The organism is Citrobacter sp. CtB7.12 (genome assembly GCF_001297795.1).
Taxonomy (GTDB): domain Bacteria; phylum Pseudomonadota; class Gammaproteobacteria; order Enterobacterales; family Enterobacteriaceae; genus Citrobacter_A; species Citrobacter_A amalonaticus.
Map to the genome: position 1 here is coordinate 402,980 of NZ_LIFT01000003.1, position 55,276 is coordinate 458,255.

Consider the following 55,276-nt stretch of genomic DNA (forward strand, 5'->3'; position numbering starts at 1 on the left):
AGCCTGTCGTTTTCAGTCTGGAATCCCAGCAGGTCAAAATCGCATAACTGCTCAAGCAACTCTTCCGATGACGGCAACGCGTTAAAGATTTCCGGCGTTGGGAAAGGAATGTGTAAGAAGAAACCAATACGATTATTCACGCCACGTTTACGCAGTTCGCTGGCGAACGGCAAAAGGTGATAATCATGAATCCAGAGGATGTCATCTTTTTTCAGTAACGGCAGCAGCTTATCTGCCAGCAGCGCGTTCACCCGCAGATAGCCTTCCCAGGCGGTGCGCTGAAAATTCACCAGATCTAAACGGTAGTGAAAGGCGGGCCACAACACGGCATTAGAGAACTGGTTGTAATACTCCTCGTGGTCTTTTTCGCTCAGGTTAAACGACGCCCAGGTGATATTGCCCCGGGTGACCTTTTTTAATGGCTGATCCTCGTTACCCAGCTCGCCACTCCAACCGAACCACAGTCCCCCCGCCGCTTTCAGCGCGCCCAGCACACCAACGGCCAGGCCGCCTGCACTGGTTTTGTTATCGGGGGGCGCAATTCGATTAGATACTACGACTAAACGACTCATGGCCATCTCTCCTGTCATTCATGGTTGTTTCTTGTTGTGCAGTGTAAACAGACTCCAGCCAGCGCCAGACGTCTGGCACCCCGGCTAATCGCCATTGCGCCTGCGTCTCCCCCTCTCCCACCTTCACTGAAATACCACCCGCCTCGTTCACCACGCGAAACCCGGTCTCATCGGTCAGATCGTCACCCAGAAAAACAGGGACCCGCCCGGCAAACGGCGCTTCACGCATAAACGCGGCTATCGCTTCACCTTTATTGGTGCCTTTCGGCTTAATTTCGACAACGCACTTCCCTTGCTGGAGCGCAAGCTGCGGCCAGGTTTGCGTAATACGCAGTGCCAGCGCCTGCAGCGCAGCTTCATGTTCTGGCGCCTGTCGATAGTGCAGCGCAAACGCCATCCCTTTGGTTTCCATCTCCGTCCCCGGCAGTTTCGCCAGCGCCGTATGTAACTGCACGCTAATATCGCGTTCTATTGCCGAAGGGAGATGCACAATATGCATTTTCCCATTGATGTCACGGCGTTCAGCCCCATGCACCCCTGCCAGCGGAAAGCGCCAGGGGTGAGCCAACGCGTCAAGTTCAACCATTGAGCGCCCTGAAATCAATGCCAAAGCCCCTGCGTTGCGTTCTGCAAGGTGGTGGAGCATCTGAAGGATCGTGGGAGGAATCACCACCTGGTCTGGATGCGGCTTTAACTCCGCAAGGGTTCCATCGAGATCAAAAAAATAAGCATAGTGCACGGACTGTTCAGGGGTTACGGTTAACGGTTCTGCCACCCGGTACTCCTCCTTATTGTTATATCTGAGCCGCGCGAATCGCGCCTCATAAGCAACCGTAAGTATAGACAGTGTGACGATGCTCGCCATTTGCAAAGACAATTGCCAGCCGGGTGTAGCGGCTGGCAAAGGAGAGGAACTAGACTAAAAAGTTAGACTTTTTTATCAGACCGTACGCTTGGCTTTTTGTTTGTAACGGTCGAAGATCACTGCTGCCAGCAGGATCAAGCCGCGTACGACGTACTGGGCGAAGGGCGAAATGTTCAGCAGGTTCATCGCATTCTCCACGGTCCCCAGGATCAGGACACCCGCCACCACATATGAGATTTTTCCGATGCCGCCCTTCAGGGAAACGCCGCCTAACACGCAGGCGGAGATGACGATCAGTTCATAGCCAATGGAGGTCATCGGCTGTCCACTTGTCATACGCGAGGCGAGGATAATCCCGGCCGCCGCAGAGACCAGACCGGAGAGCACGAAAATAATGATTTTGGTACGCACCACCGGCACCCCGGCCAGACGCGCCGCCTCTTCGTTGCCCCCAATCGCTAGCGTGTTGCGCCCGAAAGTGGTTTTGTTCAACAACAAGCCAAAGATAATCAGGCAGCCTACCGTGAGCCAGATCGGCGCCGGTAAGCCGAACCAGTTGGCGTAGCCGAGGGTAAAGAAGCGCTCGTCTTCAATCCCCACCGCTTTACCGTCGGAAATGATGTATGCCAGACCACGGACGATTTGCATCGTTGCCAGCGTGGTGATCAGCGCGTTGATCTTGAGTTGTGCAATCACGAAGCCGTTAACCAGCCCGCACAGCACCCCCAGCAACAGACCCGCCCCCACGCCAATCCACAGGCTTTCGGTCATGTTGATGACCACCGCCGTGGTCACCCCGGCACAGGCAATCACCGACGCCACGGACAGGTCAAAATCTCCTGATGCCAGGCAGAACAACATGCCGCAGGCCACCATGCCCGACATGGAGATCGCCAGCCCCAGCCCTTTCATGTTGATGAATGTTGCGAAGTTCGGCACAAAAATAGCGCAGGCGAGGAACAGGACGGCGAAGACCACCAGCATGCCATACTGGTCCCAGATACGTCCCAGGCTAAAGGGTGATGGCGACTTTGGTGCGCCCGATCCGGAAGTTGTTACGGAAGACATCATTCTCTCCTTTCTCAGGCGACAGCCTGGCTAACTTTAGGCATCGCAAGGCTTAGCGCCTGGCGCTCATCCGCCTGTTCGTGAAGTAATTCCCCGGCGATCTCTCCTTCCCGCATCACCACAATGCGGTCAGCCACGCCGAGGACTTCCGGCAGGTCACTGGAGGCGAACAGCACGGCAACGCCGCGTGCGGCCAGGGCATAAATAACGTTATAAATTTCGTGCTTCGCGCCAACATCAATGCCGCGTGTCGGTTCGTCGAGCAAAATCACTTTCATCTCTTCCGATAGCCAGCGACCGAGAATCGCCTTTTGCTGGTTACCACCGGAGAGATTCATAATTAACTGTTCGGCACTGGGGGTTTTGATATTCAGCGAGCGAATGTGTTGGTCAGCATTGGTTTCTTCCCATCCGTTGTTGATCACACATCCCCCCAGCACATGCTTACGCCGGGCGCTGATGTTGATGTTGTCACGTACCGAATGCACCGGGATGATCCCCTCCGCTTTCCGGTCTTCCGGGCACAGCATCATGCCTGCCGCGATAGCATTCGCCGGCTTGCGGATATCAATCGGTTTTTCGTCGATGTACACCTGCCCTTCGCTGATACGGGTGCCGCCAAATAAGCCTTTCATTAACTCACTGCGGCCCGCGCCTACCAGCCCAAACAGCCCAACGATTTCGCCGCTGCGTACCGTAAGGCTGATGGGTGTGCGTACGCCCTGCGCTTTTACGGCATGCAAGCGCAGGCGTTCTGCGCCATAGGGACGTGGCTGCCAGCCGTAAATATCGCCCAGATCGCGCCCAACCATCGCCTGCACCAGCGCATCGTGGTTGACCTGCTGCATGTCGGTAAAGGTTTTCACGTAACGGCCATCTTTAAACACGGTAATCGCATCACTGAGCGCGAAAATCTCTTCCATGCGGTGCGAAACATACAGAATGACGCGCCCTTCTTTACGCAGTTCGCGTATCACCCGGAACAGGTTTTCGATCTCCCTTGCAGAGAGCGAACTTGTCGGTTCATCGAAGGCAATAATCTTGGCGTTGCGCGCCAGTGCTTTGGCAATTTCCACCATCTGCCACTGGCCGATGGAGAGATATTTCAGAGGGGTCGCAGGATCGATATCCATCCCCAGATGTTTAAGTTGTAAACCCGCTTCATAATTAAGCAGAGTGCGGTTCACAATGCCGCCTTTGTGTGGCAGTTGCCCGAGATAGATATTCTCGGCAACGGTCATCTCCGGCACGAGATGTAATTCCTGGTAAATAATGGCAACGCCGGCATTCAGCGCGGCGGTGGTATCCGCGAAGCGCATTTCCTGCTCGCGAATCGCCAAAGAGCCCGTGGTTGGCGCATAGTTACCGCTGAGAATTTTTAAAAGCGTTGATTTCCCGGCGCCATTTTCACCCATCAGCGCATGCACCTGACCGGCGTAACAGTCAAAACTGATATCCGTAAGCGCTTTAACGCCGGGGAAGGTTTTACCAATGCCGCGAAATGAGAGATACGGGGTAGACTGTTGCATAACGTCTCCGTGAGTCAGTATCGTTCTAACCGGTTGCCGGATGGCGACATGAGCGATGCCATCCGGCTTTTCACTTGCTGTCGTCTTACTTACCGCCTAACCCTTTTTTCGCCAGCTCTTCTTTGAAGTTGTCACGGGTGATCAGCACCACGTCAGTCACTTCGGTGAATGCCGGTGGTTCTGCGCCTTTAGTCACCCAGTTGTAGAGCATTTCGCTGGATTTATAACCGTGAACGTCCGGGCTTGGCAGCAGTGAGCCGTAGAAGCCGGTCGCCTGCCCTTTCGACAGTTCGCTCACTGCGTCAACGCCATTAATACCAATGCCGATCACGTCCGCCGCCTTAAAGCCCTGGCCTTCAGTGGCGCGCACGCCGCCGAGTACCGTGTTATCGTTCATGCCGACAATCAACCAGTGTTTAACTTCAGGGTGCTGAACCAGCATGGAGTTGGCAGCATCAAATGCGCCGGGGATATCGTTAGATTTGGTAGGAACCTGGTAGATCTGTTTTTCCGGGAAACCGGCGGCTTTCAGCGCTTCCATCGAACCGCCGGTACGACGACGTGCGGTATCCAGTTCGTTGGCCGTAATCGCCATAACCGCGGTGTCTTTGACGTCCCAACCCCGTTTCTGCATCTCTTTATACAGTTCCTGCCCCTGACGCTCGCCGATTTTGGTTGCCGCCATCATCACCAACGGGACGGTATCCATCGGTTTGCCTTTGGCATTGACGAACTGATCGTCCACGGCGATCACTTTCATGTCGTAGCCGCGCGCCTTCGCGACAATGGCGGAACCCAGTTTTGGATCCGGGGTACAAATAACAAACCCCTTCGCCCCGCTCGCCGCCAGGCTGTCAATCGCATTCAGCGTCTTCTCGCCGTCCGGCACCGCAATTTTAATCACTTCAAAGCCCAAATCTTTCCCGGCTTTATCGGCAAATTTCCACTCCGTCTGGAACCAGGGTTCTTCCGGTTGTTTCACCAGAAAACCCAGTTTCATCGATTCTGCCATAGCGGATTGTGACATAACGGCAGCCAGACCGATGGCTGCCAGCGCTTTAGTGAATTTGTGCATGGTTAACTCCAGCTTTAGCGTCATTTTATGTAGGGTAATATTCAACGACTTTATGTAATTCAGACGAAAAACAAGGCATTATCAAAAGAACTCAAGATAAGTGCCAGTGCTGGAATAGTTGTAGCGGGAAATTGATTCTCCATAGGAGAGCGGCATCACACCGCAGAATTACAGTAATTGCGTACATAAATTCAGCGGAAAATGACATAAGAAATGGGGTAATTGTCAGACAAATAAAAAGTGACGTAGCACATTAATCCATAAGGTCAGCTCACAAATCCTTGTACCCGAATCCCCCTGTATTCGGGTACGAACGAATTACCACGGATAATAGATATGTTCAGCATGTTCACGAACGGGTTGTTCATTGCCTAACAAACGGGCTGACAGCGTCAGGGCAAAATCAAAAATATGGCCTAACCCTTTACCACTCAGGAGATGCCCATCCTCCACAACCGGCGCATCAACATAAACGCCATCAGTCACCGTTTTATAGAGATCGCCTGAGCAGACATAACGACGCCCCTTCAGTAAGCCGTTGCCGCCTAATACACGAGCGGCCGCTGAACAAATGGGACAAATTAATTTTCCGGCGGCATCATGGCGCGAGACAAACTCAATAACCTGTGGATTCGCCGCCAGGTTTACGCTCCCTTGTGGGCCGCCCGGCAGCACCACCGCGTCATACAGGCGCTCCTGCTGCCCCGCCAGCGTGTAATCGGTGACCATTGGGACATTGTGGTAGCTCACGACGGCGCGAGATTCCGCGCAGGCCAGGGTATCGACGTCAATATTCAGACGACGCAAGATATCAATAGTAACGATCGCTTCCGCTTCCTCGAACCCCGATGCCAGCAAGACGGCCACTCTTTTCATTCACCTTTCCTCATTTATTACAGGCTGATAACACCGAAAATGACGAATTAATCATTCGGTTATAATTGAACAAGATGTCGCTGCCCTGATTTTTAGTAAGAGACAAACTGGCATTATTTCTGCCAGAACGGTTTCACAGGATTATTATCGCGGCAGGGACGGTAAAGATTATCAATATTCTGATATTACCACGCTAAACTATCCACTTTTGTGACTTAAAACATCATTTCAAAATCATAAAACCATTCAAGCTTCAACAAAATCAATCAGATATATAATTTCACATTATGTTTACCAAATACGGGGTGATGTATTAACTTCAGTAATGTGTAAAAAATCATAAACAATGCCACTTAAGGATTTTCTTATTCCATTGATGCAGGTATGCTTATTTTCGATTCGCGATGGAATTGACTCTTCGATCACATAATGGACTGGCAGAATGGACGTATTCTGCTAACAGTAAGTTGTGCAGATTAGCGCTGCACATCCCTTCTATCAGGAAATAAGGATATTGATATGGCTGCAGTTGGAATGGTAAACAAACTCAATAATCAAATGAATCTTGAGTTTTATGCTTCCAATCTCTACCTCCATCTGAGTGAGTGGTGTTCTGAACACCGTCTGATGGGTACTGCGACTTTCTTACGTACTCAAGCCCAGAGTAATGTCACCCAAATGATGCGCGTCTTTAACTTCATGAAAAATGCCGGGGCGAATCCGGTCGTTAAGGCCATTGATGTACCAGGCGAAGACTTACATTCGCTGGAAGAACTGTTTCAGAAAACAATGGAAGATTATGAGCAGCGCGCCAGCACGCTTTCGCAGCTCACCAACGAAGCGGAAGCCCTGAACGATGCGCCTACCCTGAATTTTCTCCACGCTCTGGAAAAAGAACAGCAGCAAGATGGGCTGTTGTTACAAACGATTCTTGAGGAAGTGCGTAGCGCCAAACGCGCGGGACTGTGCCCGGAGCAGACCGATCAGCACGTGCTCAACGTCGTCAATTATCAACAGCATTAATTGACCACGCTATTGGCCTGCATTTCACTCCCCGGCAGGCCAATTCGCAAAGCCTTTTCAGCCTGATGCCTCCACTTTGGGAGGCATTGCAAAAAGTATTTCTATAATATAAAACAACGGCTTATTTTAGTGCGCTTCGCCCTGCGGCGTGAATTTCAGTTCAATCAGTGCGATCGCTTTCTGGATAGCGCGCCGCGTGACGGGATCGGCAGCTGCGGGATGCGTTGAAAAATCAATGTTTTTCAGCTGGCTGGTCATTTTTTCGCGAACTTCAACGGGAGCAATCACGTCGAGAACATCGAGAATTTGTTTGATGACGAGCTGGCAGGCGACAACGTCAGAGACCAGTTCCTGATCGGCATTCAGCGGTTGGGACATAGCAGGCGTTCCTGTTAGTGATGAAAGACCGTCATAGTACCGATTCAGAGGCCGAAACGATAGCCACACCTGACGCCGCGGACGACGGGTATAAAAAAACCTGCCGAAGCAGGTTTTTTATCAGCGGAACATATCGCCCGGCGGTACGTCTTTAAACGTTTTGCAATAATTTTCAAACATGCTTTTCAGGATTTTGCGCAGTTTCATGCCATGACTCCAACTATTTTGTTATGCAGGTGTTATCGTCTATGCGCATATAGTATGACCGTCATCACAAAAATCAACTACTTCGTGATTTTAATCACGTTTTATACTTAACATATTCTTTGCATTTGCGACTCTTTCACCGATAAATCAATTACCTACAGCAATATCAGTTCTGGTGAATTTTTATCGTTTTTTTTGAATGGCAAGTGCACGATGCAAGAAGCTCGAACCACAGAAAGCAAACGAAGAATCTCTTCTGCCACCCAGATCACCTTCAGCACGCCTGTCTGGCTTATTTTGCTGGTGCTGTACCTCGGGATTCAGTTTAGCGGCATCAGCTTTCGTCTGGTTTTTGTGGTCATCGCGCTTATCTGCCTGACTGGCATGGTGGAGACGTTACGACTGGTGAAAGAGGCGGGCAGCGCGGTGTCTGCCAGGAAGTAAAGTGGAAAGCCGGATGCGCATTACGCCCTCCGGCTTGTCAGCAAAAATTAGCCGAGGATTTCGCGAACGAACGCTTCAATCTCTTTGCTCTGGCCATTTTCAAAGAAGCATTGCTGGAAACGCTGCCCAGAAACTGCCGTCTTCACCAGTTCCGGATCGATTGCACGCAGCGTATCAAGATAGTTGTCTTTAACGACCGCCGCTTTGACCTGGTTAAGGATCCCGGCGTTACGCACCTGCGGTTCTTTACGCTCTGGCGGGTAACCTTCGCCATTGCGCCCCGTAAAGGCTTTCTCGAAGATAAAGCGCACGTTCAGTTCCGCTCCCCAGCCAAACCCTTTCGCAAACGGCAGAGACAGCGCATTACCGTTGTTAATCTGCGCGAACAGGAAGGCATCCGCCGGATCAATGCAGTAGCCACACACCACGCCCGGATGAATATTCAGTGACATCAACGCGCCCTGGCCTGTACCACAGCCGGTCACCACAAAATCAACCGCTTTTGAATTCAGCAGAATGCTCGCCATGATGCCAAGGTGGATATAGGTCAGGTGGTGGTCATTCTCGTCGCTCATCCCGACGTTGAATACCGGAAAACCCTTTTCATCCGCCACCGCTTTGAGCTCGCGGTGAATGATGGCGTTTTTACCCGCCTGGCTGTTTTCCATCATCAGTGCAATTTTCATTCTGTCTTCTCCTGAATGCGATGCGGGAAGTCCCGCCTTGAGTCATCACGATACCGCACAGTACTACTTAGCAAACATAATTTCAAATTTTATGAAAGATGGTTTTAAAAATGAGTGGTAGCTTCACATTTTCTTCAGGTGACCGCAAAATGACCGTCGTCGTGTGAATTAGTCGTTGCTGATCTATAAGTTATTCAGGCCATTGAAACGCTGATGTGTGAATTAGGATAGCGTATCACCGAACATTCAGAGCGATACCATGAAGACTCTTTTTATTGCCCTCTCACTGATACTCCTGACGGGATGCGCGATCAACAGACAGGCACAGGTGAGTGATGCCAGCGCGACAACCGGCGTTGTGCGATTGAGTTACGATCAGGCGATGCTGCAAAACGCCTATACCGACGACTATATCGCCCAGGGCACCGCCACACGCGCGTGTCAGCAACTAGGCTATGCCAGCGCCCAGCCATTCGGTCAACCCGTCAGCACCTGCAGTGTTTATGCTGGCTCCCTGTGTATGAACACGAAAATTACACTCTCCTGGCAATGTCAGGGCATCGCCATTTCGCAAGCAGCACCTCATTATTATTAATTTACGGGCCAGTATTAACTGGCCTGATTTATCCCGCGCTAATTATTTTATAGCGCAAATGCGTTTTATTCCCATTCGTATTTTTAATAATTAAATTTATTATTTTACCTTTTGCAAATATTTAAATAACAAATTATAGTGACGCCACATCAACATATTTATGAATTTTGTGGAGCGAAGTCATGCTGAAAACAGAAATGATCGACAAACTGAATGAGCAAATGAACCTGGAATTATATTCCTCCCTGCTCTATCAGCAGATGAGCGCCTGGTGTAGCTACCACAGCTTTGAAGGTGCCGCCGCGTTCCTGCGTCGCCACGCGCAGGAAGAGATGACGCACATGCAGCGTCTGTTTGACTATCTGACCGATACCGGCAGCCTGCCGCGCATTAATACCGTCTCATCGCCTTTTGCTGAATATGCATCGCTGGATGAGTTATTCCGTGTGACTTACGAACACGAACAGTTGATCACCCAGAAAATTAACGAACTGGCGCATGCCGCAATGACTAGTCAGGATTATCCGACCTTTAATTTCCTGCAATGGTATGTTGCCGAACAGCATGAAGAAGAGAAATTGTTTAAATCGGTGATTGATAAATTAACGCTGGCAGGAAAAAGCGGCGAAGGTTTGTATTTTATCGATAAAGAGCTGTCGACGCTCGATACCGCAAATTAATCATAAAACGGTGAGGAAATTCCTCACCGTTTTCTTAATGACGGCATATCTTGCTTTCGTGCGTAGAGAAACCGTCATCCTGAGCGATAAATTTCCCTTTCGCCGCCAGAAACGCCACCAGTTCTCCCGCCGTCATGCCCGACGCTGAGCAAGTATGAAAACGCGCCGCTTCGCCAAACCGCGCCTTAATCGCAGCTTCGAGGCTAGCCGTAGAATAGTTCTCGCCTGACTCAATCATCATATTCAACACTTCGTGACCGTGAACAGAATCCATCATTCCTCCTCAATAAAGTGCGTAGCCTACGGCGAAACGGCATCCTCTGCTTTGCGCCAACGCAGGTTGCGCTCATTTAGGGTGTAAATATTATTATACAGTCGATGTAACGGTCATTTGACGAAAATAGCGTTTTGCCTTACCCTGCGCCGCAGATCTAACCGTTGTTTTTCTCTGGGACAGTGTAAAGCGTGAAGAATAGAACTCTGGGAAGTGTTTTCATCGTGGCAGGCACTACGATTGGCGCAGGGATGCTGGCGATGCCTTTGGCGGCCGCCGGGGTCGGTTTTGGCGTCACTTTAGCGTTATTGATTGGGTTGTGGGCATTGATGTGCTACACCGCGCTGTTGCTGCTTGAAGTATATCAGTACGTCCCGGCTGACACCGGTTTAGGGACGCTGGCTAAGCGCTATCTGGGACGCTATGGTCAGTGGATAACCGGCTTCAGTATGATGTTCCTGATGTATGCGCTGACCGCTGCCTATATCAGCGGCGCGGGTGAGTTACTCGCCTCCAGTATCAGCGACTGGACCGGAAGCGAAATGTCCCCCACCGCTGGCGTCTTACTGTTCACCTTTGTTGCCGGTGGCGTCGTCTGCGTGGGCACCTCGCTGGTCGATTTGTTTAACCGCTTTCTCTTTAGCGCCAAGATTATTTTCCTGGTCGTGATGCTGGTGCTGCTGATGCCGCACATTCATAAAGTCAATCTTCTGACCCTGCCGCTTGAGCAGGGGCTGGCGCTTTCGGCTATCCCGGTCATTTTCACCTCTTTCGGCTTTCACGGCAGCGTCCCCAGCATCGTGAGTTACATGGAAGGCAACATCCGCAAACTGCGGTGGGTATTTATTATCGGCAGCGCGATTCCGTTAGTGGCCTATATTTTCTGGCAACTGGCGACGCTCGGTAGCATCAACTCCACAACGTTTATGGGACTGCTGGCAAATCATGCCGGGTTGAATGGTTTGTTGCAGGCGTTACGGGAGGTCGTTGCCTCGCCGCACGTTGAGCTGGCGGTGCACCTTTTTGCTGACTTAGCGCTGGCAACCTCTTTCCTCGGCGTCGCACTGGGGCTGTTCGATTATCTGGCTGATCTGTTTCAGCGCCGCAATACAGCCGCTGGCCGGTTGCAAACGGGTGCAATCACCTTTCTGCCACCGCTGGCTTTCGCCCTCTTCTATCCACGTGGTTTTGTGATGGCGCTGGGCTACGCCGGCGTCGCGCTGGCAGTGCTGGCGCTGATCATCCCTTCACTGCTGGCATGGCAGAGTCGTAAACAGAATCCGCAGGCGGGCTATCGCGTACTGGGCGGACGCCCCGCGCTGGCACTGGTGTTTACCTGTGGCATTGTGGTGATCGGCGTACAATTTCTGATTGCCGCCGGACTGCTGCCCGAAGTGGGATAAAGAAAAGGGGCGTCAGCCCCTTTTCTTTTCAGTGCAGACAGCACTGCTTGTATTTTTTACCGCTTCCACACGGGCATGGATCGTTGCGGCCGACTTTCACTTCCGCTTTCACTGGCACCTGCACTGGCGTTTCCTGCGGGTGCGCCATCCAGTATGCATGGAGATCCAACGCTGCCAGGCGGATCGCCTCAACGCTTTCTTCAAACGCTTCCGGGGTGAGTTTCTCAACCACCTCGAAATTCTCTTCTGTACCGTGCAACGCAATGGCGTCAAGAGCGGGTTTCAGTGTATCCGGTAGCGCGGACCAGTCGGAAAGCGCAACGCCGCGCATGTAGCCGAAGCACCACTCTTCCACGATGGTAATCTCACGCCCTTCAATTTCGCGCAAACCAAACAGCGGTTCAAACTGTTCCGGGAAATCATTCAACCGGTCAGCGGTGTCCGCCATATGCTGGAAAGCGAGATTCATAAAACGCGTCATCTCTTTTTCAGAGGACCAGCGCGGCACATATTGCGCCCCACCCCATACGGCAACCAGCCACTGCTCTGGCTCAATTTCACGTGGTGAACTGAGTACAGCCGTCAGCAGTCCATCCAGTTCTGCCACGTCAAGAATGGCATGTTCGGTGTTGTACTTGGTCAGCACATCATCCAGCCACTCCAGTTCACTTTCGTTCAACGGTCCCGTTTTCATCATACTTGTCCTCGGTAAACACTCTCGCCAGCGGCTATCTTACATGGCGAACGAGGAAACGGATACTGATTGCCGCGTGGGACACCTCACATGGGCATCCATTCTCCTCATCATTTCTTTCTGCAAAACAGATACGGCACATTGGCGTTTGAAAAGACATACGCAGATTGATACTCATCCACGGTCAGGGTCAATTCACCACCTTTCTTCAAAAAGAATGGAGATAATATCTTTTCGAGTTTTTCATCCGTCACGGTATCGGAAAAGGTTTTGACAATGCGTACTGTATGTAAAATCCGCGTTCTGAACTGCTGGGTATAGTTAAAATAGACCAGCCGATTGACATTAATCTTTGTCTCGCCATCCACTTTACCCGTAATGACGGCCAGCCCTTCTCGCTTGTGCATCTGATAGGAAACCGCGCCAACGAAACGGGCATCACCAACATTCCAGTCAGCATCACCAATACAATCCAGGTATGACGGTTTGAATAGCAGATATAACAGGTAAACACCGGAAATCACCGATGTGCTGAACAACCAAATCAGGAGTAATACAACCGTATTTTTACTCATTGGTGTAAATTCCAGAAAAAATGAGATGAACAAAATGCCTCAGTGTCAGATCGAACATCTTTGTTGCACACAAAAGCCACAGCACGTCCGGTTTTGGCGTAGTCAGAGAGAAAGATATAATTGTTGTCATGGCAAAAGTTCGGATATTTTTTTATCAGCGCAGCGTAATTATCAGTGACCGACTGCGTCACTTCATAATAGACATGGCAGCGATTATCATTTTTCTTATCCATGTGCAGGGCCACAAAATTCTGAAATGGCATTTTCAATCGATTCTGATACATAAACATGCAGTTTATTATCGTCACAATAAAGAAAAAGGATATTCCAATGCGTAGCCCGCGGGATTTGTTCGGTAGAATGCTTGCGGTGCATTCTTTTTCACTGGTTAGCGTTTTGATTGATGAATTTTCTGAAATAGCAAGATTCTGAAGAGGAAACGGTTCAATCACAATATCTGATGATAATGTTAGTCCTTGACGGGAAATAGTTTTTACCATATGTCTTGGTAATCCTATCTCTTCCAGTGTCTTACGTAATGTTAAAATAGTCTGATAAAACGTATTGGGCAGGGTCACAACATCACGCGCTTTCCAGCCTTCGTTTACTAGTTCTTTTTGCGCGATGACCCTACCCTGATTCAAAATAAGATAAAGGAAACATGCCGTGGCGGGTTGCTGTAAATAAACAACCTCTCCAGTTGATTGATTTTTCAGGCTTCTGGTCTGCGGATTGAACTCTACTGTTCCATTTATTAAGTACAATATCATCGCCATGTCCTTTGGATAATTCCCGTTATCCCCCTAAAATGGTTCTTCATCACCATGTCGTCCCCTGGACATGTTGCCCAATGGAATAATCGATAATTCTTAAAGCCTATGGCAAAAATGTGATACTGCGTTCACAGGAATATTTGGCTCTGAAGACGCACCAGTTGCGCATAACCTGAAGAAACAATGCAATATTCTTCATATTCATTTTCCGCAACGCTCTTAACTGACTATTGCTGATAGCTCCCTCGCTGAGCAGCATGTTTCGTGCAATGGCGCGCTTTCCGAGTCCCGCCAGATAATATTCAATGATTATCCGTTCCCTGTTCGACAATGATCGGGTATGCAGAGGGATCCGCTTATTCTGCTTCAGCTGATCCAGTACATAAAAGTACTCCGTTAAAGGCGCATTTCGGGTCAATGAATAGCATCGTAGTTGTGTAAAATGCGTTAACGTATCCATTGTATCCGCACGCAGACATTCAATACTGTTTGTAATATAAACAGTACCACCTCCTGGATCAAAAACAACAATCTCAGGTGATTTATCAAGACCAGTAAAGAACAGTATTTGCTGCAGACCAGCAATAAAGTACTGATCATGTGAAAATATATGCATTATTCGTTAACTCCACTTGTAACAGCGATATTTCCAGGATTTGAAATTGCATGCTAAATTCATCTATTACAACATTATATTTTTACCGTTTCCACAGAGTCGATTCCTTTCGCCTGGCGATACATTCCTGAAAATTAATTGAAAAATTCAAACAAAACCACAATAAAGACAACTACCGTCTTTATGATATTGATTATTGCTGTAAATATCTTAAACTGTCATTTTAAATAGCCTTAAACGACCTTAAATGAAACATATCTTTCATCTCAAGTAAAAATCAGGCTTGTAACCGAATGATTTATAAGAAGATACAACAAAGATATCAAGCCATCAGTGCACAATAAAATCATATTAAAGGAATATTGATGAATGATGCAGTCCTGAGATCACCCGTCTCATGCAATGACGCCGGGATAAGCAGCCTGAGTTTCTCACTGACCATAAGAAGTTTAAATACGTTACTCATTCTTTACACCGAATGTTACTTACTAAAAATAATGTTATTTTCTTACCTGGATCGAGAAGCCTCCCCTCTGGAGAAACGCATTAACCACGTCGGAGTATTTATAAAAAATGATAAAAAAATCTTTAAGGACATTTGACCTTTTTTATTTCTCATCTTTGAAAGATCCCTTTATCATGAGAATGTCTGAGGCTAGTATGGTGACAGAAACGACCCCATGTAAAACCAAAGGATAATGACTTACATTATGACGACGATTACAAGGCATGAAATAAATGAAGACTGGGCGCTTGCCGGAATGGTTGAGGCTGGCGGTTTTATCTTTGTGAGTTACTGTGTTGGTAATATCGGACAACCCATTGAGGCACAAATCAATGGCGCGTTTGATAATCTGAGTGAAAGGCTAAGCACTATCGGCCTGACGCTGCAGTCAGTCGTGAAAATTGATGCGCTGTTCCGCGACGTGTGGGATATTCCGGTGATGGAGAACGTCATGAAGCAGCGCTTTGATGGCCAATTTCCGGCCAGAAAATCCATTCAGACTGAATTTGCTCATCGCGGAGGCACATCAGGAATGTTGTTTCAACTTGACGCCATTGCTTGCCGATAATATCCCATCCTATTACAGAGCGTTCTTGCGGCGTAATGAATAAACTCACCGCAAGAGCAATTCTCAGGAATAACCTTCCCACAGACATAGTATGCCATAGACCTGACTCGCGCTACCCACGCTGGGTTAACAATAAATTCACCGCCAGACTCACAAAACCACATGAAAACAGGATCCGTAGTCCCGACAAAATCATCGGGTGGTTTAATACCTTCGTGCGCATAAAGGATGAAAAAACACCATACAACATGAACACGAGCAGCGTCATTAACATGAAGATCAGACTCAGTATTAACATATCGGTTGCCGGTGCGGTTGATGTGGTTTGAATGAATTGAGGAAGGAAGGCCAAAAAGAACAGTGACAACTTGGGATTTAACAGATTGATAAATATCGCGTGCAGGATCACTTTTACCCTTGACTGAGAAATGTCGCAATCATCCGGTTGTAATGTTGATTTCTCTTTTATGATATTCCACGCCATATATAACAGCCACACGACCCCGGCATATTTGATGACGGTAAACGCCATTTCACTGGAGTAGAAAATGGCGGCTAATCCCGTGATGGCGGCCAACATATGCGGAACAATCCCCAATGTACATCCCACGGCAGCCAGCAAACTCATCGCTGTCCCCCGCGACAGCCCCATCGCGATGGTGTAGATAGCACCGGTTCCCGGCGAAATAATCACAATCAAAGAGGTTAATAAGAATTCGATACTGATTAGCATGGCGTTATCTCTGGTAAACACAAAACAGGAGAGTCAGTGTTTATCAGGATACCCCTGCAGATCTTGTAGAAAATTGCAGATGGTTAATCCACCATCGCGGAACGATATTGCCCCGGCGTGATGCCTGTCTGTTTCTGAAATGCATGAGTCAGATGGCTTTGATCGGAAAAACCAGCCATTAATGCAACATCAACCGTTCTCTTGCCCTGTGCCAAGAGTTTTTTTGCCAGCCGAACTCTGGACTGTAAAAGATAAGCATGCGGCGTCATCCCCACCTCCCTGGAAAAACGGCGAATGAGCTGGAATCGGGAGATGTCACACAGACTGGCTAATCCTGTCAATGTCATGTTCTCCTCCGGGGCATCATCAATGAACTCTTTTACCCGTCGTACTGTCGGAGAAGGCAGAATACGCGGTGCGGCAGAAAGGGTGTGGTGCCGTCCAGCCTGCATAAGGCAACGCATGATCATCTCTTCAATCGCCATAGCATCAGGATCATCGGTAGCCAGCTGATGAAGAAACTGCCTAATCATCAGACCAAGAGTAGGATCGTTAGCCACAGGCTTCAGGGTTAAATCACCTGTGGGTATGTCGGTATTCCATTCTTTTATAAAGACGTCAGGATTGATGTACAACATGTGCCAGCCCCGCGGACCCGTAGCGGGGATCCCGTCGTGAATTTCGCCGGGATTGACCATGATGATATCCCCTGTTACCGCATTTACATTGCCGATATTACTCCAAGAGCGATGGCTTCCCTGGATGAAAACCCCAATGCCGAATTGATCATGAGAGTGACGAGGGAACGCGCGCGCTGAATATAACGACAGTATTTCAACATCAGGTATCACACGACGGTACTGCTTCACCTGATGAACGTCTTTTTTCATGGTCGTTTTCTCATGGTCATGGAGGGAGATAAACATCGATTCTCTCAAGATACCCTCTGAAACGAAGACAGACGACCCATCTTTTGTAATTAGCTGGAACAGACTCGACTCAGGCCCGAATAAAAAAGGAGCAGGTTTACCCTGCCCCTCACCCTTCTCATGGAATATCCAGTCCCATGCTTACCAGTTGTATTTCACACCCACCATGCCCTGGGCATTGCTGTAGTGGTCACTCCCCATTTGCCCGGAGATATTTCCCCAGACCGTCAAGCGAGAGGAGAGTTGTCCTTCCACACCAATTTTCAGTTCTGCCAAATCTTTCACTCCCTGGACGTCATTTGGCATCTCACCCATAGTGACTCGCGGGCTGTGTGAGTTGTGGATCCAGTTCGCTTCAACAAATGGCTGGATGCCTGCCATCTTGTCCTCTTCGACGGTGGGTTTACGATTGAAATATGCTCTGACGCCCAGACTGGTCATCAGATTACCAGTGCTATCCGCCTTCACCGGCGTGCCATTACGTTCCCGATGATCGTCCGCCTGCACATCCATCCAGACGATCTGAGCTTTGGGCTGGATCCAGTAGGTCAATTGCTGACTTTCTGCAACCTTCAGGCTGTAACCCGCCTCAACCGCAGCCGTGATGCCTTTGGATTTATACGTTTCACTTGCCTGATACTGACCATTGACGGTGTTATCAAACCAGTTATAGAGCATCCAGGTGTCCACATAGCTTCCGGATTGATCAGGTTCGTTGGCATACCAGGTACCATACAGACCCACACTGTAACCGTCGACCGAACCACGGGAATGATGGTTATTTAACGCTGATGTGGTGCGGCTACGGCTGTTGGCATAACCCGCCATTAGCCCAAGATGCCAGCGGTCCAGACCATCTGAACTCCACTGCGCCAGATCGCCGCCAAGTTGCAGCACATAACTATTGCTCTGGGTTTTTAACTGTTCGCTATCGTCGTTAAAGCGCGTATGACTTCCCACGTTGCGTATCCACATGCTGGTAGTTTTACTCTCACCAGTTAGCGCATCGGTATACTGCGTTTCGCCAAGACGATCGTGAAGCCGCGAAATGAACAGGGTATTGGCAGCCAGGCTATTAGCCAGATAACTGCCAAATTCCGGGCGAACCTGTGAAGGACCACCAGGGTGAACCGGTGCCTGCGGGATTTCTGGCGAAGCTGGCACGCCCGGGTCAACGGGGTCACTCAGCCCCCCAGTGCTGCTTAAATACCAGTTGCTGCCGCGCCGGATCACATTGTAATCATACGCACCGGCAACAATGCGACTCTCTTTCTCGAAAGTCCCACTGGAGTTTCCTGCAACATTGACAATTTCAATCCCTTCGACCGTCTGCGCGCCCATGCCACCAATATTATTGATTGCCACCAACGTGTGGCCGGAGGTATTTCCCTCTACGATGAGTTTGTCCGTTGCGGAGTTATCCCCTCCGAGTACCGTGTTCATCATCAGGGTGCCACCGCCGGTATAATCGCCTTCCACAGTCAAAGACTTAAACGCGCCAGTATTGCCCGGCGCCAGCATATTCACTCGCCCGCCCGACAGCGACAGGTTAGTGACATGCGAATTGCCAGTCATGTTCCATACCGCGCCGTTAGTGATATTCATGTCTACGACACCCTGGCTGGTCGACGTTGTTGTTGCGGTATAACTGGCCGCGGTTAACCAGGAGTTGGCATTATTGAGGGTCATATTCAGCGTACCGCCGTTTGTCGCCCCAATATCGCCGTCAATCTGAACGGTTCCGGTTTCTGATGTGTTCACATCAATCAGGCTTCCATCGCCTGATGAGAACAGCGACCAGGTTATCGCAGGATTATCATTGATAAATAACCCTTTCTGAATGTCCGCTTTGCCTCCGGCAAGAACTTCAATCCCGGAAATATACTCCGCCTGAGAACCTGAAGTGGAAACCGTCAGGTCATCCTGAAATTCAGCATAAGTCGTTTCTTCGGGACTGCCATAAAGATAGACACCCTGAGTTGTATCCACGCCGTTTAATACGGAAATAGACGTTCTCCCTTTGAAGAGGGCCTGACTTTCCCACAGGTAGAGTCCCGTGTTGTAATATCCCCCGTTGCTCTGGAGTTTGAAATCCGCATTGGCGATTAATGATGAGGTATCCATCAGCGCGACGCCTCTAAGCCAGTGCCCATCTAACCATCCAAGATATTCGTGTTCATATTCACCACGCGTACCGAGTGGCGTCAGGTTTTCACCAATCAGGGTCGTGTCGCTGTTAAAGACAAAATCTGTCGAGTTAGCAGAAAGAATGTCCCCCCCAACATTGTCACCAAAAAGATTGTCTATATCTCCATGGACAATGGCTTCAATGAGCGTAGTGCCGGTGAAGGTGAAACGCGAGCGGGTGAGGTAATCGCTACTCACTCTGGATAAAATACCCTGGCTGCTTTTCAGATGGATGAAATTTGCTTCCAGATTCACGCTGTTGACGACATTATTGGCCATCGGGTAATTAGCCGATCCTGCATCTCTCCCGGCCATGATTGCAGATTCATTTGTATCAATCAGAATGTTATCCGCCCTGACGTTCACTGAACTGCCCCCGGCTATTAATATCCCGATGCGTCTGTCAATCGAGTAACTCCCCGGATCGCCATCAACATTGATGTAAAACAGCCCTCCGTCAAAATTCAACTCTCCCCCATAAAGACCAATACCATGGCGGTGCGTAGAAACCTCATCGGCCAGAGGCACGAGCACAGAGAGATTGATTTTATTTTCACCATCGCTCTCAAAATTTAGTACCCCTCCAGGCCCGGCAAAGAGTCCATAGATATCGGAATAGCTGTCTTTAACAACATTGCTGACAACAACATTGCCTCCGGTAAAGGTCATCGTTCCGCTAAGTGTTCCTCTTTTCCAGGCATAAACCGCAGAACTGTTATCAACGGGATTATTATTAAACCCTATAATGCTCAATGTCTTGCCCTGAGCAATGTCAATATTCATCCTGCCATTAGTCGTATTGAGTATTGAACGCTGGTAATAAAACATTCCGGTATATCCGCTGGCATCCAGCAACACATCACCCGCCGTTACGGTATGATCACCCGAAGCAATCTGGTTTATGCCGGTGGTGTAATTCCGGCTGACTAATTCTTCCGTGTAGACAGGAAAAGCAACTATAACGGTACAACCTGAAGCTGCTAATAATATCTTTTTCAATATCCCTTGAATCATTTGTCTGTCCTCCTGATAAGTATTTTCATTGCCAGTGTCGCTGCGATAACGTTTTTCCCCAGAAAGAAAATTTCCCGGCTAATGATTTTAAATAAAACAATAACACTATCTCCTCACTACGATATATTTCATCAATACCAGGTTCTTAATAACAGCGTATAACCTTGCTAATTAAGATAATTAGCATCCAATTCCCATTATTCCGATTTATTAAAAACCAATACTCCTGATAAGAATTCTCTTTGTTTTTAAAAGAAATATTACTTTTCAGGCGTCATATAAAAGCCGGTAGAATATAAAATTAGATGCACAGAAAACCACCAAAACTGTACGTTTCAGAATAATGGCCTTCATGTTAAATGATAAAATACTCTCGTAACATCAGATGATTTCATCTACTGAAAGATGAAGAATAGAAATCACCCGTATTAAATATAGCCAGAAAAATGCCAAATGTATAGAGCTATTTATTTGTGAAAATATCATTCTATTTTTATCATTGACTTGTTAAATAGGGACTGGATTATTCCTGGTTTTTTACAGACCCAATATATCTCTGTTGCGTATTATATTGACGCGCTTTTTTTGACGCCCTATTTACAATGTTTCAGGTGGCTAAGAATGAATAAAGGATGCGATTCGGCGTATTGCGCGACTGGCCTCCGGTATCTTGCCAGCGGATGACTGGAAGACGTGCCACATACCTTTCCACACTTCAATTTGAACGTTAACACCCGCCTCTGTCGCCTGTTTCGCAAGGCGGATCGCGTCATCGAGAAGTAATTCATCGCTTCCTGTCTGTACCAGGAGAGGGGGAAGTCCGGTCAGATCGCCAAAAAGAGGAGAAACCAGCGGATTTGAGGTTTCGGCATCAGAACAATAGTATGCGACGGTTTGCCGCAAATCCTCAATAACGATCAGCGGGTCCTTATCTGCACAGGAAGAGATGCTGTCGCCCGATAAGGTGTAATCAAGCATCGGAGATAATAAGAAACCGGAATGCGGCAACGGAAAATTTTCACTTTTGAGTAGCAGGAGCAGAGATAAAACCAGCCCTCCACCGCTTGAGTCACCGCCAAGAATGATCTCATCAGGCCGATACCCCTGCGCTAATAGCCACTGCCACGCATATTTGGCACCCATCAAACCGGCGGGAAAGGGATTTTCAGGAGCTAATGAATAGTTGAGCGTGAGGGCATTCACGTTTGCATAATGGACAATATGTCCAACCAGTTTCCGGTGTGTGATGCTTGATCCCTGACTGTTACCTCCGCCATGAAGGTACAGAATAACTTTCCGCTTTTCGGCCTGCGAATGTCGCACCCACTCCGCTGAAATACCCTCTTCATCAATTTCTTCTGTGCTGACATTTTCGGGTAACGGAACATTCTTTGCCCCTTCTTCCCATACTCTTCTTTGCTCATGAAGAGGCGTGTTAAGCACGAAATCTACATTGCTTGCGTAATTCCTGAAAAGTGCGTCTCTTTTGCGCTTAGCTTCAATGCTTAACATGATGTCGCCTCACTGCGAATCGCCAGACTGGAGATCAGTATACAGAAAACGCGTTCGGTTTCAGCACAATACACCATAAACTCTCGTCCATGAAATGACGCCCACAGACGGTTACCAGACAATCTGGAGGCAAATTTCAGACACAAAAAAACCACCCGTAGGTGGTTTCACGACACTGCTTATTGCTTTGATTATTCTGCTTTTCCCATGGTACCCGGAGCGGGACTTGAACCCGCACAGCGCGAACGCCGAGGGATTTTAAATCCCTTGTGTCTACCGATTCCACCATCCGGGCTCGGGAAGAAAGTGGAGGCGCGTTCCGGAGTCGAACCGGACTAGACGGATTTGCAATCCGCTACATAACCGCTTTGCTAACGCGCCTTAAATCTTTGTCTTGCGACTGACACCCGCAACTGCCGATGTCTTAATCTGGAGCGGGAAACGAGACTCGAACTCGCGACCCCGACCTTGGCAAGGTCGTGCTCTACCAACTGAGCTATTCCCGCATCATCAAGTAAATCGTTAATCACTTGATTTTACTATCGTCTGGCAATCTGCGCTGCCGTTCGATGCGTTGCATTCTACTTACCTGACGCAATGAGTCAACGATATTTTTCGCCACTTACGCTCGTTTGCTGAAATTTACGGCGAAACGATCACTGATCAAGCAAATCCCCACGCGCGGCGTTCAAATACTGGAACATTGACCACAGCGTCAGGACCGCAGCGACGAAGAACAGTGCAATCCCCGCGTACTCCACCCAGATATTCGGACGCCACAGCAGCCAGGCCAGCGCTGCCATTTGCGAGGTGGTTTTGACTTTGCCGATCCAGGAGACCGCCACGCTGCTGCGCTTACCCAGTTCCGCCATCCATTCACGCAGCGCGGAAATGATGATTTCACGTGCAATCATCGTGGCCGCGGGCAGCGTCACCCACCAACTGTGATAGTGCTCGGTCACCAGTACCATCGCAATTGCCACCAGCACTTTATCCGCAACCGGGTCGAGAAACGCACCAAAACGCGTACTCTGGTTCCAGCGACGCGCCAGAAAACCGTCAAACCAGTCGGTCACCGCAGCGATACAGAAGATCAGCGCAGCAACGAACGGCGCCCAGGTGAATGGCAGATAAAACACCACGACAAAGAATGGGATAAGTATGACGCGAAACAGCGTAAGCAACGTTGGAATATTAAATTGCATAGTGACGGGTAACTATCTGTTGTCAGAGAATTTACCCCTATGTTGCTACAGCGGACTCAATGTTTCAACGACCAGAAGATCTTTTCTGCCAGTCCTTGCGAAATACCCGGCACTTTTGCAATTTCTTCAACGCTGGCGTTACGTAATCCTTGCAAACCACCCATATATTTCAACAACATTTGGCGACGCTTCGGTCCAACGCCTTCGATGGTCTCCAGCGTACTGGTGTTTTTCACTTTCGCCCGTTTTTTACGGTGGCCGCCAATGGCATGATCGTGGGACTCATCGCGGATATGCTGAATCACATGCAATGCCGGCGAATCCGGTGGCAAGCTAAATCCCTCACCTTCCGGTTCAAAGAACAGCGTTTCCAGACCGGCTTTACGGTCAGCGCCTTTTGCAACACCTAACAGCAGAGGGTGGTTTTTATCCCAGGGGACATCCAGCTCGGCGAAAACGGCCTTCGCCTGCCCCAGTTGCCCTTTTCCGCCGTCGATCAGGATCACATCCGGAATCTTACTTTCTTCGATGGCTTTACCATAACGGCGACGCAGTACCTGATTCATTGCCGCATAGTCATCGCCCGGCGTGATACCGGTGATATTGTAGCGACGGTATTCCGCACGCAGCGGCCCGTTCGCATCAAAGACCACGCACGATGCCACCGTCTGTTCGCCCATCGTGTGGCTGATGTCAAAACATTCCATCCGTTTTACAGCTGGCAGCTTCAGCACGGTTGCCAGCGCCGTCAACCGTTGGGTAATGGTCGACTGCTGAGAGAGTTTCGTGGTCAGCGCCGTGGCGGCATTGGTCCGCGCCAGTTTCAAATAACGTGCGCGATCGCCGCGGGGTTTGGTCTGCACATTAATACGACGCCCTGCCAGTTCAGAAAGCGAATCGGCCAGCAGCGTTTTGTCGTGCAGATTGAAATCCAGCAGGATCTCGCCAGGCAACGTGCGCATCTGGCTGCCCTGGAGATAGAATTGCCCGACGAAGGTTTCTACCACTTCGCCCAGTTCAGTCCCTCCCGGCACTTTCGGGAAATAACTGCGGCTGCCCAGCACTTTCCCCTGGCGGATAAAGAGCACATGGACACAGGCCATCCCGGCATCAAACGCAACGCCGATCACGTCCAGATCGTCTCCCGCGTTGGAAACGAACTGTTTCTCCGTCACCCGGCGCACGGCCTGGATCTGATCGCGTATACGCGCAGCCTCTTCGAACGCCAGATTTTGACTGGCTTTCTCCATCCGCGCGATCAGTTGAGTTAAGACCTGGTCATCTTTACCGGATAAAAACAACCGAACATAGTCAACCTGCTGCGCATACTCTTCTTCACTCACCAGGCCTTCGACGCAGGGCCCCAGGCAACGGCCGATCTGGTATTGCAGACAAGGGCGCGAGCGATTGCGATAAACGCTGTTTTCACACTGACGGATCGGGAAAATTTTCTGTAACAGCGCCAGCGTTTCACGGACGGCATAGCCGTTGGGAAACGGGCCAAAGTATTCGCCTCGGGTATGTTTCGCGCCACGGTGCATAGCCAGCCGGGGATGCGTATCCGCGCTGAGAAAAATAAAGGGATAGGATTTGTCATCACGTAACAGCACGTTGTAACGCGGCTGATACAGCTTGATATAGTTGTGCTCGAGCAGCAACGCTTCCGTTTCGGTGTGCGTCACCGTCACATCGATTTGCTGAATGAGCGCAACCAGCGCTTCGGTCTTACGCGAAGCCAGGTTGCTGCGGAAATAGCTGGAAAGCCGTTTTTTCAGGTCTTTCGCTTTACCCACATAGATAACCGTACCACCGGCATCATACATACGATAAACGCCGGGTTGACTGGTTACGGTTTTTAGGAACGCTTTCGCGTCAAACTGATCGCTCACTGGCTTGTTAACGTCTCCGCATTACACAGGCCATGGCGAATTGCCAGGTGAGTCAGCTCTACATCACCATGAATGTTTAGTTTACTGAACATACGATAGCGATAGCTGTTCACCGTTTTAGGGCTGAGATTCAACTGCTCGGAAATCTCATTCACCTTCTGACCTTTAGTGATCATCAGCATAATCTGCAATTCGCGCTCAGACAAACTGGCAAACGGGGTTTCCGTTTTTTCGGGTTCAATCTGGCTTAATGCCATTTGCTGGGCGATGTCAGAAGCAATGTAGCGCTGCCCGGAATAAACCGAGCGGATGGCACTTACCACTTCCTGAGGCGCAGCGCCCTTACTCAGGTAACCTGCGGCTCCGGCCTGCATCACTTTTGCCGGCAACGGGTTTTCCGTGTGAACGGTCAACATAATCACTTTAATATCGGCAGTTGAACGCGCAATTTTGCGCGTGGCTTCAAGGCCACCAATACCGGGCATGTTCATGTCCATCAACACGACGTCGACGGTGTTGGCGCGACACCATTTAACGGCATCCTCACCGCAACCTGCTTCACCGACAACTTTTATACCCTTTATATCTTCAAGAATGCGTCGTATCCCTGCGCGCACCAGTTCGTGGTCATCAACAAGAAGAACGTTGATCAAAGGAATATCTCCAGAATAGGGATAACGCTACTGATAGTGGATCGCCACTATATTAGCGGGTTTTATCTCAACTTTAAAACGTAAAAAACGTCCGGTAACCGATTTTGCTCTCGTTTTCGGAAATTAGTCTGTACGCTTTGTGGAAACTTAGGCTAAGAACAGCCAGTTACACGCACTATTTTCGGGAACGAGGTTTCACAATAGTGACAAAAACTCGCTTTCTCTCGCCTAAATGCTAAATAGACAGGTAAGTTTGTAACAATAATTAACGAGTAAAATACTCGGAATAAACAATAAATGAGGAAAATATAGACTTCTTATGTTGTTGTTTAATTTAACTCCGCTGGTGTGATTTCCGATCGAAAAACAACCACTGCTATTTTTCCCTCAGCTTATGGTATACTCCGCGGCCTTAACATTTATCATCGCAAATTTTTACTGAAACATTACGAGGAAAATAAATGAGTACGCCTGATTTTTCCACTGCCGAGAATAATCAAGAACTGGCTAATGAAGTCACCTGCCTGAAGGCGCTGTTAACGCTGATGCTGCAAGCCATGGGCCAGGCGGATGCGGGCCGCGTGATTCTTAAAATGGAAAAACAGATCGCGCTGGTCGAAGACGACGCGCAGGCTGCAGTATTTTCCAGCACTGTTAAGCAAATTAAACAAGCTTACCGTCAGTAAAGAAAAACCGGCTGAGAGCAGTGCTTTCAGCCGGTTTATCGTCTGCCACGCAGAACGTTTATTGTTTCAGATAAGCCCGGTCGCCGCGGCATAGCACGCAATCTGCGTCTTATTCGGCGCGTTAAACTTCTTCTGCATATTCTTCTGGTGAAAGTTAACGGTATTTTCTGATATCGACAGAATCATCGCAATTTCAGCTGAAGTCTTCCCTTCCGCCGTCCATTTCAGAATCTCTTTTTCTCGTTTGCTAAAGCGCATTTCCGGCGCCATCACCATCTCATCTTCGAGTCGGGAAAGTGCCGTTAAGCTTTCGCGCACCAGCAACTGCAGTTTCAATTCGACTTCATCGCCCGCAAACGGCGTATTACGCAGGCTTGACCGTGAGACCGAGAGAAAGCCTAATGCGCGATTTGGCAGCATGAGACATTGCGTGACGCCTTTGCGTAATCCGTGTGAACGGGCAGCATCCCACATTGTCTGCGCGTCACTGAATAATGCGTCATTCCAGGGCAGATGTCCCTGAATGAAGTTTTCCGGCTTCAGCACAGGATCAATCGCGAAATAGTTTTCCGCCTGATATTGCGAAACCCACGCATCGGGATAAGTGGTATGAAGGGAAATTTTAGGACGCGTGAACGGAACCGGATGCCTGACACACAGCGCGTAATAATCAAATTCCAGCAATAGTGTCTGCTGCTGTAATTCGCTGTAGACGTCTTCTGCGCAAGTCATTTCGTGAAAGCGTAACAGCATCGTCCGTCGCCAGGTAAAGAAATCTAAATCCTGCATACTTAGTATTCGCACCCTTGAGAGTGATAATCATTTTAAATGTGAGAAATAACCTATCACATAAACATACGGTAGATGTATAAAATATCGGTCAGGGAGCAGATTACTTGAGCGTTGTTTCAGTTCGCGTATTTTGTCCAGGGAAATACGTTCATCATCATGCGTCTGGTATTACTATTTATGCATCTCCACTCGGCCGAAATGGGATAATCCCGGACGAGTGGAGAAAACCAATCATTGCAGCAGAAACTTCTCAAGAAACTGACGGGTTCTCGGTTGCTGTGGATTGGCAAATAGCGCTTTGGCTGGCCCCTGTTCCACAATGCGCCCCTGATCCATAAATATCGCCCGGTCCGCAACATCGCGGGCAAAGCTCATTTCATGGGTCACAATCACCATGGTGCGTTTTTCCTGCGCCAGTTGACGGATAGTGCTCAACACCTCGCCCACCAGCTCAGGATCGAGCGCAGACGTCGGTTCATCAAACAGAATCACTTCCGGGCGCATGGCCAGCGCACGGGCAATCGCCACTCGCTGCTGCTGCCCGCCGGATAAGCGCCGCGGGTAGCTGGTCTCTTTCCCGGCCAACCCCACTTTCGCCAGCAGTTCCCGCGCCCGCGCCATCGCCTCTTCTTTGCCCTCGCCTTTCACGATAACCGGACCTTCAATGATATTCTCCAGTACCGTGCGATGGGGAAAGAGATTGAAGCTCTGGAACACGAAGCCCACATGCTGGCGCAACTGGCGAATCAGCGTTCGTTGCTGACCGAGCGATCGCGCCGTATCAATGGTGATATCACCCACGGTGATCGTACCCGCTTCCGGTTGTTCCAGCAGGTTAATACTGCGCAGAAGCGTCGTTTTTCCCGACCCGCTGGGACCGATGATCGCGACCACCTCTCCCGCCTGCACTTGCAGATCGATGCCGTGCAGCACCGTCTGCCCATGAAATTTCTTGACCAGGTTTTTTACGTCGATCGCACTCATTTTGGCTCTCTCTCCTGGCGGTTCAGTTGATTTTCAAAGTAGTTCTGCAATGAAGACAGCACGGTTGCCATGATCCAATAGATCAGCGATGCCGCCAGATACATGGTGAATACCTCCAGCGTGCGCGAGGTGATCAGTTGCGCCTGACGGAACAATTCTGGCACCTGGATGGTGGCCGCCAACGACGTGTCTTTCACCAGACTGATAAAACTGTTGCTCAGCGGCGGCAGCGCTACCCTGGCAGCCTGCGGTAAAATGGCGCGACGCATGGTCTGCCACGGCGTCATCCCGATACTGGCAGCCGCTTCCCACTGTCCTTTGTCAATCGATGAAATCGCCGCGCGCAGCGTTTCCGCGGCATAGGCCGCCGTATTGAGCGACAGGCCAATCATTGCGGACGGCACCGGATCCAGCTCAATACCAAACTGCGGCAGACCGTAGTAGATCATAAACAGTTGTGCGATAAGCGGCGTACCGCGAAAAATAGAGATATAGAAACGCGCCAGCCAGCGCAGTGGCAGCAGCGGCGACAGGCGCATCAGCGCGAGGATAAATCCCAGCAGCAGGCCGAAGAACATCCCGCCAATACTGAGTTGCAGCGTAAACACCGCCCCTTTGAGCAGATACGGCAGGGAATCAATAACCAGTTGGATACTTTCTTGCATGAGCTTATCCGAAATTACACGTGTGGATGGTAGGCAAACAGCGCAGGCGCCCCACCAGTATGGATAAAGAGAATCGGGCCTTCGTCTTTAAAGCGTTTCTGGCTGATTCCGTCAATCAGTCCGGCCATCGCTTTTCCGGTATAGACGGGGTCGAGAAGGATCCCTTCCAGACGCGCCAACAACTTCACGGCTTCCATCCCCTCTTCATTTGGCGTGCCATAGCCTGGGGCATAGTAGTCATCCCACAACAAAATCTCCGCCGCCGCTGTCAGTTCCAGTTCTCTGGCAACAGCCTGTTGCAGCGCCACCACTTTCGGTTTTTGATCGGCTACGCTGCGTGAAACGGTTACGCCAATCAGATCCACATCCGGCATCAGTTGTTCCAGCCCAACCGCCAGCCCGGCGTGCGTTCCTGCACTGCCAGATGCTACCACCACCGAAGAGAGCTGCACCGCGCCTTCACACTGCTGAGCGATTTCCAGCGCGCTTTCAACATAGCCTAATGCCCCCAACGCGTTTGAACCACCGACCGGTATAATGTAGGGACGAAAGCCCTGCGCTTCGATTCGGGTGGCCAGTTCTTGCAATTGGGCATCCGGTGCATGTAGCGCATCGCACATCTCAACCTGTACGTTGAACAGATCCAGCAGCAGTCGGTTGCCATTGGTGAGATAGTTTTCCGCCGTGGTGCCAATGGGGTTTTCCAGCAGCGCCACGCAGTGCAGTCCCAGCTTCGCGGCGACCGCCGCCGTCTGACGCACGTGGTTAGACTGAATCGCGCCTGCCGTGATCAGCGTATCAGCGCCTTCACGCAGCGCATCTGCGGCCAGGAACTCAAGCTTGCGCAGCTTATTTCCGCCCATCGCCATCGGTGTGACGTCATCGCGTTTGATGAAGATATCCCGTCCCAGGTAGTCAGAAAAGCGCGGCAGGTATTCCAGCGGCGTCGGCGCACCGATAAATTCCAGGCGCGGAAAGCGTGTCAGGTTGTGCAGTGGCATAAAGCCTCCGATTATTCGTTGTTGTGATGTTCTTTTTATTATGCACGTTCAAACGCATGAAATAAAAAAGGCGCTGATTAAAGCGCCTTTTTTTTCATATCGTTCGGACTATTTGGTGATATCCGCGCCAAACCACTTCTCAGAAAGCGCCTTCAGCGAGCCGTCTTTCTGCATTTCAGCAATCGCTGCGTCCACCGCCTTCAGCAGATCTTCATTGCCTTTACGCAGCGCAACGCCTGACTCCTGACGGGAGAAGGCTTCACCGGTGACCGCAAGCGTATCTTTGGTCTTTTTAACCAGATCCAACGCCGCCAGACGATCCACCAAAATGGCGTCGATACGGCCTACGCGCAGATCCTGATATTTCGTCGGGTCATCATCATAAGTCCGGATATCAACGCCCTGGACGTTCTGACGTAACCACTCTTCATAGTTAGTACCCAGACCCACGCCCACTTTCTTATCTTTCAGATCGGCTGCAGTTTTAATCGCGCCTTCATTGCCTTTTTTCACCAGCGCCTGGATACCGGAGACGGTATAAGGGGTAGAGAAATCATATTTCTTCTTCCGCTCGTCGGAGATGGTGACCTGATTGATCACCACATCGATGCGTTTAGAATCCAGAGAGGCCAGCATCCCGTCCCATTTGGTCGGTTTCAGCGTGGCTTTCACGCCCAGATGCTTCGCGAGCGCTTCGGCAAATTCCACTTCAAAGCCGGTCAATTTACCGTCATCGCCCTGGAAACTGAACGGCGGATAGGTGCCTTCCAGCCCCACCAGCAGCGTGCCGCGATCTTTAACCTTCTTCAACAGACCTTCATCTGCAAACGTTTTTGCGCTCATTCCCGCGACAAGCGCCACAGCCATCACGCCCATCAGCGCCTGGCGCCCCAGAAGTGCTAATTTCATATTTACCCCGAATGTTGTTATGAATGCCCGTAGTGTAGAGCGTTTATGGGTAACGACATAAATCACTCTGCTACATCTTATTCATTTTTAATATATATCAGAAGTCATCCGGAGGGAGGAATTCTGTTGCTGCTCGGGGCGAGCATGCGCTTTATATTGTGCGTACTTACGCAGCGCGATGCGATAGTTGTTGGTGCTGGTCTCCGGCAGCCACGGCGCCAGGTTTTCATCAAGGTAACCGTCCTGGAGCAGATCGTGAGAAATTTTCTGCTCGCTGAGATGATTACCGAGACGGCGCAGACGGACAACATACTCGCGTACGGTCCCGTGGCTCATTTCGGTCTGTTCAAACAGGAATTGTTTAAAACCAATGATGTCGAAGAAATCGCTCTGCGTCTTGCAGTGCAGATCGCCGCAGAAACGGCATAGCGCCACCCACTCTTTCTGCTCCTGCTGCCAGGCGGCTTCATCCATGAGTGTATCGAGGCGGGAAATGGCGATTTTATTGACGATCTGCCCTTTGCGCACCAGCGTGATGCGATCCAGTAACTTGTGGCAATGGGCGCAATGCGTCTGGCTGTGTTTAAAGTCTTTGAGGTAGCGGCTTAGAGGCCGTCTTTTTGATTGCTGCACCGTCATGAGAACTCCTGGTAGTCAATACGTTGTGCGGCATTTTTCAGCGCCGACAACGTCGTTCGCTATAACTTACCCAGCTTCGTGCGTAACCGTTTTATGGCCTGACTGTGCAACTGGCTGACCCGTGACTCTCCGACTTCCAGAACCGCGCCAATCTCTTTGAGATTGAGTTCTTCCTGGTAATAGAGCGTGAGCACCAGTTGTTCGCGTTCCGGAAGGGCTTCAATGGCATCCATCACGCGCTGGCGCAAATTGCTCTCAAGGAGCTGTTGTAACGGGTTTTCCTGCTGATGTTCTTCTGTCACCAGCTCGATACTATCGCCATGCTCTTCCCGCCACTCGTCATAGGAGAAGAGTTGGCTGTTGTTGGTATCAAGCAACATCTGACGATATTCTTCTACAGGAATCGCCAGCCGCTCCGCCACCTCAGTTTCCGTCGCGTTGCGCCCTAATTCCTGTTCCAGTTGCCCCATCGCCTGTGCCACTTCGCGGGCATTGCGCCGAACGCTACGCGGCACCCAGTCGCGGCTGCGTAGTTCATCCAGCATCGCCCCACGAATACGCTGCACTGCGTAAGTGGTAAATGCCGTTCCTTGCAGAGCGTCATATCGGTCAACTGCATTCAATAACCCGATACCGCCCGCCTGTAGCAGATCGTCCAGTTCTACGCTCGCGGGCAAACGCACCTGCAGGCGCAACGCTTCGTGACGCACCAGCGGTACATAACGCTGCCACAGCGAGTGTTTATCCATTACACCTTCAGCGGTATACAGTGAATTCACGATAAACAGCCCTGCGTTAAATGAGTTATCGGCATGATTATCCGTTTCTGCAGGGGTTTTAATCGGGTGAATAGTGGGTGAAATGAGGGGTTATTTAGGGGTTACCGGTAAAGCCAGAACGAAAAAACCCCGCCGGAGCGGGGTTTGCGCAAGAAGCGTAAATTAACGCAGCAGAGACAGAACGTTCTGAGTCGTCTGGTTAGCCTGTGCCAGTACAGAAGTACCTGCTTGTTGCAGGATCTGCGCACGAGACATGTTAGACACTTCAGTCGCGTAGTCAGCGTCTTCGATACGGCTACGAGCAGAAGACAGGTTGTTAACGGTGTTGCCCAGGTTGGTGATAGCAGAATCGAAACGGTTCTGTACCGCACCCAGGGAGCTACGCAGTTTGTCAACTTTAGCCAGCGCAGCATCCAGTTTTTCAAGTGGATTGTTGGTACTAATGGATTTCAGGTCGCTGGCAGTCAGTTCTTTCGTTTTATCAACAGTTGCCGTCGGCGCGTTACTACCCAGAGCACCCAGCGTTACACCGTAGGTTTTTTCGCCATCACGAACAATCGCTCTCGCGCTACCATCTGAACCTAAAGCGAACTCAACAGCCTTACCATCTGCATCTTTGATGACAGAAGTATTGCCAGTCGCTGTATCAACGTTTACAGCCAGGTATTTGCCGTCAGCAGTTTTTGCTGCATAAGTATTCGCAACTGCGTTGCCATCTTTGTCAAGAACCTGACGAACATCAAGGTTTTTGCCGTCAGAGTAAACAGACATCGGAGAATCGTTGAATGCCAGGGCTTTACCTGCTTTGTTGTTAGACACATCCACAGCTACGGCATTACCGGAAGCTTCTTCTGCAAAAGCAGTAACGCGACCACCAAACTTAGCCAACTGAACATCAGCAGCTTGAGTACTGCCAGCACCATCGCTAACCTGTGTCTGAACTTTCTTATAGCCCGTGCCATCCTGTTGGAGCAGAGTATAGGAAGCAGTCGCAGCATCGCCGGCCTGAGCGACAAAGTGCGTCTGGCCATCCACCTCAATTTTGTATACTTTAGCAGCAGCACCCAAAGCATCGGTAGTATCACCGGTATCAACAGCTGAGGCACCAAAATAGGCCGTGATAGCACCGTTGGTACCATCGCGGAAGTCAGCACCAAACGCGGCACCTGCAGCCCCGTTAACTGCGCCGGTATCAGCAACAACGTTGGTCAATGCCGGTGCTGCTTGACTTTTCAGGCTCACAGAAGCAGAGGTCGGAACTTTACCCGGCGCCACGCTGAAGCTATCCAGACCTAAGGTTTTCGCATCGATTTTATCCAGCGCGATTTCGATGGTTTCGCCATCGTTCGCACCCACCTGGATTTTCATGGTCTGGTCAGAAGCCAGCACTTTCACGCCGTTAAACTGAGTCTGACCAGAAACGCGGTCAATTTCGTTCAGACGCTGGGTGATTTCGTCCTGGATGGAGTTCAGGTCAGAATCAGAGTTAGTGCCGTTAGTTGCCTGTACAGACAATTCACGGATACGCTGCAGGTTGTTGTTGATTTCAGACAGTGCGCCTTCCGTCGTCTGAGCAACAGAGATACCGTCGTTGGCGTTACGAGAAGCCTGAGTCAGGCCTTTAATGTTTGACGTAAAGCGGTTAGCAATCGCCTGGCCCGCAGCATCGTCTTTCGCGCTGTTGATACGCAGACCGGAAGACAGGCGCTCAATCGCAGAGCTCAGGGAAGACTGAGATTTGTTCAGGTTGTTTTGGGTCAACAGCGACAGGCTGTTTGTATTAATGACTTGTGCCATGATCTTTTCCTTATCAATTACAACTTGATGTTATTGGGCTGTTGCCCACGGTTTCTCACCGTAACCCTTGTATCGGCACCTGAATTTCGAACTTTAGAGAATTTTTAGTTTCCCCCCATTTTTTCTTAGCCTTTGAATAACCCGTCTTCTTGCACACTATTCCGGCCATTATTTCTCCAAATTTATTATTAAACTTTGCCGCCAGATTGCCGATAAGGTGGCTAACCACTGTTTGCAATTAAAAGGGATTACGCATGGCTTCTTTTACTTCATTAGGCGTGGGTTCAAACCTGCCGCTGGATACGTTACTGACGAACCTGACCACGGCTGAGAAGGGACGCCTGAAACCTATCACCCAGCAGCAGAGCAGTTTTACAGCAAGACTGACGGCGTTTGGAACGTTAAAAAGCTCACTGGAAAAATTCCAGACCGCCAACACGGCACTCAATGATGCGACTCTTTTTAAAAGCACCACGGCGGTAAGCAACTCAACGGATCTCACGGTGAGCACAACAGCAGGAGCGGCTGCCGGGATCTACAAAATTAACGTGACCCAATTAGCCCAGGCCCAATCTATTCGTACCACCTCTACGGTAACGGACAGTAAAGCGGCGCAAGGTAACGACAATGCCCAGCGGACGCTGATTATTAAGCAGGACGGCAAAGAGAAACCATTAGAAATAAAACTGACCAAAGATCAAACTTCGCTGGAAGGAATGCGTGATGCGATTAACAATGCCAACGGTGGGGTGACGGCCAGCATTGTTAAGGTTAAAGATAACGATTACCAACTGGTTCTGACCTCCTCTAACACGGGACTGGCCAATCAGATGAGTGTTTCCGTCTCAGGCGATGAGAAACTCAATCAATTTATCAGCTTCAACAATCCCAACAGCCCGAATAGTAATGTTGAACAAATTGTTGAAGCGAAAGACGCGGAGCTTACCGTTAACGGGATCAATATTGTTCGTAGCAGCAATACTGTAACGGATGCGCCACAGGGCCTGACACTGAACCTGACGAAGGAAGTCAAAGATGTCACCGTTACCGTGTCGAACAGTAATGATAAATCCACCACCGCGATCAAAGCCTGGGTGGATGCGTATAACTCTTTAGTTGATACCATTGGCTCCTTGACGAAATACACGTCGGTTGATGCAGGCGCAGAAGAGCAGGACGCCAGCAACGGCGCACTCCTCGGTGACAGCACCGTTCGCACCATCCAGACCGGTATCCGTGGTCAATTCTCCTCCAGCGCCAATGACGGGAAATTCCAAACGTTATCGCAAATGGGCATTACCCAGGATGGCACCACCGGTAAGCTGAAAATTGATGATGAAAAACTGAAAAAAGCGCTAACCGATAATAGCGTGGATGTTCAACAGCTGTTAGTCGGTGATGGCAAAGAGACCGGAATTACGACCAAAGTGGCTTCGCTGGTGAAAGGTTACCTGGCCGATGATGGCATCATCGACAGCGCCCAGGACAGCATCAATGCCACGCTGAAAAAACTGACTAAACAGTATCTTTCCGTCAGTGCCAGTATCGACGATACCATTGCGCGGTATAAGGCTCAATTTACGCAACTGGATACGATGATGAGCAAGTTGAATAACACCAGTAGCTACCTGAACCAGCAATTTACTGCGATGACCAGTTCCTGATAACCAGAGGTAAACATGTATACCGCGAGCGGTACCAAAGCTTATGCGCAAATCAGCGTGGAAAGCGGCGTGATGAGTGCGAGTCCGCACCAGTTGATCGAAATGTTGTTTGATGGCGCAAACAGCGCCCTGGTGCGCGCTCGCCTGTTTTTAGAGCAAGGTGATATTACCGCCAAAGGGGAAGCGCTGAGTAAGGCTATCAATATCATTGATAATGGTCTGAAAGCGGGACTGGATCAGGAGAATGGCGGCGAACTCGCCGACCATCTCTCTTCGCTGTATGACTATATGATCCGTCGTTTATTACTTGCTAATTTACGCAATGACAGTCAAGCCATTGAAGAAGTGGAAGGGTTACTCGGCAACATTGCGGAAGCCTGGAAACAGATCTCACCGAAAGCATCTTCCCAGGAGTCTCGTTAATGACCTCAGCCGTGGAGTTTATCAACCGTTGGCAGCGCATTGCGCTGCTCAGTCAGTCGCTGCTCGAACTTGCGCAGCGGGGTGAATGGGACCTTTTACTGGAACAGGAAGTCACCTATCTGCAAAGTATTGAAGCGGTCGTTGAAACGCAAACTCCACCGGGCATGACACGCAGCATTCAGGATATCGTGGCCAGTTATATCAAACAGACGCTGGATAACGAAGAATGCCTGAAAGGTTTACTGCGCCAACGGCTCGATGAGCTTAGTGGTCTGATAGGCCAGTCAACGCGTCAGCAGTCGCTCAACAATGCTTATGGTCGACTTTCTGGCATGCTGCTGGTACCCGACGCTCCCCCTGCTCCACAATAATTCCCGCTACGTTAGCAAAAATCTTCCATACTCCAGAGGTCGTCTACAAGACTTCTGGAGCTCGGAAGATGAAAAACCCCACGTTACTGCAGTTCTTCCACTGGTATTACCCTGAAGGTGGCAAACTCTGGCAAGAGGTGACAGAGCGCGCAGACAGCCTCAATGATATCGGTATCAACATGGTCTGGTTACCGCCCGCCTATAAAGGCGCGTCAGGCGGCTATTCCGTCGGCTATGACTCTTACGATCTGTTTGATCTCGGCGAGTTTGACCAAAAAGGTTCCCTTGCCACCAAATATGGTGATAAGGCGCAGCTTCTTACGGCTATCGACGCGCTGAAGAAAAACGACATCGCGGTGCTACTCGACGTGGTGGTGAATCACAAAATGGGTGCAGACGAGAAAGAACCCCTGCGCGTACAGCGGGTCAACGAAGACGATCGCACGCAAATTTCCGATGAGATCATCGAATGCGAAGCCTGGACGCGTTACACCTTTCCGGCGCGAGGCGGTCAGTACTCGCAGTTCATCTGGGACTTCAAATGTTTCAGCGGCATCGACCACATCGAAAACCCTGACGAAGATGGCATTTTTAAAATCGTCAACGACTATACCGGCGAGGGCTGGAACGAGCAGGTCGATGATGAAATGGGCAATTTCGATTACCTGATGGGTGAAAATATCGATTTTCGTAATCACGCCGTCACTGAGGAGATTAAATACTGGGCGCGCTGGGTGATGGAACAAACGCAGTGTGACGGCTTTCGCCTCGATGCGGTCAAGCACATTCCGGCCTGGTTCTATAAAGAGTGGATCGAGCATGTTCAGGAGGTCGCGCCGAAGCCGCTGTTTATCGTCGCCGAATACTGGTCGCACGAAGTGGACAAGCTGCAAGCCTATATCGACCAGGTGGAAGGCAAAACGATGCTGTTTGACGCCCCGCTACAGCTCAATTTTCATGAAGCGTCGCGTCAGGGACGTGATTACGACATGAGCCAGATCTTCAGCGGCACGCTGGTAGAAGCCGATCCGTTTCACGCCGTGACGCTGGTCGCCAACCATGACACCCAGCCGTTGCAAGCGCTGGAAGCCCCCGTTGAAGCATGGTTCAAACCGCTGGCCTACGCGCTCATCCTGCTGCGGGAAAATGGCGTACCGTCGATTTTCTATCCCGATCTCTATGGCGCGCACTATGAAGATACCGGAGGCGACGGAGAAACCTATACCATCGACATGCCGATCATTGAACAACTCGACTTACTCATTCTTGCCCGCCAGCGTTTCGCCCACGGCATTCAGACGCTTTGGTTTGATCACCCCAACTGCATTGCTTTCAGCCGTAGCGGAACGGACGACGATCCCGGATGCGTGGTGGTGTTATCCAATGGCGACGACGGTGAAAAAACGCTTACGCTGGGTGAAAACTACGGCAATAAAACCTGGCGCGACTATCTGGGAAACCGCGAGGAGATCGTCATCACTGACGAAAATGGCGAAGCCACGTTTTACTGCAATGGCGGCAGCGTCAGCGTATGGGTCATTGAAGAGGTGATCTGATGAAGCGCCCCGACAGGGAAAACTGTCGGGGACAATTGTTTACGGTAATGGCGTTGGCAGCGGGGATTTCTCCAGCGCGGCGGCACACTCCACCGTTGGACGGTCCACGCGTTGCAGGGTCATCCCATCATATTCCAGGGTGTTCCCTTCCCGCTCGATCTCATAAAGTTCACGTTTGACCGTCACGTTGGTTAAGTCACCGGACAACATCGTTAGCTTACCCGGCAGCGCAATAACCCTCTGCCACTGGCGACAATCGAGCGTATCGCCCTCTTTGGTCACCACCAGACTGGCAATAGCTTCCGGGCTCACCAGTTTGCGCTGCGGCCCGTTAGTCTGCCAGTACCCTTCCAGCCCGGCGGGCGCAGGCGTTTTGACCACATCATTGTAGTTTTCCACCTCGGCGCATCCCGCTAACATCAGTAACGCCCCAACGATTGCACATTTTTTCATCATTCATCCTGCATGCGAAGAAAAGAGGATTGTGGCATTAAAGGCCTGCGGTCGCCAGCCTTTCGCGGTGCCAGCAGAACTTTGATCCATTTGGGATTACCGCTTAATAGTACCAGGCAAAATTGCCGCCGTGGTGTACTATCCGCTTTCTTGTTTCACACCTTCTGAGTTCAGAGGCAAAACACATGTCATGGCAACAATTCAAACAAGCCTGGTTAGTTAAATTCTGGGCGCCCATCCCTGCGGTCATCGCAGCGGGTATTCTCTCTACGTATTATTTTGGCATCACTGGCACCTTCTGGGCCGTCACGGGTGAATTTACCCGCTGGGGCGGACAAATCCTGCAACTGTTTGGCGTCCATGCGGAAGAATGGGGCTACTACAAGCTGATCCACCTGGAAGGCACCCCGCTCACTCGCATCGACGGGATGATGATCCTCGGTATGTTCGGCGGTTGCTTCGCGGCAGCGTTGTGGGCCAACAACGTCAAACTACGCATGCCGCGCAGTCGCATCCGCATCATGCAGGCAGTGCTGGGCGGGATCATCGCCGGGTTCGGCGCGCGTATGGCGATGGGCTGCAACCTGGCGGCATTCTTTACCGGTATTCCTCAATTCTCTCTGCACGCCTGGTTCTTTGCCCTGGCAACCGCCATCGGTTCCTGGTTTGGCGCACGTTTTACCCTGCTGCCAATATTCCGCATTCCGGTCAACATGCAGAAAGTCTCCGCTGCGTCGCCGTTGACGCAGAAACCGGATCAGGCGCGCCGTCGTTTCCGCCTCGGCATGCTGGTGTTTATCGGCATGATTGGCTGGGCGCTGCTGACCGCCATGAACCAGCCGAAGCTGGGTCTGGCGATGCTGTTCGGCGTGGGTTTTGGTCTGCTGATCGAGCGCGCGCAAATCTGCTTCACCTCCGCCTTCCGCGATCTGTGGATCACCGGACGCACCCATATGGCAAAGGCGATCATCTTCGGGATGGGCGTCAGCGCAATCGGTATTTTCAGCTACGTACAACTGGGCGTGGAAGCCAAAATCATGTGGGCGGGCCCGAATGCAGTAATCGGCGGGCTGTTGTTTGGTTTTGGTATCGTGCTGGCAGGCGGGTGTGAAACCGGCTGGATGTACCGCGCGGTGGAAGGCCAGGTACACTACTGGTGGGTGGGTCTCGGTAACGTCATCGGCTCAACGATTCTGGCCTACTACTGGGATGACTTCGCCCCTGCGCTGGCCACCAACTGGGATAAAATTAACCTGCTCAACACCTTCGGTCCGCTCGGCGGCCTGCTGGTGACCTATCTGCTGCTGTTTGCCGCCCTGATGTTAATCATCGGCTGGGAAAAACATTTCTTCCGTCGTGCCGGGCTGACCCCTGCTAAGGAATCCGCATGAAAAACATTGTTCCTGATTATCGCCTTGATATGGTCGGCGAGCCCTGCCCTTACCCTGCCGTCGCGACGCTGGAAGCGATGCCGCAGTTGAAGAAAGGGGAAATTCTGGAAGTGGTCAGCGACTGTCCGCAGTCCATCAATAACATTCCGCTGGATGCGCGCAACCATGGCTACACCGTGCTCGATATTCAGCAAGATGGGCCGACAATTCGTTATTTGATTCAGAAGTAACTGATTGCCGGAAGGCAACGGCCCCTTATCCGGTCTACAGGGAATCACAGGCCGGATAAGCGCCAGCGCCATCCGGCACTCAAACCTAAACCTGCATGGACATCACTTCCTGATAGGCCGACACCAGTTTGTTGCGCACCTGAATTCCCATCTGCATGGAAACTGAGGCTTTTTGCATATCGGTCATCACATCGTTGAGCGCAATCCCCGGCTCACCCAGCGTGAATTTTTCCGCCTGTACGCGGGCAGCAGTTTGCGTATCGCTGATGCGGTCCAGCGCCGCGTGCAATTGACCGGCAAAACTCACGGTCGGTTGCGGCAGTGTCTCCTGCGCCCTGGCGCTCATCGCCGTCGCCTGGAGCTGGCTGATAACCCCTTCAATCCCCTGAATCGCTGACATGATAATCCTCTGGATGGTTTTCTACGCAGCAGAGATTACCAGTTTGTCAATAAGATAAAGGCGCTAAATAACGATAAAAAACCCCGGTTTTTGCCGCATAGAAAAAAACGAAACCGCAAATAATGAGACCGTCAATTTTTCGATTTTGCTGACCCGGGAGTGAGTCTTGTTCCACTTTGCAAATAAAGCCGTCCACGAGCAGTCACGAGGTGCGAGATGAACGCGACTGCATCGGCTGCAACCCAATCTAAACCTCTCGAGTGGCTTAATCGCCTGCGTGCGAATCCCAAAATTCCTCTGATTGTGGCAGGCTCTGCGGCCGTCGCCATTATTGTGGCGATGGTGTTGTGGGCTAAAGCGCCTGATTATCGTACGTTATTCAGCAATTTATCCGATCAGGATGGCGGCGCGATCGTCACCCAGTTGACCCAGATGAACATCCCGTACCGCTTCTCGGAAGGCAGTGGCGCGATTGAAGTTCCCGCCGACAAAGTCCATGAACTGCGCCTGCGTCTTGCCCAACAAGGACTGCCGAAAGGGGGGGCGGTGGGCTTTGAGCTGTTGGATCAGGAAAAGTTCGGCATCAGCCAGTTTAGCGAGCAGGTTAACTACCAGCGTGCGCTGGAAGGCGAACTGGCACGCACCATCGAAACCCTTGGCCCGGTTAAGCGCGCCCGCGTACATCTGGCAATGCCCAAGCCGTCTCTGTTCGTGCGTGAACAGAAATCCCCTTCAGCCTCGGTGACCGTCAATCTGGAACCGGGGCGTGCGCTGGATGAAGGTCAAATCACTGCGGTCGTCCATCTGGTTTCCAGCGCGGTAGCCGGTCTGCCGCCGGGCAATGTAACGCTGGTCGATCAGGCTGGTCATCTGCTCACGCAGTCAAATACCAGCAGTCGCGATCTGAACGACGCACAGCTGAAATACGCCAGCGACGTGGAAGGCCGTGTCCAGCGTCGTATCGAATCGATCCTGTCACCGATTGTCGGTAACGGGAATGTCCACGCGCAGGTCACCGCGCAGCTGGATTTCGCCAATAAAGAGCAGACAGAAGAACAGTATCGGCCAAACGGCGATGCCTCTCAGGCCGTGCTGCGTTCGCGTCAACTGAATGAAAGCGAGCAAATTGGCTCCGGTCTGCCCGGTGGCGTACCGGGTGCGCTGTCCAACCAGCCTGCCCCAGCCAATACGGCGCCGATCACCACGCCGCCAGCGAATCAGCAAAATGCGCAGAATGCACAAAATGGACAGAACGCGCAGCAGCAGACGGCCACCAGCGCCAGTGCTGGTCCACGTAATACCCAACGCAACGAAACCAGCAACTATGAAGTTGACCGCACCATTCGCCACACAAAAATGAACGTCGGCGATATACAGCGACTCTCCGTCGCCGTGGTCGTGAACTACAAAACGTTGCCGGATGGCAAACCGCTGCCGCTCACTGCCGATCAAATGAAGCAGATTGAAGATTTGACCCGTGAAGCAATGGGCTTCTCGGACAAGCGCGGCGATACCCTGAACGTGGTCAACTCACCGTTCAGCGCTACCGATGACAACGCTGGCGAACTGCCGTTCTGGAAACAGCCGTTGTTTATCGAACAGTTGATCTCGGCCGGACGTTGGTTGCTGGTGCTGTTGGTGGCATGGATCCTGTGGCGCAAAGCGATTCGTCCGCAGTTGACCCGTCGCGCTGAAGAGGCGAAAGCCGCGCAGGAACGCGAGCAACTCCGTCAGGAGACCGAAGAAGCCGTTGAGGTTCGCCTCAGTAAAGATGAGCAGACTCAGCAGCGTCGGGCTAATCAGCGCCTGGGCGCCGAAGTGATGAGCCAGCGCATTCGCGAAATGTCAGATAACGATCCGCGCGTCGTGGCGCTGGTCATTCGCCAGTGGATGAATAACGATCATGAGTAATGCTCTTTCCGGTACCGATAAAAGCGTCATCCTGTTGATGACCATTGGCGAAGATCGCGCGGCGGAAGTGTTCAAACACCTCTCCCAGCGCGAAGTGCAGACCCTGAGCGCCGCCATGGCGAACGTCCGCCAGATCTCCAACAAACAGCTGACCGACGTGCTGGCGGAGTTTGAGCAGGAAGCCGAGCAGTTCGCCGCCCTGAACATCAATGCCAACGAATATCTGCGTTCGGTACTGGTGAAGGCGCTGGGCGAAGAGCGAGCCTCCAGCCTGCTGGAAGATATTCTTGAAACCCGTGATACCGCCAGCGGCATTGAAACGCTCAACTTTATGGAGCCGCAAAGCGCCGCCGACCTTATCCGCGACGAACACCCGCAGATTATCGCCACCATCCTCGTGCACCTCAAACGCGGTCAGGCGGCGGATATCCTGGCGCTGTTCGACGAACGTCTGCGTCACGATGTCATGCTGCGTATCGCCACCTTCGGCGGCGTACAGCCTGCCGCACTGGCGGAACTGACCGAAGTGCTCAACGGCCTGCTCGACGGTCAGAACCTCAAGCGCAGCAAAATGGGCGGCGTGAGAACGGCGGCAGAAATTATCAACCTGATGAAAACGCAGCAAGAAGAAGCGGTTATTACCGCTGTGCGCGAATTCGACGGCGAGCTGGCACAAAAAATTATCGACGAGATGTTCCTGTTCGAAAACCTGGTCGATGTGGACGACCGCAGCATCCAGCGTTTGCTGCAGGAAGTGGATTCCGAGTCGCTGCTGATCGCCCTGAAAGGCGCGGAACAGCCGCTGCGCGAGAAGTTCCTGCGCAATATGTCGCAACGTGCGGCAGATATCCTGCGCGACGACCTCGCCAACCGTGGCCCGGTGCGTTTGTCGCAAGTGGAAAACGAGCAGAAGGCCATTCTGTTGATTGTGCGTCGTCTGGCCGAGACCGGCGAGATGATGATTGGCAGCGGCGAGGATACTTATGTCTAACGAGCTGCCGTGGAAAATCTGGACCCCGGACGATCTCGCGCCGCCGCTGGCTGAATTTGTGCCCATGGAGCACGACGATGACCCCGTGTCTGAAGAGGACGAACCCGAGATCAGTGCGGAACAACAGCTTGAGCAACAGTTAGCCCAGCTGAAAATTCAGGCCCACGAGCAAGGTTACAACGCGGGACTGGCGGAAGGACGGAAGTCCGGTCATGAACAAGGCTATCAGGAAGGGTTGGCACAAGGGCTTGAACAGGGCCAGGTGCAGGCACGCACCCAGCAGGCGCCGCTTCATGCACGGATGCAACAACTGGTCAGCGAATTCCAGCACACGCTGGACGCGCTGGACAGCGTAATCGCTTCGCGTCTGATGCAGATGGCGCTGGAAGCCGCGCGTCAGGTCATTGGTCAGACGCCCGCGGTGGATAATTCCGCCTTAATCAAGCAGATCCAACAGCTCTTACAACAGGAGCCCCTGTTCAGCGGCAAACCGCAGCTGCGCGTCCATCCGGATGATTTACAGCGCGTTGAAGAGATGCTCGGTGCCACCCTCAGCCTGCACGGCTGGCGTTTGCGTGGCGATCCGACCCTGCACCATGGCGGCTGCAAAGTTTCTGCGGATGAAGGCGATCTCGACGCCAGCGTGGCGACCCGCTGGCAAGAACTGTGTCGTCTGGCCGCGCCGGGAGTGATCTGATGACCTCACGCCTGACTCGCTGGTTGACGACGCTGGATAATTTCGAAGCCAAAATGGCGCAGCTTCCGGCCGTTCGTCGTTACGGACGACTGACCCGCGCCACCGGCCTGGTTCTGGAGGCCACCGGGTTGCAGTTGCCGCTTGGCGCGACCTGCGTGATTGAACGCCAGGACGGAACGGAAACCCGCGAAGTGGAAAGTGAAGTGGTGGGCTTTAACGGTCAGCGCCTGTTTCTGATGCCGCTCGAAGAGGTCGAAGGCATTCTGCCCGGCGCGCGTGTCTACGCCAAAAACATCGCCGGTGAAGGGTTGCAAAGCGGTAAACAGTTGCCGCTGGGTCCGGCGCTGTTAGGTCGCGTGCTCGACGGCAGCGGCAAACCGCTTGACGGCCTTCCCTCCCCCGACACCACGGAAACCGGAGCGCTGATTACCCAGCCGTTTAACCCGTTGCAGCGTACGCCGATTGAGCATGTGCTGGATACCGGCGTTCGCCCGATCAACGCCCTGTTAACCGTCGGTCGCGGCCAGCGTATGGGGCTGTTCGCCGGTTCCGGCGTCGGGAAAAGCGTGCTGCTTGGCATGATGGCGCGCTATACCCGCGCCGACGTCATCGTCGTTGGACTGATTGGCGAACGTGGCCGCGAAGTGAAGGATTTCATCGAAAACATTCTCGGTGCCGACGGACGCGCGCGTTCGGTCGTGATCGCCGCACCGGCGGACGTGTCGCCCTTACTGCGCATGCAGGGTGCCGCTTATGCCACCCGTATCGCCGAAGATTTCCGCGATCGCGGTCAGCACGTGCTGCTGATCATGGATTCCCTGACCCGTTATGCCATGGCCCAGCGTGAAATCGCGCTGGCGATCGGTGAACCACCGGCCACCAAAGGCTATCCGCCGTCGGTCTTCGCCAAACTTCCGGCGCTGGTTGAACGCGCAGGTAACGGGATCCACGGCGGCGGTTCCATCACCGCCTTTTATACGGTACTGACCGAAGGCGACGATCAGCAGGACCCGATTGCCGACTCGGCGCGAGCCATCCTTGATGGTCACATTGTGCTGTCGCGACGTCTGGCGGAGGCCGGACACTACCCCGCTATCGACATTGAAGCGTCGATCAGCCGTGCGATGACGGCGCTGATAACGGAACAACACTACGCCAAAGTACGTCACTTCAAGCAGTTGCTGTCGAGCTTCCAGCGCAACCGCGATCTCGTCAGCGTCGGCGCCTATGCCAAAGGCAGCGATCCGATGCTCGATAAAGCCATCGCGCTGTGGCCACAACTGGAGGCGTTTTTGCAGCAAGGTATTTTCGAACGCGCTGACTGGGAGGATTCTCTGTCGGCGCTCGATCTGATTTTCCCGACGGTGTGATGAAGCAAGAGGGTAATGGTCATGGCTGAACATGGTGCACTGGCAACACTCAAAGATCTCGCCGAAAAAGAGGTGGATGACGCGGCGCTGCTGTTAGGTGAAATGCGCCGCGGTTTTCAGCAGGCGGAAGAACAGCTCACGATGCTGCTTGACTACCAGAATGAATATCGCAGCAACCTCAACAACGATATGAGTCAGGGGATTGCCAGTAATCGCTGGATTAACTATCAGCAATTTATTCAGACCCTGGAAAAAGCGGTGGAACAACACCGCCAGCAGTTAACGCAGTGGACGCAAAAAGTAGATATGGCGCTGAACAGCTGGCGTGAAAAAAAACAACGGCTTCAGGCCTGGCAAACCTTACAAGACAGACAGAACGCGGCGGCCTTACTGGCTGAAAACCGCCTGGATCAGAAAAAAATGGATGAATTTGCGCAGCGTGCAGCAATGAGGAAACCAGAATGATCACTTTACCCCAACGGGTCACCACGGACACTGACCTTATTACCGGCTTGTCGTCCGGTAAGGCGACGGATTCCGCCCAGGATTTTCTGACCCTGCTGGCAGGCGCATTAGGCGCAGGCGACGCACAGAGTAAAGACGCGCCGCTGACGTTAGCCGATATACAGGCCGCCAGCGGCAAACTGCAAAAAGGCCTGCTGGCACAGGACGGTGACGCTTCGCAGACCGTGAAACTGGCCGACCTGTTAGCGGCCAAAGAAGGACAGTCTGAAGAGTTGCAAAAAGGACTGAGCGATGCGCAGGCCCTGCTGTCCGCCCTGACGCCCACACAAAAGAGCAGTGCGCTCGCGGCCCTGCGCCAGTCCGCGCAGAAAGATGAAGGTGCCACGGCTCTCAGCGATGACGATCTCGCCAACCTCAGCGCCCTTTTCGCCATGCTGCCGGGTCAACCGGGAATGACGACACCGCCGGTAACTACCGGTGAAAAAGGGCGTGTGCTGAGCACCACGTTGAGCACCGATCCCCGTTCGCTCGCGCAGGCCGCGACCAGTCCGTTGACCCATGACGATGCGAAAAAAAGCAAAACGGACAATGCCACGCCGGTGATCGCTGCGGAAAGCGCTAAAGGTCAGCCGGTCACTACGCCTGTGGTGGCTGCCGCTGCCGCTAACGCGGAGATCGACAGTACGCCTTCACCCGTGACGCCAGGCATCGCGATGACCGCAACCCCGCATTCCGCCTCACAGCCGCTGCCCACCAGCGCCGCACCGGTTCTGAGCGCACCGTTGGGTAGCCATGAGTGGCAGCAATCCCTGAGTCAACACATCACGCTGTTTACCCGTCAGGGTCAGCAGAGCGCGGAACTGCGTCTGCATCCGGAAGATCTGGGTCAGGTACAAATCTCGCTTAAGCTTGATGATAACCAGGCACAATTGCAGATGGTCTCAGCCCATAGTCACGTTCGCGCGGCGCTGGAAGCCGCCCTGCCGACGCTGCGCACGCAACTGGCGGAAAGTGGCATTCAACTGGGACAAAGCAGCATTAGCAGCGAGAGTTTCGCCGACCAGCAGCACGCCTCATCCCAACAGCAGCAGACGGCTCGCACGCAGGGACAGGATCGGCTCATGGTTGATGACGAGAGCGAGCTGGCGGTTCCCGCTTCGCTCCAGTCCGCCGCACGCGGTAATGGCGCCGTCGATATCTTCGCCTAACGCCAGAGGTAGCATGATTATCCGCGTCTTTTCCACGCTTTGCCGTGGTCAGGACACGGGATAATCAGCCGATAAGCTGTACCGAAACAGGAAGCCCGTATCAGATGACTGATTCCGCGATTAGCAAAAAGAGCAAACGCTCAATTTGGATCCCGCTGCTGGTAATCATTACCCTTGCCGCCTGCGCCATCGCAGGCTATAGCTACTGGCGTATGCAGCAGCATCCCACTCCGGCGGCCAATGAGCCACCGCCGCCGCCTGCGCCGGTGTTCTTCGCCCTGGATACGTTTACCGTCAATCTGGGCGATGCGGATCGCGTTCTGTATATCGGCGTGACGCTGCGTCTGAAGGATGAAGCCACGCGCACGCGCCTGAACGAATATTTGCCAGAAGTCCGTAGCCGTCTGCTGTTGCTGTTCTCTCGTCAGGACGCCAACGCACTGTCTACCGAAGAAGGTAAGCAAAAATTGATCGCGGCGATTAAAGAGACGCTTTCCCCTCCGCTCGTTGCCGGACAACCCAAACAGGACGTCACCGACGTGCTGTATACAGCTTTCATTCTGCGGTAAAGACATGGGCGACAGTATTCTTTCTCAGGCTGAAATCGATGCGCTGTTGAATGGCGACAGCGACACGAAAGACGAGCCGACTCCGGGTATCGCGGGCGAAAGCGAAATTCGCCCGTACGATCCCAATACCCAGCGTCGCGTAGTGCGCGAGCGTCTGCAGGCGCTGGAGATCATCAACGAACGTTTTGCCCGTCAGTTCCGGATGGGGTTGTTTAACCTGTTGCGTCGTAGTCCGGATATCACCGTCGGCGCGATCCGCATTCAGCCGTATCACGAGTTTGCTCGTAACCTGCCGGTACCGACCAACCTGAACCTGATCCACCTGAAGCCGCTGCGCGGTACGGGTCTGGTAGTGTTCTCGCCGAGCCTGGTGTTTATCGCCGTCGACAACCTGTTTGGCGGTGATGGCCGCTTCCCGACGAAAGTGGAAGGCCGCGAGTTTACCCACACCGAACAGCGCGTCATCAACCGCATGCTGAAACTGGCGCTGGAAGGTTATAGCGACGCCTGGAAGGCGATCAATCCGCTGGAAGTGGAATACGTGCGTTCTGAAATGCAGGTGAAGTTTACCAACATCACCACGTCACCGAACGATATCGTGGTCAATACCCCTTTCCATGTCGAGATTGGCAACCTGACCGGTGAGTTCAACATCTGTTTGCCGTTCAGCATGATTGAACCGCTGCGCGAACTGCTGGTGAACCCGCCGCTGGAAAACTCCCGCAATGAAGATCAGAACTGGCGCGACAATCTGGTGCGTCAGGTTCAACACTCCGAGCTGGAGCTGGTGGCGAACTTTGCCGATATTCCGCTGCGCCTTTCTCAGATATTAAAACTGCAACCCGGCGATGTGCTGCCAATAGAAAAACCAGACCGCATTATTGCTCATGTGGACGGTGTACCTGTACTGACCAGCCAATACGGCACGGTTAACGGCCAGTATGCGTTACGCGTGGAACATTTGATTAACCCGATTTTGAATTCGCTGAATGAGGAACAGCCCAAATGAGTGACATGAATAATCCGTCTGATGAGAACACTGGCGCATTGGACGATCTGTGGGCTGACGCGTTGAACGAGCAAAAAACCACGACCAGCAAAAGTGCGGCCGACGCCGTTTTCCAGCAGCTTGGCGGTGGCGATGTCAGCGGCACGCTACAGGATATCGATCTAATCATGGATATTCCGGTCAAACTGACCGTTGAATTGGGCCGCACGCGGATGACCATTAAGGAGCTGCTGCGTCTGACGCAGGGTTCCGTGGTGGCGCTGGACGGCCTGGCGGGTGAACCGCTGGATATCCTGATCAACGGCTATCTGATCGCCCAGGGTGAAGTGGTGGTCGTGGCCGATAAATACGGTGTACGCATTACCGACATCATCACACCGTCCGAGCGTATGCGTCGTCTGAGTCGTTAATCATGAAAACCCAGGCCACCGTTCAACAGCCTTCTGCCGCACCGGGCTCGCCTTTGATGCAGGTAAGCGGCGCGCTGTTGGGGATCATCCTGTTGATCCTGGTAGCCGCCTGGGTAATCAAGCGCCTGGGTTTTGCGCCGAAAGGCGGCAGTACGCGCGGCCTGAAAGTCTCCGCCAGTACCTCATTGGGTCCGCGCGAGCGGGTGGTGATTGTGGATGTTGAGGATGCACGGCTGGTGCTTGGCGTCACGGCGTCAACCATCAATGTGCTGCATACCCTCCCCCCAGCCCCTGTCGTGCCAGAAGAGACGCCGTCTGCTCCTGCCGATTTTCAGGCCATGATGAAGAGTTTGCTTAAGCGTTCCGGGAGATCCTGATGCGCCGTTTGTTATCCCTTACGCTGACCGGTCTATGGCTAATCAGCCCCGCCGCGCTGGCGCAACTTCCTGGACTGGTGAGCCAACCGCTGCCCGGCGGCGGACAAAGCTGGTCGCTCCCCGTACAGACGCTGGTCTTCATCACCTCGCTGACCTTTATTCCGGCTATTTTGCTGATGATGACCAGCTTCACCCGCATCATCATCGTCTTCGGTCTGCTGCGTAATGCGCTCGGTACACCGTCCGCACCGCCAAACCAGGTGCTGCTGGGACTGGCGCTGTTCCTGACCTTTTTCATCATGTCGCCGGTCATCGACAAGATTTATGTTGAGGCCTATCAACCGTTCAGCGAAGAGAAAATCTCGATGCAGGAAGCGCTGGACAAAGGCGCACAGCCGCTACGTGAATTTATGCTGCGCCAGACCCGCGAAGCCGATCTGGCCCTGTTCGCCCGTCTGGCAAACAGCGGTCCGCTTCAGGGGCCAGAAGCGGTACCGATGCGCATTTTGCTTCCCGCCTATGTGACCAGCGAGCTGAAAACCGCGTTCCAGATCGGCTTTACGATTTTCATTCCTTTCCTGATTATCGACCTGGTGATCGCCAGCGTGCTGATGGCGCTGGGGATGATGATGGTTCCCCCGGCAACCATTGCCCTCCCGTTCAAACTGATGTTGTTCGTGCTGGTTGATGGCTGGCAACTGCTGGTGGGTTCGCTTGCACAAAGTTTCTACAGTTAGAGGCGAAAAATGACACCCGAATCGGTCATGATGATTGGCACCGAGGCCATGAAAGTTGCCCTCGCGCTTGCCGCCCCCCTGCTGCTGGTCGCGCTGGTGACGGGGCTTATCATCAGTATTTTACAGGCCGCCACACAGATTAACGAAATGACACTGTCGTTTATCCCGAAAATCGTGGCGGTGTTTACGGCGATTATCGTGGCCGGTCCGTGGATGCTGAATTTGCTGCTGGATTACGTGCGCACGCTGTTCACCAACCTGCCATACATCATCGGGTAAAACGACGGATGTTGCAGGTAACCAGCGATCAATGGCTGCAGTGGCTGAGCCTCTATTTCTGGCCGCTGCTGCGCGTACTGGCGCTGATTACTACCGCTCCGATCCTCAGTGAACGTGCCGTCCCCAAACGGGTAAAGCTGGGGCTGGGGATCATCATTACCCTCGTCATTGCCCCTTCGTTGCCGCCTAACGACGTGCCGATTTTTTCGTTTAATGCGTTATGGCTGGCGATGCAGCAAATTCTGATCGGCATCGCGCTCGGCTTTACCATGCAGTTTGCCTTTGCGGCGGTGCGTACAGCGGGTGAGATTATCGGTCTGCAGATGGGGCTTTCCTTTGCCACCTTTGTCGATCCGGCAAGCCATCTGAATATGCCGGTGCTTGCCAGAATCATCGATATGCTGGCGATGCTGCTGTTCCTGACCTTTGACGGTCATCTGTGGCTGATTTCGCTGTTGGTCGACACGTTCCACACCCTGCCCATTGGCGGTAATCCGGTGAACAGCAACGCGTTTCTGGCGCTGGCCAGAGCGGGCAGCCTGATCTTCCTCAACGGGTTGATGCTGGCGCTGCCGGTCATCACCATGCTGCTAACGCTGAACCTGGCACTGGGATTACTAAATCGTATGGCACCGCAATTATCCGTATTTGTGATTGGTTTTCCGCTTACCCTGACCGTGGGCATCGCGTTAATCGCGGCATTAATGCCGTTGATTGCGCCGTTTTGTGAACACCTATTTAGCGAAATTTTCAATTTATTAGCTGATATTGTTAGTGAATTGCCCGTTAATAATAGTCCATAATGTTTATCTTGTTATTCTAAGGATTATCCTAAAGTCATTCAGTAAAAACATCTACCAGGATAACTCTCACGCGCTTTATTTGTTTTTATCTCACTCACATAACGCAACATTTACTTTAAGACAATTCCAGGCAAATTATACGTAACTTTACGGGATAGTAAGTCCGCCTGAAAACCGCAAACGCGTCTCATTAGGTGAAGCATTCGGTTCCGTTAAGTTGTGTGAGATATTCGGGTAAGGGGAATTATCGTTACGCATTGAGTGAGGGTAAGCCATGTCAACGATTATTATGGATCTATGCAGTTACACCCGGCTAGGTTTGACCGGGTATCTGGTAAGCAGAGGGGTGAAAAAAAGGGAAATCAACGACATTGAGACCGTTGAAGAACTCGACATCGCTTGTGATACACACCAACCTTCTGTGGTGTTTATTAATGAAGACTGTTTTATCCATGACCCAGCCAACAGTCAGCATATAAAGCAAATCATTAATCAGCATCCCAATACGTTATTTATTGTTTTTATGGCAATTGCCAATGTGCATTTTGATGAATATCTGTTAGTCAGAAAAAACTTATTGATCAGTTCAAAGTCAATAAAGCCAGAATCCCTGGACGATCTCCTTGGCGATATTCTGAAAAAAGAGACGGATTCCGCCAGTGTAATAAATTTACCGACGTTATCATTAAGTCGTACTGAGTCCAGCATGCTGCGCATGTGGATGGAAGGCCAGGGAACAATTCAAATTTCGGATCAAATGAATATCAAGGCAAAAACGGTGTCATCCCATAAGGGGAATATAAAACGAAAGATAAAGACGCATAACAAACAGGTTATCTATCATGTCGTCAGACTAACCGATAACGTGACCAACGGTATCTTTGTTAACATGCGATGAGACGTCCCGACTGGTGGATGTCCCACCAGCCGGGTTTACATCGGCTGTCGCAATCCTACTCTGCCTTCTCCACAAAGATACCATCCTGATGCCCTGACTCATTAAAGAACCAGATGCCGAGCGGGTAGTCTTCCAGCGAAACCAGGTACATTGTGCCTTCACTAAACTCTTCCACTGCCAGTACCACGCCAGGACGACGAGAACCGCCGTCCGTTTTGACTGTGACCCGATCATTCACCTTCATCATTATCCTCCTGTGGCTTTGTGCCAGTGTAGAACAAAAACCGCTGACTGACAGCGTCTGAGCGGTTCGATTGCGGGTTTTCTCAACGGTCTATACTTAGTCTGTGGCACGGTGAATGACGAGGTTGAAATGAAGACCGCGAAAGAGTACAGCGATACCGCAAAACGTGAAGTCAGCGTCGATGTTGACGCGTTGCTGGCGGCGATTAATGAAATCAGCGAGAGTGAGATCCATCGTAGCGGAAACGACCCGGACAGAGTCAGTGTGGATGGCCGTGAGTATCATACATGGCATGAATTGGCCGAGGCGTTTGAGCTCGACATCCATGATTTTAGCGTGACGGAAATTAATCGATGAGCTGCAGCGAAAAAAATCCCGACCCTAACGGGTCGGGATGAAACTTGCTTATGCAAGAAGCACTTGAAAATTCGTTACACCAGGAAATCTGATGTACGCTAAACCTTATCCGCAATTTTTTTGTATGACAAGCAAATATTTTTCAGACAAATGATTAATCCTTCTAATGGTTGGAACGGACCGGCTGCCAGCGCGCCTGATGACGGGATCGATCCCATTTCCCCTTCAGGCCAAACACCCTGTTTTTAGGATTTATCCAGAATACGGCGACCCACGTGACAGGAATAAAAATGCTTTCACTCGACGCTCCATTGCTGATTTTTACCGATCTGGATGGCACGCTGCTGGACAGTCACACTTATGACTGGCAGCCTGCCGCCGCCTGGCTCGCCCGACTGCGTGAGAAAAATATTCCGCTGATCCTGTGCAGCAGCAAAACGGCAGCGGAAATGCTGCACATCCAGAAGTTACTCGGTTTACAGGGATTGCCGCTGATTGCTGAGAATGGCGCCGTGGTTGAACTGGACAGCCGTTGGCAGACGCATCCTGACTTCCCGCGACAGATAGCCGGTGCTTCACATGCTGAAATTAGCGCCGTGATTAACAAACTTCGTACCCGATCCTCGTTTAAATTTACGACGTTTGATGATGTCGATGAATCCACCATCGCCGAGTGGACTGGCCTGACACATGCCCAGGCCAGCTTAACGCGCCTGCATGAAGCCTCAGTCACGCTGATCTGGCGCGACAGCGATGATCGAATGGCCGACTTCACCCGACAGCTAAACGACCTGGGATTACAGTTTGTTCAGGGCGCGCGATTCTGGCATGTCCTGGATGCCAGCGCTGGAAAAGATCAGGCTGCAAACGGGCTGATTGATCTCTATCAGCGCCAGTGGAAGCGACGTCCGGTCACCGTCGGACTGGGTGATGGCCCGAATGACGCGCCACTGCTGGAGGCGATGGATTACGCCGTCATCGTGAAAGGCTTAAGTCGCGAAGGGGTAATTTTACGCCCCGACAGCACCGTGCAGGTTTACCGCACGCAGCGAGAGGGACCGGAAGGCTGGGACGAAGGCATGACCCATTTTTTCGCCACGCCTTAGCCTTTATCCGAGACACAGACCCGGTTACGGCCTGCCTGTTTTGCCAGGTAGAGTCTACGGTCCGCCAGTGACTGGAGCTGCTCAAAATCATAGTCTCCGGTCTCCTGGGTACTGCTCACCCCGAGTGAGGCGCTAATCCACAACGTGGCGCTTTTCGCCACCAGAATCTCTTTCTCATTCAGCCGCAGGCGGATGCGCTCAGCTATCTGCTCCGCCTGCGCCAGAGACGTTTCCGGCAGGACCACACAGAACTCCTCCCCGCCGACTCGCCCTGCAACATCATAAGTACGCAACGTCCCGCTGATTAAGCCTGCGGCATGCGTTAACACCCGATCCCCGGCCTGATGACCAAAGCGATCATTAATACTTTTGAAGTGGTCCAGATCGATCTGAATAACCGACAGCGGTTGTTTTTGCGTTCGGCAACGCTGAGTCAAGTGCTTAGCTTTTTCAAAGAGCGCGCCGCGGTTATACAAGCGGGTCAGCGTATCGTGCCAGGCCTGCCACTGGAGTGAACTTTGCAGCACAAACATATTGCTGACCATTTGACGGATGACCACCCAGGAGATGATCAGCATCGCGGTGAACAGCGCCCACAGTAACGCCAGCGCAATACTGATGCTGCCGAAATCGCCGTGTACCCCTTCGCTTAAGGTATGTACCCGCACCAGTACGCCATCGAAATGATCCAGACGTTGCCAACTGATGTAGCGGCTCCCCATGCGCAAACCGCCTACGGTATCCTGTTCGATATCGTGCGCGAGCATCGCCAGTTCGCGCTCATCAAAGGTGTTCGCGTTTCTCAATTCCGCCGAGGAACCGGCCAGCAGCTTCAGTTTGCTGTCATAGAGTTGATACACCCCCTCCACGTCCTTATCGATGGCTTCATCCATAAACCGTTCGACTGCCGACACGGGGATGGTCATCGCCAGCACGCCAAGCCAGTAAAAGTGATAATCCAGCGGTACGCTCACGGTCACGCGCTGCTGCTCGTAAGAGAGATCGGGTGACGGCGTGGTGAACCAGCGTACGCCGCGCATGCGGTTTTTTCGCTGCGACTGCTCGGTAAACCAGGGTTGGATCACGTAGTCGTAATATCGGGTAGTAATATCGCTGGACAGCGATGTCGGTAACGTGGAGACGTAAAAGCCCGCGCGCGAAACATACATCGCCTGTTGCGACATCGATGTACGGATGATCGCTAAACGCAACAAATAGCCCACTTCCAGCGCGGCGGTCAGCTCGTTATTCAGCGATTGATCGTCACGCGAGAGCAACTGAGTTTGACTTACAAACGCATCAGAAACGCCATTCAGCGGCAGCGTCCGTCGCTTATCCAGCTCAAGTTGCCAGACGCGTGAATGACGCAACTGCTCAAAATGGGTAACCGCATCTCTTAAGACCGAAAACCCCAGCGGGGTGATCAGCGCCTCATGCATCCCGTCACGCAGAAACAGCAGTTTATCCACATTGAATTGCAACTGCTTGTCGAGCGAGTTGGCGACATTTTCCAGATGATTACGCTGGCTGGAGATATAGGCGTCTTCCAGGACGACCACTTCCCGCCAGGTCAGAAG

62 protein-coding genes and 3 tRNA genes (2 of these 65 cut by a window edge) are annotated in these 55,276 nt (G+C 51.8%); 29 read left to right on the forward strand and 36 right to left on the reverse strand.

Features of this window, described 5'->3' with window-relative positions; genetic code table 11:
- From otsA to AOY24_RS05910, 6 genes are all read right to left on the reverse strand, one after another.
- Positions 1-572, reverse strand: partial view of an alpha,alpha-trehalose-phosphate synthase gene (gene otsA, locus AOY24_RS05885; protein ID WP_043000326.1) — the 5' end (the start) only. 850 nt of this gene lie to the left of the window's left edge; 572 of the gene's 1,422 nt are visible here — the first part of the coding sequence; it begins with the start codon at positions 570-572; the stop codon falls past the left edge of the window.
- The gene (gene otsB / locus AOY24_RS05890) at positions 547-1,347 is read right to left on the reverse strand and encodes a trehalose-phosphatase (protein ID WP_043000325.1); all 801 of its coding nucleotides are present in this window, start codon (positions 1,345-1,347) and stop codon (positions 547-549) included. Before otsB ends, otsA begins: the two co-directional genes overlap by 26 nt.
- Before the next feature lie 165 nt (positions 1,348-1,512).
- Positions 1,513-2,505, reverse strand: coding sequence for an arabinose ABC transporter permease AraH (araH, locus tag AOY24_RS05895; protein ID WP_043000324.1), 993 nt, complete (start codon positions 2,503-2,505; stop codon positions 1,513-1,515).
- Positions 2,506-2,519: 14 nt separating this feature from the next.
- Positions 2,520-4,034: an arabinose ABC transporter ATP-binding protein AraG gene (gene araG / locus AOY24_RS05900; protein ID WP_044328750.1), complete on the reverse strand. Its 1,515-nt coding sequence runs from the start codon at positions 4,032-4,034 to the stop codon at positions 2,520-2,522.
- Positions 4,035-4,119: 85 nt separating this feature from the next.
- The gene (gene araF, locus AOY24_RS05905; protein ID WP_043000322.1) at positions 4,120-5,109 is read right to left on the reverse strand and encodes an arabinose ABC transporter substrate-binding protein AraF; all 990 of its coding nucleotides are present in this window, start codon (positions 5,107-5,109) and stop codon (positions 4,120-4,122) included.
- Positions 5,110-5,427: 318 nt separating this feature from the next.
- Positions 5,428-5,985, reverse strand: coding sequence for a DJ-1/PfpI family protein (locus tag AOY24_RS05910; RefSeq protein WP_054176303.1), 558 nt, complete (start codon positions 5,983-5,985; stop codon positions 5,428-5,430).
- A 519-nt stretch (positions 5,986-6,504) separates the two neighbouring features.
- On the opposite strand from AOY24_RS05910, the gene AOY24_RS05915 reads away from it, so the two are divergent.
- Complete coding sequence (locus AOY24_RS05915; protein WP_043000320.1) at positions 6,505-7,008, forward strand: non-heme ferritin-like protein; 504 nt, start codon at positions 6,505-6,507, stop codon at positions 7,006-7,008.
- Between the two features lie 126 nt (positions 7,009-7,134).
- Here AOY24_RS05915 and AOY24_RS05920 read toward each other — a convergent pair whose 3' ends face one another.
- On the reverse strand, positions 7,135-7,386 hold the full coding sequence (locus AOY24_RS05920; protein WP_043000319.1) for a DUF2766 family protein: 252 nt from the start codon (positions 7,384-7,386) through the stop codon (positions 7,135-7,137).
- A 120-nt stretch (positions 7,387-7,506) separates the two neighbouring features.
- Positions 7,507-7,593 carry a stress response protein AzuC gene (gene azuC, locus AOY24_RS24765; RefSeq protein WP_086513008.1) on the reverse strand — a complete coding sequence of 29 codons (87 nt, stop codon included), beginning with the start codon at positions 7,591-7,593 and terminating at the stop codon, positions 7,507-7,509.
- 213 nt (positions 7,594-7,806) lie between these two features.
- Here azuC and AOY24_RS25260 point away from each other — a divergent pair, with 213 nt between their 5' ends.
- A complete protein-coding gene (locus AOY24_RS25260) occupies positions 7,807-8,037 on the forward strand; it encodes a hypothetical protein (protein ID WP_044257609.1) in 231 nt (76 codons plus the stop codon).
- Between the two features lie 47 nt (positions 8,038-8,084).
- On the opposite strand, the gene AOY24_RS05930 is transcribed toward AOY24_RS25260, so the two are convergent.
- Positions 8,085-8,723 carry an RpiB/LacA/LacB family sugar-phosphate isomerase gene (locus tag AOY24_RS05930; protein WP_043000317.1) on the reverse strand — a complete coding sequence of 213 codons (639 nt, stop codon included), beginning with the start codon at positions 8,721-8,723 and terminating at the stop codon, positions 8,085-8,087.
- A 259-nt stretch (positions 8,724-8,982) separates the two neighbouring features.
- Between AOY24_RS05930 and yecR the strand changes: the two genes are divergently transcribed.
- Together yecR and ftnA are read left to right on the forward strand one after the other, a co-directional pair.
- Positions 8,983-9,318 carry a YecR family lipoprotein gene (gene yecR / locus AOY24_RS05935; RefSeq protein WP_054176304.1) on the forward strand — a complete coding sequence of 112 codons (336 nt, stop codon included), beginning with the start codon at positions 8,983-8,985 and terminating at the stop codon, positions 9,316-9,318.
- Between the two features lie 182 nt (positions 9,319-9,500).
- Entirely contained in the window at positions 9,501-9,998 is a 498-nt protein-coding gene (ftnA, locus tag AOY24_RS05940) for a non-heme ferritin (RefSeq protein WP_042318344.1), read from the forward strand.
- A 34-nt stretch (positions 9,999-10,032) separates the two neighbouring features.
- On the opposite strand, the gene AOY24_RS05945 is transcribed toward ftnA, so the two are convergent.
- Positions 10,033-10,272 (reverse strand): YecH family metal-binding protein, encoded by a 240-nt coding sequence (locus tag AOY24_RS05945; RefSeq protein WP_043000315.1) that lies wholly within the window; start codon positions 10,270-10,272, stop codon positions 10,033-10,035.
- Between the two features lie 191 nt (positions 10,273-10,463).
- On the opposite strand from AOY24_RS05945, the gene tyrP reads away from it, so the two are divergent.
- Positions 10,464-11,675: a tyrosine transporter TyrP gene (gene tyrP, locus AOY24_RS05950; RefSeq protein ID WP_054176305.1), complete on the forward strand. Its 1,212-nt coding sequence runs from the start codon at positions 10,464-10,466 to the stop codon at positions 11,673-11,675.
- A 28-nt stretch (positions 11,676-11,703) separates the two neighbouring features.
- On the opposite strand, the gene AOY24_RS05955 is transcribed toward tyrP, so the two are convergent.
- The 4 genes from AOY24_RS05955 to AOY24_RS05970 form a co-directional block, all read right to left on the reverse strand.
- The gene (locus AOY24_RS05955; RefSeq protein ID WP_043000313.1) at positions 11,704-12,369 is read right to left on the reverse strand and encodes a YecA family protein; all 666 of its coding nucleotides are present in this window, start codon (positions 12,367-12,369) and stop codon (positions 11,704-11,706) included.
- 110 nt (positions 12,370-12,479) lie between these two features.
- A complete protein-coding gene (locus AOY24_RS05960; protein ID WP_043000312.1) occupies positions 12,480-12,944 on the reverse strand; it encodes a hypothetical protein in 465 nt (154 codons plus the stop codon).
- Positions 12,941-13,714 (reverse strand): winged helix-turn-helix domain-containing protein, encoded by a 774-nt coding sequence (locus tag AOY24_RS05965; RefSeq protein ID WP_054176306.1) that lies wholly within the window; start codon positions 13,712-13,714, stop codon positions 12,941-12,943. Before AOY24_RS05965 ends, AOY24_RS05960 begins: the two co-directional genes overlap by 4 nt.
- 106 nt (positions 13,715-13,820) lie before the next feature.
- Positions 13,821-14,333 (reverse strand): LuxR C-terminal-related transcriptional regulator, encoded by a 513-nt coding sequence (locus AOY24_RS05970; protein ID WP_043000311.1) that lies wholly within the window; start codon positions 14,331-14,333, stop codon positions 13,821-13,823.
- Positions 14,334-15,043: 710 nt separating this feature from the next.
- Between AOY24_RS05970 and AOY24_RS05980 the strand changes: the two genes are divergently transcribed.
- Positions 15,044-15,406, forward strand: a complete 363-nt coding sequence (locus AOY24_RS05980) for a RidA family protein (protein ID WP_043001899.1) — start codon at positions 15,044-15,046, stop codon at positions 15,404-15,406.
- Between the two features lie 112 nt (positions 15,407-15,518).
- On the opposite strand, the gene AOY24_RS05985 is transcribed toward AOY24_RS05980, so the two are convergent.
- From AOY24_RS05985 to uvrY, 10 genes are all read right to left on the reverse strand, one after another.
- On the reverse strand, positions 15,519-16,139 hold the full coding sequence (locus AOY24_RS05985; protein ID WP_080343234.1) for a LysE family translocator: 621 nt from the start codon (positions 16,137-16,139) through the stop codon (positions 15,519-15,521).
- 83 nt (positions 16,140-16,222) lie between these two features.
- Positions 16,223-17,029, reverse strand: coding sequence for an AraC family transcriptional regulator (locus AOY24_RS05990; RefSeq protein ID WP_044257805.1), 807 nt, complete (start codon positions 17,027-17,029; stop codon positions 16,223-16,225).
- Between the two features lie 180 nt (positions 17,030-17,209).
- Positions 17,210-20,269 (reverse strand): autotransporter outer membrane beta-barrel domain-containing protein, encoded by a 3,060-nt coding sequence (locus AOY24_RS05995; RefSeq protein WP_235507518.1) that lies wholly within the window; start codon positions 20,267-20,269, stop codon positions 17,210-17,212.
- Between the two features lie 615 nt (positions 20,270-20,884).
- The gene (locus tag AOY24_RS06000) at positions 20,885-21,781 is read right to left on the reverse strand and encodes an alpha/beta hydrolase fold domain-containing protein (RefSeq protein ID WP_054176308.1); all 897 of its coding nucleotides are present in this window, start codon (positions 21,779-21,781) and stop codon (positions 20,885-20,887) included.
- Positions 21,782-21,989: 208 nt separating this feature from the next.
- Positions 21,990-22,076: transfer RNA gene (locus AOY24_RS06005), tRNA-Leu, on the reverse strand.
- A gap of 12 nt (positions 22,077-22,088) precedes the next feature.
- Positions 22,089-22,162, reverse strand: a tRNA-Cys gene (locus tag AOY24_RS06010).
- Positions 22,163-22,211: 49 nt separating this feature from the next.
- A tRNA-Gly gene (locus tag AOY24_RS06015) sits at positions 22,212-22,287 on the reverse strand.
- Positions 22,288-22,437: 150 nt separating this feature from the next.
- Positions 22,438-22,986, reverse strand: coding sequence for a CDP-diacylglycerol--glycerol-3-phosphate 3-phosphatidyltransferase (gene pgsA, locus AOY24_RS06020; RefSeq protein ID WP_042318323.1), 549 nt, complete (start codon positions 22,984-22,986; stop codon positions 22,438-22,440).
- A 56-nt stretch (positions 22,987-23,042) separates the two neighbouring features.
- On the reverse strand, positions 23,043-24,875 hold the full coding sequence (uvrC, locus tag AOY24_RS06025; protein ID WP_043000306.1) for an excinuclease ABC subunit UvrC: 1,833 nt from the start codon (positions 24,873-24,875) through the stop codon (positions 23,043-23,045).
- Positions 24,872-25,528: a UvrY/SirA/GacA family response regulator transcription factor gene (gene uvrY, locus AOY24_RS06030; protein WP_043000305.1), complete on the reverse strand. Its 657-nt coding sequence runs from the start codon at positions 25,526-25,528 to the stop codon at positions 24,872-24,874. The genes uvrC and uvrY overlap by 4 nt, the downstream gene beginning before the upstream one ends.
- Positions 25,529-25,989: 461 nt before the next feature.
- On the opposite strand from uvrY, the gene AOY24_RS06035 reads away from it, so the two are divergent.
- Positions 25,990-26,214 carry a DUF2594 family protein gene (locus AOY24_RS06035; protein WP_042318315.1) on the forward strand — a complete coding sequence of 75 codons (225 nt, stop codon included), beginning with the start codon at positions 25,990-25,992 and terminating at the stop codon, positions 26,212-26,214.
- 66 nt (positions 26,215-26,280) lie between these two features.
- On the opposite strand, the gene sdiA is transcribed toward AOY24_RS06035, so the two are convergent.
- The 8 genes from sdiA to AOY24_RS06075 form a co-directional block, all read right to left on the reverse strand.
- Positions 26,281-27,003, reverse strand: a complete 723-nt coding sequence (sdiA, locus tag AOY24_RS06040) for a transcriptional regulator SdiA (protein ID WP_043000304.1) — start codon at positions 27,001-27,003, stop codon at positions 26,281-26,283.
- 234 nt (positions 27,004-27,237) lie between these two features.
- Positions 27,238-27,990, reverse strand: a complete 753-nt coding sequence (gene tcyN / locus AOY24_RS06045; protein WP_043000303.1) for an L-cystine ABC transporter ATP-binding protein TcyN — start codon at positions 27,988-27,990, stop codon at positions 27,238-27,240.
- A complete protein-coding gene (tcyL, locus tag AOY24_RS06050; protein ID WP_042318310.1) occupies positions 27,987-28,655 on the reverse strand; it encodes a cystine ABC transporter permease in 669 nt (222 codons plus the stop codon). Before tcyL ends, tcyN begins: the two co-directional genes overlap by 4 nt.
- Positions 28,656-28,669: 14 nt before the next feature.
- The gene (gene dcyD, locus AOY24_RS06055; RefSeq protein ID WP_044257602.1) at positions 28,670-29,656 is read right to left on the reverse strand and encodes a D-cysteine desulfhydrase; all 987 of its coding nucleotides are present in this window, start codon (positions 29,654-29,656) and stop codon (positions 28,670-28,672) included.
- Between the two features lie 108 nt (positions 29,657-29,764).
- Complete coding sequence (gene tcyJ, locus AOY24_RS06060; protein WP_043000301.1) at positions 29,765-30,565, reverse strand: cystine ABC transporter substrate-binding protein; 801 nt, start codon at positions 30,563-30,565, stop codon at positions 29,765-29,767.
- Positions 30,566-30,652: 87 nt separating this feature from the next.
- On the reverse strand, positions 30,653-31,204 hold the full coding sequence (fliZ, locus tag AOY24_RS06065) for a flagella biosynthesis regulatory protein FliZ (protein WP_043000300.1): 552 nt from the start codon (positions 31,202-31,204) through the stop codon (positions 30,653-30,655).
- Positions 31,205-31,263: 59 nt separating this feature from the next.
- On the reverse strand, positions 31,264-31,983 hold the full coding sequence (fliA, locus tag AOY24_RS06070; RefSeq protein ID WP_044257600.1) for an RNA polymerase sigma factor FliA: 720 nt from the start codon (positions 31,981-31,983) through the stop codon (positions 31,264-31,266).
- 162 nt (positions 31,984-32,145) lie between these two features.
- Positions 32,146-33,780 carry a flagellin gene (locus tag AOY24_RS06075; RefSeq protein WP_054176309.1) on the reverse strand — a complete coding sequence of 545 codons (1,635 nt, stop codon included), beginning with the start codon at positions 33,778-33,780 and terminating at the stop codon, positions 32,146-32,148.
- A 254-nt stretch (positions 33,781-34,034) separates the two neighbouring features.
- On the opposite strand from AOY24_RS06075, the gene fliD reads away from it, so the two are divergent.
- From fliD to amyA, 4 genes are all read left to right on the forward strand, one after another.
- Complete coding sequence (gene fliD, locus AOY24_RS06085; RefSeq protein ID WP_054176310.1) at positions 34,035-35,444, forward strand: flagellar filament capping protein FliD; 1,410 nt, start codon at positions 34,035-34,037, stop codon at positions 35,442-35,444.
- Between the two features lie 15 nt (positions 35,445-35,459).
- Positions 35,460-35,867 (forward strand): flagellar export chaperone FliS, encoded by a 408-nt coding sequence (gene fliS, locus AOY24_RS06090; RefSeq protein ID WP_043000297.1) that lies wholly within the window; start codon positions 35,460-35,462, stop codon positions 35,865-35,867.
- Positions 35,867-36,238 carry a flagella biosynthesis regulatory protein FliT gene (gene fliT, locus AOY24_RS06095; protein WP_043000296.1) on the forward strand — a complete coding sequence of 124 codons (372 nt, stop codon included), beginning with the start codon at positions 35,867-35,869 and terminating at the stop codon, positions 36,236-36,238. The genes fliS and fliT overlap by 1 nt, the downstream gene beginning before the upstream one ends.
- Before the next feature lie 68 nt (positions 36,239-36,306).
- Positions 36,307-37,794: an alpha-amylase gene (amyA, locus tag AOY24_RS06100; RefSeq protein WP_054176311.1), complete on the forward strand. Its 1,488-nt coding sequence runs from the start codon at positions 36,307-36,309 to the stop codon at positions 37,792-37,794.
- 39 nt (positions 37,795-37,833) lie between these two features.
- Here amyA and yedD read toward each other — a convergent pair whose 3' ends face one another.
- A complete protein-coding gene (gene yedD / locus AOY24_RS06105; RefSeq protein ID WP_043000294.1) occupies positions 37,834-38,247 on the reverse strand; it encodes a lipoprotein YedD in 414 nt (137 codons plus the stop codon).
- A gap of 185 nt (positions 38,248-38,432) precedes the next feature.
- Here yedD and yedE point away from each other — a divergent pair, with 185 nt between their 5' ends.
- Together yedE and yedF are read left to right on the forward strand one after the other, a co-directional pair.
- Positions 38,433-39,638, forward strand: coding sequence for a selenium metabolism membrane protein YedE/FdhT (yedE, locus tag AOY24_RS06110; RefSeq protein WP_044257596.1), 1,206 nt, complete (start codon positions 38,433-38,435; stop codon positions 39,636-39,638).
- Entirely contained in the window at positions 39,635-39,868 is a 234-nt protein-coding gene (yedF, locus tag AOY24_RS06115) for a sulfurtransferase-like selenium metabolism protein YedF (protein WP_000790504.1), read from the forward strand. Before yedE ends, yedF begins: the two co-directional genes overlap by 4 nt.
- Before the next feature lie 85 nt (positions 39,869-39,953).
- On the opposite strand, the gene fliE is transcribed toward yedF, so the two are convergent.
- On the reverse strand, positions 39,954-40,268 hold the full coding sequence (gene fliE, locus AOY24_RS06120) for a flagellar hook-basal body complex protein FliE (protein ID WP_043000291.1): 315 nt from the start codon (positions 40,266-40,268) through the stop codon (positions 39,954-39,956).
- Positions 40,269-40,484: 216 nt separating this feature from the next.
- Here fliE and fliF point away from each other — a divergent pair, with 216 nt between their 5' ends.
- The 14 genes from fliF (at position 40,485) to rcsA (ending at position 51,992) form a co-directional block, all read left to right on the forward strand.
- The gene (gene fliF / locus AOY24_RS06125; protein ID WP_043000290.1) at positions 40,485-42,179 is read left to right on the forward strand and encodes a flagellar basal-body MS-ring/collar protein FliF; all 1,695 of its coding nucleotides are present in this window, start codon (positions 40,485-40,487) and stop codon (positions 42,177-42,179) included.
- A complete protein-coding gene (fliG, locus tag AOY24_RS06130) occupies positions 42,172-43,170 on the forward strand; it encodes a flagellar motor switch protein FliG (RefSeq protein ID WP_042318283.1) in 999 nt (332 codons plus the stop codon). Before fliF ends, fliG begins: the two co-directional genes overlap by 8 nt.
- The gene (gene fliH, locus AOY24_RS06135) at positions 43,163-43,867 is read left to right on the forward strand and encodes a flagellar assembly protein FliH (RefSeq protein ID WP_043000289.1); all 705 of its coding nucleotides are present in this window, start codon (positions 43,163-43,165) and stop codon (positions 43,865-43,867) included. The genes fliG and fliH overlap by 8 nt, the downstream gene beginning before the upstream one ends.
- Positions 43,867-45,237: a flagellar protein export ATPase FliI gene (fliI, locus tag AOY24_RS06140; RefSeq protein ID WP_043000288.1), complete on the forward strand. Its 1,371-nt coding sequence runs from the start codon at positions 43,867-43,869 to the stop codon at positions 45,235-45,237. The genes fliH and fliI overlap by 1 nt, the downstream gene beginning before the upstream one ends.
- 21 nt (positions 45,238-45,258) lie before the next feature.
- On the forward strand, positions 45,259-45,702 hold the full coding sequence (fliJ, locus tag AOY24_RS06145; RefSeq protein ID WP_043001895.1) for a flagellar export protein FliJ: 444 nt from the start codon (positions 45,259-45,261) through the stop codon (positions 45,700-45,702).
- Entirely contained in the window at positions 45,699-46,910 is a 1,212-nt protein-coding gene (fliK, locus tag AOY24_RS06150; protein ID WP_054176312.1) for a flagellar hook length control protein FliK, read from the forward strand. The genes fliJ and fliK overlap by 4 nt, the downstream gene beginning before the upstream one ends.
- Before the next feature lie 104 nt (positions 46,911-47,014).
- Positions 47,015-47,479 (forward strand): flagellar basal body-associated protein FliL, encoded by a 465-nt coding sequence (gene fliL / locus AOY24_RS06155; protein WP_054176313.1) that lies wholly within the window; start codon positions 47,015-47,017, stop codon positions 47,477-47,479.
- Between the two features lie 4 nt (positions 47,480-47,483).
- A complete protein-coding gene (gene fliM / locus AOY24_RS06160; protein ID WP_042318275.1) occupies positions 47,484-48,488 on the forward strand; it encodes a flagellar motor switch protein FliM in 1,005 nt (334 codons plus the stop codon).
- Entirely contained in the window at positions 48,485-48,898 is a 414-nt protein-coding gene (fliN, locus tag AOY24_RS06165) for a flagellar motor switch protein FliN (RefSeq protein WP_042318274.1), read from the forward strand. The genes fliM and fliN overlap by 4 nt, the downstream gene beginning before the upstream one ends.
- Complete coding sequence (gene fliO / locus AOY24_RS06170; RefSeq protein ID WP_082366172.1) at positions 48,898-49,275, forward strand: flagellar biosynthetic protein FliO; 378 nt, start codon at positions 48,898-48,900, stop codon at positions 49,273-49,275. Before fliN ends, fliO begins: the two co-directional genes overlap by 1 nt.
- The gene (gene fliP / locus AOY24_RS06175) at positions 49,275-50,012 is read left to right on the forward strand and encodes a flagellar type III secretion system pore protein FliP (RefSeq protein WP_043000284.1); all 738 of its coding nucleotides are present in this window, start codon (positions 49,275-49,277) and stop codon (positions 50,010-50,012) included. The genes fliO and fliP overlap by 1 nt, the downstream gene beginning before the upstream one ends.
- Positions 50,013-50,021: 9 nt before the next feature.
- The gene (gene fliQ / locus AOY24_RS06180; RefSeq protein WP_044257593.1) at positions 50,022-50,291 is read left to right on the forward strand and encodes a flagellar biosynthesis protein FliQ; all 270 of its coding nucleotides are present in this window, start codon (positions 50,022-50,024) and stop codon (positions 50,289-50,291) included.
- An 8-nt stretch (positions 50,292-50,299) separates the two neighbouring features.
- Positions 50,300-51,094, forward strand: a complete 795-nt coding sequence (fliR, locus tag AOY24_RS06185) for a flagellar biosynthetic protein FliR (RefSeq protein WP_043000282.1) — start codon at positions 50,300-50,302, stop codon at positions 51,092-51,094.
- A gap of 274 nt (positions 51,095-51,368) precedes the next feature.
- A complete protein-coding gene (rcsA, locus tag AOY24_RS06190) occupies positions 51,369-51,992 on the forward strand; it encodes a transcriptional regulator RcsA (RefSeq protein ID WP_054176315.1) in 624 nt (207 codons plus the stop codon).
- Between the two features lie 55 nt (positions 51,993-52,047).
- On the opposite strand, the gene dsrB is transcribed toward rcsA, so the two are convergent.
- On the reverse strand, positions 52,048-52,236 hold the full coding sequence (gene dsrB, locus AOY24_RS06195) for a protein DsrB (protein ID WP_042318262.1): 189 nt from the start codon (positions 52,234-52,236) through the stop codon (positions 52,048-52,050).
- Positions 52,237-52,365: 129 nt separating this feature from the next.
- Here dsrB and yodD point away from each other — a divergent pair, with 129 nt between their 5' ends.
- Together yodD and AOY24_RS06205 are read left to right on the forward strand one after the other, a co-directional pair.
- Positions 52,366-52,593 carry a YodD family peroxide/acid resistance protein gene (gene yodD, locus AOY24_RS06200; RefSeq protein WP_042318260.1) on the forward strand — a complete coding sequence of 76 codons (228 nt, stop codon included), beginning with the start codon at positions 52,366-52,368 and terminating at the stop codon, positions 52,591-52,593.
- A 290-nt stretch (positions 52,594-52,883) separates the two neighbouring features.
- Positions 52,884-53,699 (forward strand): mannosyl-3-phosphoglycerate phosphatase-related protein, encoded by an 816-nt coding sequence (locus AOY24_RS06205; protein ID WP_044266928.1) that lies wholly within the window; start codon positions 52,884-52,886, stop codon positions 53,697-53,699.
- Here AOY24_RS06205 and dgcQ read toward each other — a convergent pair.
- Positions 53,696-55,276 carry the 3' portion of a cellulose biosynthesis regulator diguanylate cyclase DgcQ gene (gene dgcQ / locus AOY24_RS06210; protein ID WP_043000279.1) on the reverse strand. It continues 114 nt past the right edge of the window, so 1,581 of the gene's 1,695 nt are visible here — the last part of the coding sequence; its start codon lies beyond the right edge, outside the window; it ends in the stop codon at positions 53,696-53,698. The genes AOY24_RS06205 and dgcQ overlap by 4 nt on opposite strands.

Excerpts from the sequence above, each read along its gene's own strand:
- AOY24_RS05955 (WP_043000313.1), bottom strand. The coding sequence starts at position 12,369 with ATGAAAACGGGACCGTTGAACGAAAGTGAACTGGAGTGGCTGGATGAT.
- AOY24_RS05930 (WP_043000317.1), bottom strand. The coding sequence starts at position 8,723 with ATGAAAATTGCACTGATGATGGAAAACAGCCAGGCGGGTAAAAACGCC.
- ftnA (WP_042318344.1), top strand. The coding sequence starts at position 9,501 with ATGCTGAAAACAGAAATGATCGACAAACTGAATGAGCAAATGAACCTG.
- fliG (WP_042318283.1), top strand. The coding sequence starts at position 42,172 with ATGAGTAATGCTCTTTCCGGTACCGATAAAAGCGTCATCCTGTTGATG.
- fliF (WP_043000290.1), top strand. The coding sequence starts at position 40,485 with ATGAACGCGACTGCATCGGCTGCAACCCAATCTAAACCTCTCGAGTGG.
- AOY24_RS06205 (WP_044266928.1), top strand. The coding sequence starts at position 52,884 with ATGCTTTCACTCGACGCTCCATTGCTGATTTTTACCGATCTGGATGGC.
- fliS (WP_043000297.1), top strand. The coding sequence starts at position 35,460 with ATGTATACCGCGAGCGGTACCAAAGCTTATGCGCAAATCAGCGTGGAA.
- dsrB (WP_042318262.1), bottom strand. The coding sequence starts at position 52,236 with ATGAAGGTGAATGATCGGGTCACAGTCAAAACGGACGGCGGTTCTCGT.
- AOY24_RS06000 (WP_054176308.1), bottom strand. The coding sequence starts at position 21,781 with ATGTTAAGCATTGAAGCTAAGCGCAAAAGAGACGCACTTTTCAGGAAT.
- fliJ (WP_043001895.1), top strand. The coding sequence starts at position 45,259 with ATGGCTGAACATGGTGCACTGGCAACACTCAAAGATCTCGCCGAAAAA.
- rcsA (WP_054176315.1), top strand. The coding sequence starts at position 51,369 with ATGTCAACGATTATTATGGATCTATGCAGTTACACCCGGCTAGGTTTG.
- AOY24_RS05915 (WP_043000320.1), top strand. The coding sequence starts at position 6,505 with ATGGCTGCAGTTGGAATGGTAAACAAACTCAATAATCAAATGAATCTT.
- yecR (WP_054176304.1), top strand. The coding sequence starts at position 8,983 with ATGAAGACTCTTTTTATTGCCCTCTCACTGATACTCCTGACGGGATGC.
- fliM (WP_042318275.1), top strand. The coding sequence starts at position 47,484 with ATGGGCGACAGTATTCTTTCTCAGGCTGAAATCGATGCGCTGTTGAAT.
- pgsA (WP_042318323.1), bottom strand. The coding sequence starts at position 22,986 with ATGCAATTTAATATTCCAACGTTGCTTACGCTGTTTCGCGTCATACTT.
- fliT (WP_043000296.1), top strand. The coding sequence starts at position 35,867 with ATGACCTCAGCCGTGGAGTTTATCAACCGTTGGCAGCGCATTGCGCTG.
- araF (WP_043000322.1), bottom strand. The coding sequence starts at position 5,109 with ATGCACAAATTCACTAAAGCGCTGGCAGCCATCGGTCTGGCTGCCGTT.
- tcyJ (WP_043000301.1), bottom strand. The coding sequence starts at position 30,565 with ATGAAATTAGCACTTCTGGGGCGCCAGGCGCTGATGGGCGTGATGGCT.
- fliN (WP_042318274.1), top strand. The coding sequence starts at position 48,485 with ATGAGTGACATGAATAATCCGTCTGATGAGAACACTGGCGCATTGGAC.
- yedF (WP_000790504.1), top strand. The coding sequence starts at position 39,635 with ATGAAAAACATTGTTCCTGATTATCGCCTTGATATGGTCGGCGAGCCC.
- AOY24_RS06035 (WP_042318315.1), top strand. The coding sequence starts at position 25,990 with ATGAGTACGCCTGATTTTTCCACTGCCGAGAATAATCAAGAACTGGCT.
- fliH (WP_043000289.1), top strand. The coding sequence starts at position 43,163 with ATGTCTAACGAGCTGCCGTGGAAAATCTGGACCCCGGACGATCTCGCG.
- dcyD (WP_044257602.1), bottom strand. The coding sequence starts at position 29,656 with ATGCCACTGCACAACCTGACACGCTTTCCGCGCCTGGAATTTATCGGT.
- fliZ (WP_043000300.1), bottom strand. The coding sequence starts at position 31,204 with ATGACGGTGCAGCAATCAAAAAGACGGCCTCTAAGCCGCTACCTCAAA.
- tcyL (WP_042318310.1), bottom strand. The coding sequence starts at position 28,655 with ATGCAAGAAAGTATCCAACTGGTTATTGATTCCCTGCCGTATCTGCTC.
- fliL (WP_054176313.1), top strand. The coding sequence starts at position 47,015 with ATGACTGATTCCGCGATTAGCAAAAAGAGCAAACGCTCAATTTGGATC.
- AOY24_RS05985 (WP_080343234.1), bottom strand. The coding sequence starts at position 16,139 with ATGCTAATCAGTATCGAATTCTTATTAACCTCTTTGATTGTGATTATT.
- araG (WP_044328750.1), bottom strand. The coding sequence starts at position 4,034 with ATGCAACAGTCTACCCCGTATCTCTCATTTCGCGGCATTGGTAAAACC.
- tcyN (WP_043000303.1), bottom strand. The coding sequence starts at position 27,990 with ATGAGTGCGATCGACGTAAAAAACCTGGTCAAGAAATTTCATGGGCAG.
- yedD (WP_043000294.1), bottom strand. The coding sequence starts at position 38,247 with ATGAAAAAATGTGCAATCGTTGGGGCGTTACTGATGTTAGCGGGATGC.
- AOY24_RS05995 (WP_235507518.1), bottom strand. The coding sequence starts at position 20,269 with ATGATTCAAGGGATATTGAAAAAGATATTATTAGCAGCTTCAGGTTGT.
- fliD (WP_054176310.1), top strand. The coding sequence starts at position 34,035 with ATGGCTTCTTTTACTTCATTAGGCGTGGGTTCAAACCTGCCGCTGGAT.
- AOY24_RS05945 (WP_043000315.1), bottom strand. The coding sequence starts at position 10,272 with ATGGATTCTGTTCACGGTCACGAAGTGTTGAATATGATGATTGAGTCA.
- amyA (WP_054176311.1), top strand. The coding sequence starts at position 36,307 with ATGAAAAACCCCACGTTACTGCAGTTCTTCCACTGGTATTACCCTGAA.
- yedE (WP_044257596.1), top strand. The coding sequence starts at position 38,433 with ATGTCATGGCAACAATTCAAACAAGCCTGGTTAGTTAAATTCTGGGCG.
- sdiA (WP_043000304.1), bottom strand. The coding sequence starts at position 27,003 with ATGCAGGATTTAGATTTCTTTACCTGGCGACGGACGATGCTGTTACGC.
- azuC (WP_086513008.1), bottom strand. The coding sequence starts at position 7,593 with ATGAAACTGCGCAAAATCCTGAAAAGCATGTTTGAAAATTATTGCAAA.
- araH (WP_043000324.1), bottom strand. The coding sequence starts at position 2,505 with ATGTCTTCCGTAACAACTTCCGGATCGGGCGCACCAAAGTCGCCATCA.
- fliI (WP_043000288.1), top strand. The coding sequence starts at position 43,867 with ATGACCTCACGCCTGACTCGCTGGTTGACGACGCTGGATAATTTCGAA.
- fliP (WP_043000284.1), top strand. The coding sequence starts at position 49,275 with ATGCGCCGTTTGTTATCCCTTACGCTGACCGGTCTATGGCTAATCAGC.
- AOY24_RS06075 (WP_054176309.1), bottom strand. The coding sequence starts at position 33,780 with ATGGCACAAGTCATTAATACAAACAGCCTGTCGCTGTTGACCCAAAAC.
- yodD (WP_042318260.1), top strand. The coding sequence starts at position 52,366 with ATGAAGACCGCGAAAGAGTACAGCGATACCGCAAAACGTGAAGTCAGC.
- AOY24_RS05910 (WP_054176303.1), bottom strand. The coding sequence starts at position 5,985 with ATGAAAAGAGTGGCCGTCTTGCTGGCATCGGGGTTCGAGGAAGCGGAA.
- fliR (WP_043000282.1), top strand. The coding sequence starts at position 50,300 with ATGTTGCAGGTAACCAGCGATCAATGGCTGCAGTGGCTGAGCCTCTAT.
- AOY24_RS05990 (WP_044257805.1), bottom strand. The coding sequence starts at position 17,029 with ATGAAAAAAGACGTTCATCAGGTGAAGCAGTACCGTCGTGTGATACCT.
- AOY24_RS05970 (WP_043000311.1), bottom strand. The coding sequence starts at position 14,333 with ATGCATATATTTTCACATGATCAGTACTTTATTGCTGGTCTGCAGCAA.
- AOY24_RS05960 (WP_043000312.1), bottom strand. The coding sequence starts at position 12,944 with ATGAGTAAAAATACGGTTGTATTACTCCTGATTTGGTTGTTCAGCACA.
- AOY24_RS25260 (WP_044257609.1), top strand. The coding sequence starts at position 7,807 with ATGCAAGAAGCTCGAACCACAGAAAGCAAACGAAGAATCTCTTCTGCC.
- fliE (WP_043000291.1), bottom strand. The coding sequence starts at position 40,268 with ATGTCAGCGATTCAGGGGATTGAAGGGGTTATCAGCCAGCTCCAGGCG.
- fliQ (WP_044257593.1), top strand. The coding sequence starts at position 50,022 with ATGACACCCGAATCGGTCATGATGATTGGCACCGAGGCCATGAAAGTT.
- fliK (WP_054176312.1), top strand. The coding sequence starts at position 45,699 with ATGATCACTTTACCCCAACGGGTCACCACGGACACTGACCTTATTACC.
- AOY24_RS05980 (WP_043001899.1), top strand. The coding sequence starts at position 15,044 with ATGACGACGATTACAAGGCATGAAATAAATGAAGACTGGGCGCTTGCC.
- AOY24_RS05965 (WP_054176306.1), bottom strand. The coding sequence starts at position 13,714 with ATGATATTGTACTTAATAAATGGAACAGTAGAGTTCAATCCGCAGACC.
- AOY24_RS05920 (WP_043000319.1), bottom strand. The coding sequence starts at position 7,386 with ATGTCCCAACCGCTGAATGCCGATCAGGAACTGGTCTCTGACGTTGTC.